The 55344-nt window shown below is 70.0% G+C and carries 59 protein-coding genes (2 of these 59 running past the window's edge); 39 read left to right on the top strand and 20 right to left on the bottom strand.

The window, feature by feature from the left end; translation table 11 throughout:
- The 4 genes in view from NLX83_RS00545 to NLX83_RS00530 are tightly spaced (at most 30 nt apart) and all read left to right on the top strand, a layout consistent with a single transcriptional unit that may run on beyond the window.
- Window positions 1-383, top strand: the 3' end of a protein-coding gene (locus tag NLX83_RS00545; protein ID WP_254232882.1) for a carbohydrate ABC transporter permease. It extends 439 nt beyond the left edge of the window; the window shows 383 of its 822 coding nt (coding positions 440-822); its start codon lies off the left edge, out of view; the stop codon is at window positions 381-383.
- Window positions 383-1459 (top strand): ABC transporter ATP-binding protein, encoded by a 1077-nt coding sequence (locus tag NLX83_RS00540; RefSeq protein WP_254232881.1) that lies wholly within the window; start codon window positions 383-385, stop codon window positions 1457-1459. Before NLX83_RS00545 ends, NLX83_RS00540 begins: the two co-directional genes overlap by 1 nt.
- Window positions 1456-2682 (top strand): CehA/McbA family metallohydrolase, encoded by a 1227-nt coding sequence (locus tag NLX83_RS00535; RefSeq protein ID WP_254232880.1) that lies wholly within the window; start codon window positions 1456-1458, stop codon window positions 2680-2682. The genes NLX83_RS00540 and NLX83_RS00535 overlap by 4 nt, the downstream gene beginning before the upstream one ends.
- A gap of 30 nt (window positions 2683-2712) precedes the next feature.
- Window positions 2713-4005 carry a hypothetical protein gene (locus tag NLX83_RS00530; RefSeq protein ID WP_254232879.1) on the top strand — a complete coding sequence of 431 codons (1293 nt, stop codon included), beginning with the start codon at window positions 2713-2715 and terminating at the stop codon, window positions 4003-4005.
- Between the two features lie 169 nt (window positions 4006-4174).
- Here the strand turns inward: NLX83_RS00530 and NLX83_RS00525 are convergent, their stop codons facing one another.
- Window positions 4175-6901: a glycoside hydrolase family 38 C-terminal domain-containing protein gene (locus NLX83_RS00525; RefSeq protein ID WP_254232878.1), complete on the bottom strand. Its 2727-nt coding sequence runs from the start codon at window positions 6899-6901 to the stop codon at window positions 4175-4177.
- A 188-nt stretch (window positions 6902-7089) separates the two neighbouring features.
- Between NLX83_RS00525 and NLX83_RS00520 the strand changes: the two genes are divergently transcribed.
- From NLX83_RS00520 to NLX83_RS00495, 6 genes are all read left to right on the top strand, one after another.
- On the top strand, window positions 7090-8292 hold the full coding sequence (locus NLX83_RS00520) for a cytochrome P450 family protein (RefSeq protein WP_254232877.1): 1203 nt from the start codon (window positions 7090-7092) through the stop codon (window positions 8290-8292).
- Window positions 8293-8394: 102 nt separating this feature from the next.
- Window positions 8395-9675, top strand: coding sequence for an adenosylmethionine--8-amino-7-oxononanoate transaminase (locus NLX83_RS00515; protein WP_254232876.1), 1281 nt, complete (start codon window positions 8395-8397; stop codon window positions 9673-9675).
- 10 nt (window positions 9676-9685) lie between these two features.
- Window positions 9686-10402: a dethiobiotin synthase gene (bioD, locus tag NLX83_RS00510; RefSeq protein WP_254232875.1), complete on the top strand. Its 717-nt coding sequence runs from the start codon at window positions 9686-9688 to the stop codon at window positions 10400-10402.
- 76 nt (window positions 10403-10478) lie between these two features.
- Window positions 10479-11489: a biotin synthase BioB gene (gene bioB / locus NLX83_RS00505; RefSeq protein WP_254232874.1), complete on the top strand. Its 1011-nt coding sequence runs from the start codon at window positions 10479-10481 to the stop codon at window positions 11487-11489.
- Window positions 11486-11677: a biotin synthase auxiliary protein BsaP gene (gene bsaP / locus NLX83_RS00500; RefSeq protein ID WP_254236256.1), complete on the top strand. Its 192-nt coding sequence runs from the start codon at window positions 11486-11488 to the stop codon at window positions 11675-11677. Before bioB ends, bsaP begins: the two co-directional genes overlap by 4 nt.
- A 3-nt stretch (window positions 11678-11680) precedes the next feature.
- The gene (locus NLX83_RS00495) at window positions 11681-12295 is read left to right on the top strand and encodes a DUF2567 domain-containing protein (RefSeq protein ID WP_254232873.1); all 615 of its coding nucleotides are present in this window, start codon (window positions 11681-11683) and stop codon (window positions 12293-12295) included.
- A 147-nt stretch (window positions 12296-12442) separates the two neighbouring features.
- On the opposite strand, the gene NLX83_RS00490 is transcribed toward NLX83_RS00495, so the two are convergent.
- The 4 genes from NLX83_RS00490 to NLX83_RS00475 are packed head-to-tail and all read right to left on the bottom strand — an operon-like array spanning window position 12443 to window position 14924.
- Window positions 12443-13000, bottom strand: coding sequence for a PIN domain-containing protein (locus NLX83_RS00490; RefSeq protein ID WP_254232872.1), 558 nt, complete (start codon window positions 12998-13000; stop codon window positions 12443-12445).
- Between the two features lie 18 nt (window positions 13001-13018).
- A complete protein-coding gene (locus NLX83_RS00485; RefSeq protein WP_254232871.1) occupies window positions 13019-13483 on the bottom strand; it encodes a helix-turn-helix domain-containing protein in 465 nt (154 codons plus the stop codon).
- 57 nt (window positions 13484-13540) lie between these two features.
- Window positions 13541-14215, bottom strand: a complete 675-nt coding sequence (locus tag NLX83_RS00480; RefSeq protein WP_254232870.1) for an LON peptidase substrate-binding domain-containing protein — start codon at window positions 14213-14215, stop codon at window positions 13541-13543.
- Between the two features lie 10 nt (window positions 14216-14225).
- Entirely contained in the window at window positions 14226-14924 is a 699-nt protein-coding gene (locus tag NLX83_RS00475; RefSeq protein WP_254232869.1) for an NUDIX hydrolase, read from the bottom strand.
- Between the two features lie 92 nt (window positions 14925-15016).
- On the opposite strand from NLX83_RS00475, the gene nadA reads away from it, so the two are divergent.
- The 5 genes from nadA to NLX83_RS00450 all read left to right on the top strand — a co-directional run bounded on the left by nadA (window position 15017) and on the right by NLX83_RS00450 (window position 20118).
- A complete protein-coding gene (gene nadA / locus NLX83_RS00470; protein WP_254232868.1) occupies window positions 15017-16018 on the top strand; it encodes a quinolinate synthase NadA in 1002 nt (333 codons plus the stop codon).
- Window positions 16015-17652, top strand: a complete 1638-nt coding sequence (locus NLX83_RS00465) for an L-aspartate oxidase (protein WP_254232867.1) — start codon at window positions 16015-16017, stop codon at window positions 17650-17652. Before nadA ends, NLX83_RS00465 begins: the two co-directional genes overlap by 4 nt.
- 37 nt (window positions 17653-17689) lie before the next feature.
- Window positions 17690-18583 carry a carboxylating nicotinate-nucleotide diphosphorylase gene (gene nadC, locus NLX83_RS00460; RefSeq protein ID WP_254232866.1) on the top strand — a complete coding sequence of 298 codons (894 nt, stop codon included), beginning with the start codon at window positions 17690-17692 and terminating at the stop codon, window positions 18581-18583.
- A 176-nt stretch (window positions 18584-18759) separates the two neighbouring features.
- On the top strand, window positions 18760-19650 hold the full coding sequence (locus NLX83_RS00455; protein ID WP_254232865.1) for a hypothetical protein: 891 nt from the start codon (window positions 18760-18762) through the stop codon (window positions 19648-19650).
- A gap of 111 nt (window positions 19651-19761) precedes the next feature.
- Window positions 19762-20118 carry a hypothetical protein gene (locus NLX83_RS00450; RefSeq protein WP_254232864.1) on the top strand — a complete coding sequence of 119 codons (357 nt, stop codon included), beginning with the start codon at window positions 19762-19764 and terminating at the stop codon, window positions 20116-20118.
- A 44-nt stretch (window positions 20119-20162) separates the two neighbouring features.
- Here NLX83_RS00450 and NLX83_RS00445 read toward each other — a convergent pair whose 3' ends face one another.
- The 3 genes from NLX83_RS00445 to NLX83_RS00435 form a co-directional block, all read right to left on the bottom strand.
- A complete protein-coding gene (locus tag NLX83_RS00445) occupies window positions 20163-21377 on the bottom strand; it encodes a sensor histidine kinase (RefSeq protein WP_254232863.1) in 1215 nt (404 codons plus the stop codon).
- The gene (locus tag NLX83_RS00440) at window positions 21374-22054 is read right to left on the bottom strand and encodes a response regulator transcription factor (protein WP_254232862.1); all 681 of its coding nucleotides are present in this window, start codon (window positions 22052-22054) and stop codon (window positions 21374-21376) included. Before NLX83_RS00440 ends, NLX83_RS00445 begins: the two co-directional genes overlap by 4 nt.
- Window positions 22055-22129: 75 nt before the next feature.
- Window positions 22130-22948 carry a carbon-nitrogen hydrolase family protein gene (locus NLX83_RS00435; RefSeq protein ID WP_441296802.1) on the bottom strand — a complete coding sequence of 273 codons (819 nt, stop codon included), beginning with the start codon at window positions 22946-22948 and terminating at the stop codon, window positions 22130-22132.
- Between the two features lie 20 nt (window positions 22949-22968).
- Between NLX83_RS00435 and NLX83_RS00430 the strand changes: the two genes are divergently transcribed.
- Entirely contained in the window at window positions 22969-23589 is a 621-nt protein-coding gene (locus NLX83_RS00430) for a GntR family transcriptional regulator (protein WP_254232861.1), read from the top strand.
- A 125-nt stretch (window positions 23590-23714) separates the two neighbouring features.
- On the opposite strand, the gene NLX83_RS00425 is transcribed toward NLX83_RS00430, so the two are convergent.
- Window positions 23715-25019, bottom strand: a complete 1305-nt coding sequence (locus NLX83_RS00425) for an MFS transporter (protein WP_254232860.1) — start codon at window positions 25017-25019, stop codon at window positions 23715-23717.
- 54 nt (window positions 25020-25073) lie between these two features.
- On the opposite strand from NLX83_RS00425, the gene NLX83_RS00420 reads away from it, so the two are divergent.
- A complete protein-coding gene (locus tag NLX83_RS00420; RefSeq protein WP_254232859.1) occupies window positions 25074-25748 on the top strand; it encodes a DUF2848 domain-containing protein in 675 nt (224 codons plus the stop codon).
- Window positions 25749-25887: 139 nt separating this feature from the next.
- Here the strand turns inward: NLX83_RS00420 and NLX83_RS00415 are convergent, their stop codons facing one another.
- Window positions 25888-26100: a helix-turn-helix domain-containing protein gene (locus tag NLX83_RS00415; RefSeq protein ID WP_254232858.1), complete on the bottom strand. Its 213-nt coding sequence runs from the start codon at window positions 26098-26100 to the stop codon at window positions 25888-25890.
- Window positions 26101-26153: 53 nt separating this feature from the next.
- Between NLX83_RS00415 and NLX83_RS00410 the strand changes: the two genes are divergently transcribed.
- From NLX83_RS00410 to NLX83_RS00385, 6 genes are read left to right on the top strand one after another with little or no spacing between them, the layout of a single operon-like run.
- Window positions 26154-27752: an ABC transporter substrate-binding protein gene (locus NLX83_RS00410; RefSeq protein ID WP_254232857.1), complete on the top strand. Its 1599-nt coding sequence runs from the start codon at window positions 26154-26156 to the stop codon at window positions 27750-27752.
- Window positions 27749-28732, top strand: coding sequence for an ABC transporter permease (locus NLX83_RS00405; protein ID WP_254232856.1), 984 nt, complete (start codon window positions 27749-27751; stop codon window positions 28730-28732). The genes NLX83_RS00410 and NLX83_RS00405 overlap by 4 nt, the downstream gene beginning before the upstream one ends.
- Window positions 28725-29582 (top strand): ABC transporter permease, encoded by an 858-nt coding sequence (locus NLX83_RS00400; protein ID WP_254232855.1) that lies wholly within the window; start codon window positions 28725-28727, stop codon window positions 29580-29582. The genes NLX83_RS00405 and NLX83_RS00400 overlap by 8 nt, the downstream gene beginning before the upstream one ends.
- Window positions 29579-30478 (top strand): ABC transporter ATP-binding protein, encoded by a 900-nt coding sequence (locus NLX83_RS00395; protein ID WP_254232854.1) that lies wholly within the window; start codon window positions 29579-29581, stop codon window positions 30476-30478. Before NLX83_RS00400 ends, NLX83_RS00395 begins: the two co-directional genes overlap by 4 nt.
- A complete protein-coding gene (locus NLX83_RS00390) occupies window positions 30460-31104 on the top strand; it encodes an ABC transporter ATP-binding protein (protein ID WP_254232853.1) in 645 nt (214 codons plus the stop codon). The genes NLX83_RS00395 and NLX83_RS00390 overlap by 19 nt, the downstream gene beginning before the upstream one ends.
- A gap of 17 nt (window positions 31105-31121) precedes the next feature.
- Window positions 31122-32300, top strand: a complete 1179-nt coding sequence (locus tag NLX83_RS00385) for an aminotransferase class V-fold PLP-dependent enzyme (RefSeq protein ID WP_254232852.1) — start codon at window positions 31122-31124, stop codon at window positions 32298-32300.
- Here the strand turns inward: NLX83_RS00385 and NLX83_RS00380 are convergent.
- From NLX83_RS00380 to NLX83_RS00370, 3 genes are all read right to left on the bottom strand, one after another.
- The gene (locus NLX83_RS00380; protein WP_374118611.1) at window positions 32297-33556 is read right to left on the bottom strand and encodes a M14 family metallopeptidase; all 1260 of its coding nucleotides are present in this window, start codon (window positions 33554-33556) and stop codon (window positions 32297-32299) included. The genes NLX83_RS00385 and NLX83_RS00380 overlap by 4 nt on opposite strands.
- 41 nt (window positions 33557-33597) lie before the next feature.
- On the bottom strand, window positions 33598-34878 hold the full coding sequence (locus NLX83_RS00375; protein ID WP_254232851.1) for a M14 family metallopeptidase: 1281 nt from the start codon (window positions 34876-34878) through the stop codon (window positions 33598-33600).
- Between the two features lie 79 nt (window positions 34879-34957).
- Window positions 34958-36253: a M14 family metallopeptidase gene (locus tag NLX83_RS00370; protein WP_254232850.1), complete on the bottom strand. Its 1296-nt coding sequence runs from the start codon at window positions 36251-36253 to the stop codon at window positions 34958-34960.
- Between the two features lie 232 nt (window positions 36254-36485).
- Here NLX83_RS00370 and hisD point away from each other — a divergent pair, with 232 nt between their 5' ends.
- From hisD to NLX83_RS00350, 4 genes are read left to right on the top strand one after another with little or no spacing between them, the layout of a single operon-like run.
- On the top strand, window positions 36486-37808 hold the full coding sequence (gene hisD, locus NLX83_RS00365) for a histidinol dehydrogenase (RefSeq protein ID WP_254232849.1): 1323 nt from the start codon (window positions 36486-36488) through the stop codon (window positions 37806-37808).
- Entirely contained in the window at window positions 37805-38917 is a 1113-nt protein-coding gene (locus NLX83_RS00360) for a histidinol-phosphate transaminase (protein ID WP_254232848.1), read from the top strand. The genes hisD and NLX83_RS00360 overlap by 4 nt, the downstream gene beginning before the upstream one ends.
- Entirely contained in the window at window positions 38914-39513 is a 600-nt protein-coding gene (gene hisB / locus NLX83_RS00355) for an imidazoleglycerol-phosphate dehydratase HisB (RefSeq protein ID WP_254232847.1), read from the top strand. Before NLX83_RS00360 ends, hisB begins: the two co-directional genes overlap by 4 nt.
- 9 nt (window positions 39514-39522) lie before the next feature.
- The gene (locus NLX83_RS00350) at window positions 39523-39681 is read left to right on the top strand and encodes a hypothetical protein (protein ID WP_254232846.1); all 159 of its coding nucleotides are present in this window, start codon (window positions 39523-39525) and stop codon (window positions 39679-39681) included.
- 159 nt (window positions 39682-39840) lie between these two features.
- On the opposite strand, the gene NLX83_RS00345 is transcribed toward NLX83_RS00350, so the two are convergent.
- Window positions 39841-40371 carry an RNA 2'-phosphotransferase gene (locus tag NLX83_RS00345; protein WP_254232845.1) on the bottom strand — a complete coding sequence of 177 codons (531 nt, stop codon included), beginning with the start codon at window positions 40369-40371 and terminating at the stop codon, window positions 39841-39843.
- Window positions 40372-40584: 213 nt separating this feature from the next.
- Complete coding sequence (gene soxR / locus NLX83_RS00340; protein ID WP_254232844.1) at window positions 40585-41049, bottom strand: redox-sensitive transcriptional activator SoxR; 465 nt, start codon at window positions 41047-41049, stop codon at window positions 40585-40587.
- 55 nt (window positions 41050-41104) lie between these two features.
- Here soxR and NLX83_RS00335 point away from each other — a divergent pair, with 55 nt between their 5' ends.
- Genes NLX83_RS00335 through priA form a run of 4 tightly spaced genes read left to right on the top strand, consistent with a single transcriptional unit; the run spans window position 41105 to window position 44181 of the window.
- On the top strand, window positions 41105-41806 hold the full coding sequence (locus tag NLX83_RS00335; protein ID WP_254232843.1) for a transketolase: 702 nt from the start codon (window positions 41105-41107) through the stop codon (window positions 41804-41806).
- Window positions 41806-42747: a transketolase family protein gene (locus NLX83_RS00330; protein WP_374118610.1), complete on the top strand. Its 942-nt coding sequence runs from the start codon at window positions 41806-41808 to the stop codon at window positions 42745-42747. Before NLX83_RS00335 ends, NLX83_RS00330 begins: the two co-directional genes overlap by 1 nt.
- A 58-nt stretch (window positions 42748-42805) precedes the next feature.
- Window positions 42806-43435: an imidazole glycerol phosphate synthase subunit HisH gene (hisH, locus tag NLX83_RS00325; RefSeq protein ID WP_254232842.1), complete on the top strand. Its 630-nt coding sequence runs from the start codon at window positions 42806-42808 to the stop codon at window positions 43433-43435.
- 14 nt (window positions 43436-43449) lie between these two features.
- Window positions 43450-44181, top strand: coding sequence for a bifunctional 1-(5-phosphoribosyl)-5-((5-phosphoribosylamino)methylideneamino)imidazole-4-carboxamide isomerase/phosphoribosylanthranilate isomerase PriA (priA, locus tag NLX83_RS00320; RefSeq protein WP_254232841.1), 732 nt, complete (start codon window positions 43450-43452; stop codon window positions 44179-44181).
- Here priA and NLX83_RS00315 read toward each other — a convergent pair.
- The 4 genes from NLX83_RS00315 to NLX83_RS00300 form a co-directional block, all read right to left on the bottom strand.
- Window positions 44178-45431 carry a cytochrome P450 gene (locus NLX83_RS00315; RefSeq protein WP_254232840.1) on the bottom strand — a complete coding sequence of 418 codons (1254 nt, stop codon included), beginning with the start codon at window positions 45429-45431 and terminating at the stop codon, window positions 44178-44180. The two genes, priA and NLX83_RS00315, sit on opposite strands and share 4 nt — an antisense overlap.
- Complete coding sequence (gene cqsA / locus NLX83_RS00310; protein WP_254232839.1) at window positions 45431-46570, bottom strand: alpha-hydroxyketone-type quorum-sensing autoinducer synthase; 1140 nt, start codon at window positions 46568-46570, stop codon at window positions 45431-45433. Before cqsA ends, NLX83_RS00315 begins: the two co-directional genes overlap by 1 nt.
- Before the next feature lie 15 nt (window positions 46571-46585).
- The gene (locus NLX83_RS00305; RefSeq protein WP_254232838.1) at window positions 46586-47791 is read right to left on the bottom strand and encodes an NAD(P)/FAD-dependent oxidoreductase; all 1206 of its coding nucleotides are present in this window, start codon (window positions 47789-47791) and stop codon (window positions 46586-46588) included.
- Between the two features lie 130 nt (window positions 47792-47921).
- On the bottom strand, window positions 47922-48638 hold the full coding sequence (locus NLX83_RS00300) for a Clp protease N-terminal domain-containing protein (protein WP_254232837.1): 717 nt from the start codon (window positions 48636-48638) through the stop codon (window positions 47922-47924).
- 225 nt (window positions 48639-48863) lie between these two features.
- Here NLX83_RS00300 and hisF point away from each other — a divergent pair, with 225 nt between their 5' ends.
- Genes hisF through NLX83_RS00280 form a run of 4 tightly spaced genes read left to right on the top strand, consistent with a single transcriptional unit; the run spans window position 48864 to window position 50798 of the window.
- A complete protein-coding gene (hisF, locus tag NLX83_RS00295; RefSeq protein ID WP_254232836.1) occupies window positions 48864-49637 on the top strand; it encodes an imidazole glycerol phosphate synthase subunit HisF in 774 nt (257 codons plus the stop codon).
- Window positions 49634-49993: a hypothetical protein gene (locus tag NLX83_RS00290; protein ID WP_254232835.1), complete on the top strand. Its 360-nt coding sequence runs from the start codon at window positions 49634-49636 to the stop codon at window positions 49991-49993. The genes hisF and NLX83_RS00290 overlap by 4 nt, the downstream gene beginning before the upstream one ends.
- On the top strand, window positions 49990-50343 hold the full coding sequence (gene hisI, locus NLX83_RS00285; protein ID WP_254232834.1) for a phosphoribosyl-AMP cyclohydrolase: 354 nt from the start codon (window positions 49990-49992) through the stop codon (window positions 50341-50343). Before NLX83_RS00290 ends, hisI begins: the two co-directional genes overlap by 4 nt.
- A 50-nt stretch (window positions 50344-50393) precedes the next feature.
- Window positions 50394-50798 carry an RlpA-like double-psi beta-barrel domain-containing protein gene (locus NLX83_RS00280; RefSeq protein WP_254232833.1) on the top strand — a complete coding sequence of 135 codons (405 nt, stop codon included), beginning with the start codon at window positions 50394-50396 and terminating at the stop codon, window positions 50796-50798.
- Here NLX83_RS00280 and NLX83_RS00275 read toward each other — a convergent pair.
- Window positions 50779-51408, bottom strand: coding sequence for a TetR/AcrR family transcriptional regulator (locus NLX83_RS00275; protein WP_254232832.1), 630 nt, complete (start codon window positions 51406-51408; stop codon window positions 50779-50781). The genes NLX83_RS00280 and NLX83_RS00275 overlap by 20 nt on opposite strands.
- A 104-nt stretch (window positions 51409-51512) precedes the next feature.
- Between NLX83_RS00275 and NLX83_RS00270 the strand changes: the two genes are divergently transcribed.
- From NLX83_RS00270 to trpB, 4 genes are all read left to right on the top strand, one after another.
- Window positions 51513-53063 carry an anthranilate synthase component I gene (locus NLX83_RS00270; protein WP_254232831.1) on the top strand — a complete coding sequence of 517 codons (1551 nt, stop codon included), beginning with the start codon at window positions 51513-51515 and terminating at the stop codon, window positions 53061-53063.
- Window positions 53056-53592, top strand: coding sequence for a Trp biosynthesis-associated membrane protein (locus NLX83_RS00265; RefSeq protein WP_254232830.1), 537 nt, complete (start codon window positions 53056-53058; stop codon window positions 53590-53592). The genes NLX83_RS00270 and NLX83_RS00265 overlap by 8 nt, the downstream gene beginning before the upstream one ends.
- A gap of 187 nt (window positions 53593-53779) precedes the next feature.
- Entirely contained in the window at window positions 53780-54589 is an 810-nt protein-coding gene (trpC, locus tag NLX83_RS00260) for an indole-3-glycerol phosphate synthase TrpC (protein WP_254232829.1), read from the top strand.
- 14 nt (window positions 54590-54603) lie between these two features.
- Window positions 54604-55344, top strand: the 5' portion of a protein-coding gene (gene trpB / locus NLX83_RS00255; protein ID WP_254232828.1) for a tryptophan synthase subunit beta. Its footprint extends 483 nt past the window's final position; 741 of the gene's 1224 nt are visible here — the first part of the coding sequence; it begins with the start codon at window positions 54604-54606; the stop codon falls past the right edge of the window.

Raw genomic sequence — 55344 nt, 5'->3', positions numbered from 1 at the left:
TGCCCGCGGCGATCTTCATCCTGAAGGACTTCGTCGACTCGGTCCCGCGCTCCTACGAGGAGTCCGCGCGGGTCTTCGGCGCGTCGCCGTTCCAGGTGCTCACCCACGTGGTGCTGCCTGTGGCGCGGCCCGGTATCGCGACCATCCTGGTGTGGGCCTTCGTCAACGCCTGGGGCAACTTCCTGTTGCCGTTCCTGTTGATCCGCGAGGTCGGCAAGCAGCCCGGTGCGGTGCTGCTGCGGACCCTCCAGGACGAGGGCGGCAGCGCCAACCTGACCGTCATCCCGGTGTTCTCGCTGCTGTACTCGATCCCGGTGGTCGTGCTGTACGTGTTGGTGAACAAGCGCTACGGGTTCCGTTTCCACGGAGGGATCAAGAGCTGATGGCCGGAATCGACGTCCAAGGACTGTCCACTGTGTACCCCAACGGGGTGCGCGCGGTGGACGGGCTCGACCTGGAGATCGCCGACGGCGAGTTCTTCGCGCTGCTCGGCCCGTCCGGCTGCGGCAAGACCACGCTGCTGCGCACGATCGCCGGGCTGGAGCAGGCCAGCTCCGGAGCGGTGGTGATCGGCGGCGAGGACGTGACCGGGGTCGACCCGGGCAAGCGCAAGGTCGCCATGGTCTTCCAGGACTACGCGCTGTTCCCGCACATGACCGTCGCGGAGAACATCGGCTACCCGTTGCGCGTTCGCGGGGAGTCCAAGGCGCGGCAACGGGAAGTGGCCGAGGAGACCTCCGGTGGGCTGAGCCTCGCCGGGCTGCTCGACCGGCGGCCGGGCCAGCTCTCCGGCGGTCAGCAGCAGCGGGTCGCGCTGGCCAGGGCGATCGCCATGGACGCGGGCGTGCTGCTGCTGGACGAACCACTGTCCAATTTGGACGCACGGCTGCGGCTGGAGGCGCGCACGTTCCTCAAGCGGTTGCAGCGGGAGCTCGGGCTGACCACCGTCTTCGTCACCCACGACCAGGCGGAGGCGCTCGCGCTGGCCGACCGGATCGCGGTGATGGAGTCCGGGAAGATCCGTCAGCTCGGCAGTCCGCGCGAGGTCTTCCAACGGCCCGCCAACACCTTCGTCGCCAACTTCATCGGCTCGACCCCGATGAACCTGCTGGACGCGGTGGTGCGCGAAGGTTTCGTCGAGGTCGCGGGCACTCGCCTGACGCTGCCGTCCGGCATTTCGCTGGCGGACGGGACTCCGGTGACCGCGGGCATCCGGCCGGAGTACCTCAACGCGGGCTCCGGCGACGGCATCACCGGTGTTGTGTCCACTGTGGAGAACCTGGGTGTCTCGTCGCTGGTGACCATCGAGTGTCCCGGGGACGCGCTGGTCGGCCTCACCGTGCCGGAGCAGCACGAGCCGGAGATCGGGGCCACCCTCACCGCGACGCCGGAGGCCGGTCGGCTGTTGGTTTTCGATGAGGCCGGGCTGTTGCTCGGTGCGGCCAAGGTCGCCATATGACCGTCCACAGTGGTCGGTGGGTTCGCGAGGACCGGGCTGCGAATGTGTGGCCCGGCCTGCCCTTCGAGGTTCCGGCAGGCGCGCTCGCGATCACTGTGGAGCTGGAGTTCGACGATTCGCGCGGCGCTGTCATCGATCTGGGTTGTGAGGGCGCCGAGGGTTGGCGCGGCTGGTCCGGTGGCGCTCGCCGCAGGTTCACCATCACGCGGGACTGGGCGACTCCCGGATACGTGCCGGGAGAGCTGGAAACCGGTCTGTGGCACGTGGTTCTCGGGTTGCACCGGGTGCCCGTCGACGGGGTCGACTACCGGGTCTCGATCTCGTTCGACCCGGTTTCGCGGCCCGCACCGTTGGCTTCCCCGCAAGTCCCGTCGCGGCCGCCTGTGCGCCCGCTTCCGGCTGCTGAGGGGTTGCGGTGGGTTCCCGCAGACTTCCACTCGCACACCCTGCATTCCGATGGTGCGTTGACGGTTCCGGAGTTGGCCGCGCTCGCGGTTTCCCGTGGGCTGTCGGCGTTGGCGGTCACCGACCACAACACCGTGAGCCACCACGCCGAGCTGGCGGAAGTGGGGCGGCGGTACGGGATCGCGCTCGTACCCGGACAGGAAGTGACCACGGAATCCGGTCACGCCAACGCTTTCGGGGACATCGGGTGGATTGACTTCCGACGTCCGGCGACCGAGTGGTTGTCCACTGTGGAGGATCGCGGCGGACTGTTGTCGGTGAACCACCCGCTCGCGGCCGACTGCTCGTGGCGGCATCCGCTGCCGCGTCGCGCGCCGCTGGCGGAGATCTGGCACTCCAGCTGGCTCGACCCGCGTTGGGGCGGACCGCTGGCGTGGTGGCAGGCGTGGAGCCGCGAGGTCACTCCGATCGGCGGAAGTGATTGGCACCGCTCAGGTTCCGACGCCATTCCCGGCACTCCGACGACCTGGGTCGCCGTGGACGCCGCGGCTTCCGGCCCGGATGAGCTGGTTTCCGCCGTGCTCGACGGCCTGCGCTTGGGGCGCACGGCCATCTCGGCCGGGCTGGACGCGCCCGTGCTGTTGCCCGTGGACGGTTCGCTTGTCGCCGTCGACGCGGACGGTGCTCTCGTGCTCGACGCCGATGGGGCGCGACGGCCTGTGCGCGGTTCCGTGTGCACGCTTTCGCCTGGTGCTGCTGGCGGGTTGGTGCTCTTCGGCCACGACAGCGCGGTGCTGTCGATCTGCGCGGGGCCTTGACCTGTCAGTACCCGAACTTAGGATCCGCACATGGGAACGACGGCGACCTGGGTGTTCGAGCTGGCAGACGGAGAGGCCACGTCCCCGGGATGGGAGCCGGTGGAGGGCTTGCGGCCGGGGTGGTCGGGTGCGATGGGGGCCGCTCCTGCTGAAGCACCGGGGCGCCCCGCGTTGGTGATCTCCGTGTGGGACAGCGGTTTCTGCCTGCTCGACGCGGTGGGGCACTGGCGGTGGGTGATCAATGACGAGCCGTTCGCCGTCGAGGCCGACCCGCACGCGCTCGCCGAGTACGGCCTGACGGTTGACGAGGCGGAGCGGCGTCGCCGTGTCGTGCCGCTGATGGTGGCCTGGGCCGAGGAGGTCGGGCTCCCGACGCCCGACGCGGAGCGGCTCGACGAAGTCCTCGACCGGCAGTACGTTCCCGCCGAGACCGGGCTCTTCGCGCTACTGGACGTGCTCGGCATCCTCCCCGCGCCCGAGCGCCCGGCGGTCGTCTTCGAGCCGTTGCCGGAGCCGGAGCAGGAGGTCGTCGACCTCTGGCCGATCGAGCGCAGCGGCCCCAGGTTCGCGTTCCAGGTGGACACCTACGCCGACCTGTTCACCCGCCTCGACGCGGTCGTGAACTGGCTCAACCGCCTACGGGAAGCTTTTCCCGGCCCAGTGACCGTCAGCACGGTGTCGGTGAAGCAGCGTTACCGCAACGTCGACGGCAGCTTGTGGAAGCGGGTGCTCCGCGATGTCATGAAGGGGCAGCTCGCGAATGTCTCCGTGTCCGTTCCCGGGACCGGCTGGTTCGCGGTCGAGCTGCGCAGCCCGCTTGTAGATGAGCCGACTGGCCCGCTGCCGAACGGGTTCCCCGCGCACTTCGCCGCGCAGGTCGACCGCCCCGCTGCCGCGGAGACGCCCGAGCTGCTGGCTGACCTGCTCAGGACCACGGCAGCGACTTTCGGTGCTGTTTCTGGGTTTCTGACCGCAGACACCGTCGGCATGTTGGGCACGTACGCGGTCAACGCGTCGCCTTACGAGAGCCGGTCTGTCGCGAACACTCATCCCTACCGGCGCCTCGACGAGATCACGCGGGGCGTGCACTGGGGCAACGTGTGGACCTCCGGGCACCTCGCCGCGGTGGGCGGGGCGAGCGCTCTTCGCGAGTCCGGCGCTTTCGCCCGCGTCGAGCCCATCGTCGACTCGGACCTGTGGTGGTTGCAGCTCACCGCCGACCCCGACGAGCTGGAGCACGCGCACGTCGACCGCGCCGCCTGGGTGGCCAGAGCCGTCATGCCCAGGCGCCCCAACGGCAACATCGGCCTGACCGCCCAGTGACGACCCGTGCTCGTGAACGCCTCCGCTGAGGTGTGTTGGTCTTCAAGTACCGCAAACCCCCGCCCCAGATGTCTTCAACCGCTGCACACCTCGGTGGGGTTGGGTGCGATTAGAGATGCTGGGGGCGGGGGTTTGGTGTACTTGAAGACTGGTGAACCTGGCCGAAGTGCTAGCGGGTGAGGCGGACGCCGGTGATCTCCCAGGGGCGCATGGGAAGCTCCACCGAACCGTTCGCGACGGACAGCTCTTCGAGCACGGCTCCCGTGAGGTCGACGCGTGCTGCTGAGGTGAGCCCGGGGAGGGACACCTTGGCGGTGCTGGCGTCGTCGGAGTAGGACACCAGTCGCAGCTCCAGGCCGTTGCGCTGGCGCAGCCCGCACGCCATCGCGCCGGTCACGGTGGTGCCCTCGGCGGACGCGAGGGAGTCGGTGGTTCCCGTGCCCGCCACGGTGATCAGCGGGTTGCGGTAGCGCTCCGCCGCGTCCACCAGGTTGGCGGAGGCCCAGTCACCGGTGTGCGGGAGGATCGCGAACTGGCTCATCGTCACGCCCGGGACCTGGGCCTCGGGGATCGGAGTCGTCGGGCCCGCGGGCTCCGCGCGCAGCGGGTGCAGGTTGCGGCTGATGGCGCCGGTGGCGCGCAGCAAGGTGAGCGCCAGGTCAGAACCATCTGAAGAGACCTCGTACTCAGTCACGTTCTGCAGCAACACACCCGTACCGCCAGCGTCCACAAAGGACGAAGCGGGGAAGGTCGGCAGCGGGTGCTCGCCGTTGCCGCCTTCGTTGACCAAAGCGCGCTCCACCACGGAGAACTGGCCCTCCGCGTGCGAACTCGTCGCGGTGCGAACAGTCGGCAGGTGGAAGCGGACGCGGTGGTCGACGCTGCGGTTGTCGAAGGAGACCTCGACGCGCACGAAGGGTTCGTTCACCCGCAGCTCGACGCTCGTCGTCACACCGACCGACACTGTCTCCGATGTGCGGGCGGTCCCGTCGAAGTCCACCAGGCCGAGAGGCCACTCGTACGTGCGAAGCACCACCAGTGCGGCCACCAGGGGACCGGTCTCGGCGTTGACGATCGTGACCGAGGTCGGCTTGTCCACCAGCGTGTCCGTGACCGGGGGACCGTAGTTGTAGCTGTCGCCCGCGTCGCCGCCGTCGACGATGCGGCCGATCCCGTCGAGAACCGTGCCGTCAGCTCCGGTGACACGAAGCGTGCCGTCTTCGTTCACCACAACGGAAACCAGGCCATTGTGCAATGAATTGTCCACAATGGACGCAGGTGCGGAGAGTGTCGCCGCGCCGGAGCGGGGACGAACCGACGTCCAGCCAAGGGCGGGCGCGGTGGTCAGTGCCAGCAGCTCGCGGCTCGGCTCGTCGATCACCCGGAGGCGCCAGTCCCCGGGCGCCGCCGCCGCGACGGCCTCGGTCAGCTCGTCCGCGAAGCGCTCCACGTCGTAGCCAGGGTCGCCGATGCGACCGACTGTGAACGTGACGGTGTGGTCGGAGATCTCCGCGCGCTGGATCGCCCTGCTGTACATGACCTGGCCGAAGGTGCGCCTGCGCACGGCGTTCACCACGTCCGCGGCCGGGAAGGTCGCGTCGATCAGGTTCCGCTCAGCGCGGCCGATTTCCTGGGTCGGCATCAGGGTTCCGTCGGGGAGTTCGAGCGCGACGTCGGCCCACTCCTCCGGCGCGACCACCTGGCAGCGCACCAGGTCCGTGCGCTCGTGCGCGCTCGGGTTGACCACGACCACGGAGTCGGCCGGAGCCGTGGCGGCCAGCTCGTTCAGCGTCCGGTCGCGGACCGCGCTGCCCAGCTGCTCGGCCTCGGCGATGCGCGCGGCGACCTGCTGCGCGGTGGTGTCCGCGCCGCAACCGGTGACGGAGTCGTGGCAGGAGGCGTCGACCAGGCGCAGCCACGCCATGCTCAGGAACGGCTCGGCGGCGGACGGGCACCACAGCGCGGACAGCGGCTCCGCGTAGCGCTCCACCATCCGCTCCGCCTCGGCCATCGCCTGCTTCACCGCGACGCGCACGGAAAGGATGCCCGGCAACAGGTTCGCCCTGGCATGACTGCGGAGCTCGCCGAGCACCTCGGGCAGCCCGGCCTCCTCCGGGTCGCGCCCGGCCAGCGCCTCGGCCAGGGTCTCCAGCCGCAGCGTCACCTCGGCCCCGGACGCCTGCACCGCGCCGACCTGGTCCAGCAGCGTGGGGATCGGCGCGCTGTGGTCGGTGCCGTACATCGCCAGCGGCTCGGTGTCGCCGAACCACGCGCGCATCTGCTCGGCGAAAGCGATAGAGCGCTCTACCGTCTTGGCGGGGTCGGTGAACATCACCGAAGCGTTGCCGTAGCCACCGGGCAGGTACTCGGTCCGCACGGCGGAACCGTCCGGGGAGACCCAGCGGAACGCGTGCCGGTCCACACTGCCCGGGACGCCGCGCCACAGGCACGCCTGGTCGAAGCCGAAGCCGCGCAGGATCTGCGGCAGCTGCGCGGTGTGGCCGAACTGGTCCGGGATGTAGCCGACGCGCATGGCCCCGCCCAGCTCCGCCGAACGCGCGAGGCCGATCTCCAGGTTGCGCACCAGGTTCTCGCCGGAGCACAGGAAGGAGTCGGCGAGCACCCGCCACGGACCCACCGCGAGCTGGCCCGAGCGCACCAGGGCGATCACCCTGGGCAGCGCGTCCGGCCGGACCTCCAGGTAGTCGTCGACGGCCGCGGTCTGCCCGTCGAGGGTGAACCGGAAGCGCGGATCGGCTTCGAGGCGGGGGAGCACCGTGTCGAGCAGGTCCACCAGCTGGAGGCGGAACCGCTGGAACGGCTCGTACCATTCGCGGTCCCAGTGGGTGTGCGGCACGACGTGCACGGTGCGGCGGGGAACAGTGGCATCGGTCACCTCGGCACGGTAACCACGGACCCCCCGCGCTGTCAGTGCCGAATCCGTTGAAGTGCGGCCTTTCGCGCTCGGCCGGGTTCAACGGGCTGAACCTGGTCGTCTGACCAGGGTTTTCCTCGTCAGGCCCGCGGTGCGGTGAGTCGGTCATACGCTGCGGTCGAAGCCGTTCGCGCCGAGGGGGACGCCACATGCCGACGTCCATGCGGTCGGTGACCCTGTTCACCGACGAGTACCTGCAGAACTCCCACGAAGTGCTCGCGCTGCTGCGCGCCGAGGGGCCGGTGCACCGCGCGCGCACCGCCAACGGGCTGCACGTGTGGGTGGTGACCCGGTACGACGACGCCGTGGCCGCGCTGACCGATGAACGGCTGCTGAAGAACCCGGAGGGCCTGACCGCGGCGATCCGGGACAACCTCGACGATCCCGACCGCGGGCTGACCTTCTCCGGCGACATCGCGCACCACCTGCTCAACAGCGACGGCGCCGAGCACGCCCGGGTGCGCGGCGTGCTGGCGGGGGCGTTCACCGGGGAGCGGATCGAGCGGATGCGGCCGCGGATCACCGCGATCGCCGACGAACTGCTCGACGCCATGGCGGGCAAGCGCCGCGTCGACCTCGTCGACGAGTACGCGCTGCTGCTCCCCGGGTCGGTGCTCTGCGAACTGCTCGGCGTGCCGCACCAGGACCGCGACCGGTTCCGCACGTGGTCCAACATCATCCTCGCGGCGACGGACCCGGACGCCATCCGCGACGCCAGCATCGCCCTCGCCGCCTTCCTGGTGCAGCTCATCCGCGGCAAGCAGGTCGCGCCGGGGGAGGACCTGATCTCGGAGCTGGTCGGGGCGGGTGGGCTCACCGAGGCGGAGCTGATCTCCATCGCCTTCCTGCTCCTCGTCGTGGGGCACGAGACCTCGGGGAACCTGATCGCCAACGGCGTGCTGTCCCTGCTGCGCGATCCCGGGCAGCTGGCCGCGCTGCGCGCCGACCCCTCGCTGCTGCCGAAGGCGGTCGAGGAGCTGCTGCGCTTCGAGAGCCCCGTCGCGATGACGACGCTGCGCTACGCCGGAGAGCCCGTCGTGATTGGTGGTGTGGACATCCCGCGGGGCGAGATCGTGATCGTCGCGCTCAACTCGGCGAACCGGGACTCCGCGCGCTTCCCCGACGCCGACCGGCTCGACCTCACGCGCGATGCGGACGGGCACCTCGCCTTCGGGCACGGCGTCCACCGCTGCCTCGGGGCCGCGCTCGCCCGGCTGACGGGTGTGGTCGCGATCGGGCGGCTGCTCGACCGCTTCCCCGGGCTCCGGCTGGATGCCCGTGATGGCGAGATCCGTTGGCGCCGCTCGACTTTCATGCACGGGTTGCACGCGCTGCCGGTGGCGCCGGGGTGACAAGATCGCCCGGGTTCGCTGTGGTTTGCGACAGTTTTGGGGTGGGTTCGTTGTACTTGAAGACTGTCGAACCACCGTGCGGGCGGCGTTTAGCCTGCGTTCGTGACGCCTGAGCAACTGCTTGCCGCCGATCGTGAACACGTGTGGCATCCCTATGGACCGATGCCTGGGGTGCACGAGCCGTTGCTCGTCGAGTCCGCGCGTGGGGTGCGTCTGCGGCTCGCCGATGGGCGCGAGCTGATCGACGGCATGTCCTCGTGGTGGGCGGCGGTGCACGGTTACCAACACCCGGTGCTCGACGCGGCCGTGCGCGACCAGCTCGGCCGGATGAGCCACGTGATGTTCGGCGGCTTGACCCACGAGCCCGCGGTGCGCCTGTGCACGCGGCTCGCGGAGATCACCCCGGAACCGTTGCGGCACGTGTTCCTGTGCGACTCCGGCTCGGTCTCCGTCGAGGTCGCGGTGAAGATGTGCTTGCAGTACTGGCGTTCTCGCGGTCTCGGGGAGAAGCAGCGGCTGCTGACCTGGCGCGGCGGCTACCACGGCGACACCTTCCAGCCGATGAGCGTCTGCGATCCGCAGGGCGGCATGCACAGCCTCTGGAGCGGAGTGCTGCCGGAGCAGCTGTTCGTGCCCGCGCCGCCCGCCGGTTTCGACGCCGACGTGGACATGGCCTACGTGCAGCTGCTCGCCGACGAGATCGAGCGCAACGCCGACGAGCTCGCCGCGGTGATCGTCGAACCCGTGGTCCAGGGCGCGGGTGGCATGCGCTTCCACAACCCGCGCTACCTGCACGTGCTGCGCGAGCTGACCCTGGCCAACGACGTGCTGTTGATCTTCGATGAGATCGCGACGGGTTTCGGCCGCAGCGGTGCGCTCTTCGCCGCCGACCACGCCGGGATCAGCCCGGACGTGATGTGCCTCGGCAAGGCGCTGACCGGCGGTTATCTGTCCATGGCCGCGACGCTGTGCACCCCGGACGTGGCGGAGGGCATCTCCCGCGGAGAGCTGCCGGTGCTGGCGCACGGACCCACGTTCATGGGCAATCCGCTCGCGTCGGCGGTCGCCAACGCCTCGATCGATCTGCTGCTCGGGCAGGACTGGGCCGGTGAGGTCGCGCGCGTGGAGTCCGGCCTGCGCTCCGGCCTGGCCCCCGCCGCGGAGCTGCCGGGAGTCGCCGACGTCCGCGTCCAGGGCGCGATCGGCGTGGTGCAGCTCGACCACGCGGTGGACACGGCGACCGCGACGAAGGCGGCGACGGAGCACGGCGTGTGGCTGCGCCCGTTCCGCGACCTGATCTACGTCATGCCGCCCTACATCAGCACGGATGCCGAGGTCAACGCCATCGCCGCTGCTGTCGTGGCCGCCGCGGCGGTTGGGTAGCGTGCCCGCCGTGACGTTGCTTGTGATCACCGGAACCGGGACCGAGGTCGGCAAGACCGTCGCGACCGCCGCCGTCGCCGCGCTCGCTCTCGACGCGGGCAAACGGGTCGCTGTGGTCAAACCCGCGCAGACCGGGGTCCGGGCCGACGAGCCGGGCGACGTCGACGAGGTCGTGCGGCTCGCGGGCGACCTGAACACGCTGGAGCTCTCCCGCTACGACGACGCGCTGTCCCCCGAGGCCGCCGCGCGCCGCGCCCGGTTGTCCCCGGTCCGCCCCACGAAGGCCGCCGAGGCCGCGGCCGAGCTGACGAAGGACCACGACGTCGTGCTGGTGGAGGGCGCGGGAGGGCTGCTCGTCCGGCTCGACCACACCGGGGGCACCCTCGCCGACATCGCGTGGAACCTCCGTGCGCCGGTGCTGCTCGTCGCCGCGGCCGGGCTCGGGACGCTCAACATGGCCGCGCTGACCGCGGAAGCGTTGCGGCACAGGGGAATCGAGTGCCTCGGCGTACTGGTGGGCTCCTGGCCGGCGCAGCCGGACCTGGCCACCCGCAGCAACCTGCTGGACCTGCCCGTCGCGGCCCGCGCGCCCCTGCTCGGCGTGCTGCCCGAGGGCATCGGCAAGCACGAGCGCGCGGACTTCCTGCGCGTCGCGCGCGCCCACCTCGCCCCGCAACTGGGCGGGGAGTTCGACGCCGTGGCCTTCGCCGAGCAGAACTCAGCGTGACATTGACCGCATTGCCGTGCGGCTTTCCTCGGGCAGACTGCTGCCCGAAGCCGCCTTTGAGACAAGGGAGATCCGGGTGACCGTCGCCGACACCGACGTGCTGGACATCGCGCGCGAAGTGGTCTTGGAGCGCGGAGAGGGCCTGTCCGAGGCGGATGTGCTGCGCGCGCTGCGGCTGCCCGACGAGCGGCTGCCCGAGCTGCTGGAGCTCGCCCACCAGGTGCGGATGCGGTGGTGCGGCCCCGAGGTCGAGATCGAGGGCATCATCAGCCTCAAGACCGGCGGCTGCCCCGAGGACTGCCACTTCTGCTCGCAGTCCGGGCGGTTCCCGACCCCGGTGCGCTCGGCGTGGCTGGACATCCCCGGCCTGGTCAAGGCGGCCGAGCAGACCAGGGCCACCGGCGCGACGGAGTTCTGCATCGTCGCCGCCGTGCGCGGTCCGGACAAGCGGCTGCTGTCCCAGGTGAAGGCGGGCATCGAGGCGATCCGCGCCTCGGGCAACGACATCCAGATCGCCTGTTCGCTCGGCATGCTCACCCAGGAGCAGGTCGACGAGCTCAAGGCGATGGGCGTGCACCGCTATAACCACAACCTGGAGACCGCGCGCTCGCACTTCGCCAACGTGGTCACCACGCACACGTGGGAGGAGCGCTGGGAGACCCTGCTGATGATCCGCGAGGCGGGCATGGAGGTCTGCTGCGGCGGCATCATCGGCATGGGTGAGACCGTCGAGCAGCGCGCCGAGTTCGCCGCGCAGCTGGCCGAGCTGGGGCCGGACGAGTGCACGATGAACTTCCTCATCCCGCAGCCGGGGACGCCGTACGAGAACTACGAGGTGGTGCCGGGCAAGGACGCGCTGCGCACGGTCGCGGCGTTCCGGCTGGCGCTGCCCAGGGCGCTGCTGCGGTTCTCCGGCGGGCGCGAGCTGACCTTCGGCGACCTCGGCACCGAGCAGGGCATGCTCGGCGGGATCAACGCGATCATCGTCGGCAACTACCTGACCAACCTGGGCAGGCCCGCCGACAGGGACCTGGCGATGCTGACCGAGCTGAACATGCCGATCAAGGCGTTGAGCGAGACCCTGTGACGGTCCTCGGCGTGTACTGCGAGACTTGTGGGAAGCCGCAGGCGGACAATGAGCACGCGGTGTGCCGGGCGCGGCAGGAGATCAACCCGCCCCGGTACTGCCGTGAGTGCAGGCGGCGGATGGTCGTGCAGATCACCCCGACCGGCTGGTCCGCGCGGTGCAGCGTGCACGGAGACATTGAGGGGTAAGGGTTGACCGAGCAGCAGGGCGGTCGTGCGGTGCCGGTGCGGATACCGGCGGCCACCGACTCCGACTTCTACGAACCGCCCTTCGCGCTGCCCGAGCCGCCCAGGCCCCGGGTGGTGGTCAAGGCCGACCTGCTGCCCTCGCTGAGCGCGTTCTCGTTCATCTCGCTGCTCGGCGTCCCGGTGGCCTTCGCCTGGTCGCTGCTCGCGCCGGGCGAGCGCAAGGTGGTCAACAGCAAGGGCGAGCTGGTCAGCCTGCCGTGGGAGAGCTACCACCGCTACGACGCGCTCGCCGTGTTCCTGCTGATCGGCCTGGGCGTCGGCCTGCTCACCGGCTTCGGCATGTGGCTGCTGCGGCGGCGGCGCGGGCCGGTGATGATGATCGCCACCGGCCTCGGCTCCGCGGCCGCCGCGGCGCTCGCGATCCAGCTGAGCGGGCTGTTCGCCGGGTGGTGGTACCCGGTGCCGGGTTCGCTGCAGATCGGTGACGTGCTGGTGCAGGCCCCGGCGCTGACGCTGTGGTGGGCGGTGCTGGCGCAGCCGACCACGGCGCTGTTGGCCTACGGGGTCGCCACGGCGTGGAACGGCACCGACGACCTGGGCCGCCGCTTCGACCGCTGAGGTGGTTGGGGCGTCTTCAAGTACCCCCAACCCCCCTCCGACGCGTCTTTAACCGCACCAAATCCCGCCGCCGTCCGGGGGTTTGCTGCGGTTAGCGATCGCTGGGAGGCGGGTTGGGGGTCCTTGAAGACTGGGGAACCCGGGTCTCTAACGCGGAAAGTGGCTGCCGGAGCGAACTGCCCGGACAAATCGTGGCACGGTTCTTGCGAATCGCGTCAGGAATTCGTCAGCGCTCACTGCGGGGTTGCGGTGGGCGCTGATCTGTTCCAGTAGGCACCGCAGCGTGCTGATCGGATGCAAGTCGAGCTGGTCCAAGAGAAAGTCATCCGGATGCATCGCGTCGATGTCGTAGGGCGCGAGTGCCGATGAGGGGAAATCGGCGAGGTTCGCGGTGACGAGTACGGCTGCGTCACCGCGGATCGCCGCAGCCAGCACATGCCGGTCTTTGTGATCGTTCGTCATGGCGGGAACGAGATCCTCGTATCCCGTGATCATGGCGTCCGGGAATTCGCGGCGCATGTGCCCGATGCGAATCGCGGCCTTCTCCGGTGAGACTCCGAGCTTGGGGAGATTCCGTTCGACCTCGTCCAGCACCTCGTTCGACCACAACGCTCGATATGTTCCCGCCTCTGCGAGCCTCAGCAGGAGATCGGCGAGCCGGATGGGCACCAGGACGCACGCGTCGAGGAAGACGGGAAAAGCCACCGTGCGATTGTGTCGCAGTCAACGTGTACGGATAAATCCGTCCCCATTGTCGTAGGTGCCGTCCTCGGCAGCGGATCGCGTCATCTCGTCGAGCACGGCGCGGCGTCGCTCTCGCGCTCGTTCCTGATAAGCGACGACATCACTCAGCAGTACGCGACGGTGCCGTCCGCGCATGTGGAACTCGATCTCCCCGTCCTCCAGCAGCCGGACCAGCGTGGGGCGTGAGATGCCCAGCAGGTCGGCCGCCTCTTGGGTGGTCAGGAGCGTTGTGTGCGGGGCAATGGTGATCGCCATGCCCTGGGACAGCGCGTCAACCACGGTGCGCAGCACGTCGTAGACCTCCGGGGGCAAGGAGATGTGCGTGCCGTCCGGGTCGACCAGGGTCGCGCGCTGGGGGAGGTGCAGCACCTGGGCGAGTTCGTTGAGGTGTTCGAGGTGCTGCTTGGGTGGCAGCACGGTGTGGCGTTCCAGTGCTGTACTCATCGTGTCCTCCCGGCGGGCCAACCCCCAGGATATTCGAAAAAAACGAAAAGTCGAGCGTCAGTTCTTGGCGAAGTCGGCGGCGAACTCCGACAGCGGCGCGGGGACGGCGCGGAGCGAACGGAGGATCTCGGCCTCGCGCTTGAGCAGGCCGCGGACCATGCGGAGCCGGCGCACCGGGTCGCCCTCCTCCAGCAGCCGTTGCCGGTCGTCCAGCGACAGCAGGCAGTCCTCGGCGAGCACGTGGGCCAGCGTGGTCATGTCCTCGGAGGTGCAGGGCTCTCGCCAGTCCTCCTCGCGCCACGCGGTCGTGCAGTACGCGCGGTGCGCGGCACGGGCGAGGTCGGCGAGCTTGGCGACGAGCTCGGAGTCGGTCACGGGCGCGTCGGGCAGCCACTTCACCTCGGCCACGAGGTAGGGCGCCGCGTGGTGGTCGACGTCGACGAGCCGGAAGCGCCGCCGCCCGCGCACGACGATGTCGTAGCGGCCCTCGGGGAGCTGGCGGGCCTCGCGCAGCAGCGCGGAACAGCCGACGCGGTGCACGGCGGCCATGTCGTCGGTGCGCATGTCCCATCCCTGGCGCACGGAGACCACGCCGAAGGTGCGCTCCGGGCGCAGGCCCTTCACGAGGTCTATCACCAGTTGGCGGTAGCGGGGCTCGAAGATGTGCAACGGCATGGACGCTCCCGGCAGCAGCACGGCGCCAAGGGGGAAGAGGGGAAGCGTCTCGGTCACTTGGCTGACACTAAGGCCATCGTGCCGACCGCGCCGGGCGGTCGGGCGAGGGTGGGCGGAACACGGCGAAGGGGTCGGTGACCTGGAGGCCGCGGGCGACGAAGCGGAACAGCGCGGCCGGGCGACCGCCGGAGGGGCCGGGCGGGGCGGTGCTCCCGGTGGGTTCGAGCAGACCGCGGCGGGAGAGCACGCGTTGCAGGTTGGTCGCCGAGACCCGGTAGCCCAGCGCGGCCGAGTACAGCTCGCGCAGCGTGGAGACGGTGAACTCCCGCCCGGCCAGCGCGAAGCCGAGGTTGGTGTAGGACAGCTTGGCGCGCAAGCGATCCCGGGCTTTCTGCACGATGGCGTCGTGGTCGAAGGCCGACTCCGGCAGCGCGGCGACGGGGTGCCACGCGGTGTCCTCGGGCAGCACGGGGTCGACGTCGCAGGGGACCAGCCCGAGGAAGGCCGTCGCGACCACGCGCTCGCCCGGCACGCGGCCGGGGGCGCTGAAGACGGCCAGCTGCTCGACGTGGGTGAGCTGGCGGACGTCGACCTTCTCGGCCAGCTGGCGGCGGATCGAGGTCTCGACGTCCTCGGCCGGGCCCAGCCTGCCGCCGGGCAGCGACCAGCGTCCCTTGTCGGGGTCCAGGGCCCGCTGCCACAGCAGCACCTGGAGTGAACCGGATCTCACCTGCAGCACAGCTGCGAGCACCTCATGTACCGCCATCACTGAAGTTGATACCATCGAACCCGTTTTCGCTTGTTAGGCGAAAACCCGGGCGACGGGCAAGCGCCCGGCAGGCAGCGAGGAGAGCCCCGATGAGCACGACGGAGATCGCCCCGTACAGCGGAGTCACCCCCGACGCCGCCTGGGCGGAAGAAGTGCGGGACCTGGCCAGGAAGCGCGACGCGGTGCTGCTCGCGCACAACTACCAGCTCCCGGAGATCCAGGACATCGCCGACCACACCGGCGACTCCCTCGCGCTGAGCCGGATCGCCGCCGAGAGCGACGCCTCGACGATCGTGTTCTGCGGCGTGCACTTCATGGCGGAGACGGCGAAGATCCTCAGCCCGGACAAGACGGTGCTGATCCCGGACGCCCGCGCGGGCTGCTCGCTGGCCGACTCGATCACCGCCGACCAGCTGCGGGCGTGGAAGGCCGAGCACCCCGGCGCAGTCGTCGTCTCCTACGTCAACACCACCGCCGACGTGAAGGCGGAGACCGACATCTGCTGCACCTCCTCGAACGCGGTGGACGTGGTCCGCTCGATCCCCGAGGACCGCGAGGTGCTGTTCCTGCCGGACCAGTTCCTCGGCGCGCACGTTCGCCGCGAGACCGGGCGGGACAACATCCACGTGTGGGCGGGCGAGTGCCACGTGCACGCCGGGATCAACGGCCCGGAGCTGGCCGAGCGGGCCGCCGCGTTCCCGGACGCCGACCTGTTCATCCACCCGGAGTGCGGCTGCGCGACCTCGGCGCTCTACCTGGCGGGCGAGGGCACCGTGCCCGCCGAGCAGGTCAAGATCCTCTCGACCGGTGACATGGTGAAGGCCGCCCGCAGCACCTCGGCCACCTCCGTGCTGGTCGCCACCGAGGTCGGCATGCTGCACCAGCTGCGCAAGGCCGCCCCGGAGATCGACTTCCGCGCGGTGAACGAGCGCGCGTCCTGCCCGTACATGAAGATGATCACCCCGGCGGCGCTGCTGCGGGGCCTGCGGGAGAACGCCGACGAGGTGCACGTCGACGCGGAGACCGCCCGCCGGGCCCGCGGCGCCGTGCAGCGCATGATCGAGATCGGCACACCGGGCGGTGGCGAGTGACCGCGCCGCTGCGCGAGGTCGGCGCGGCCAACTGGGAAGCGCGCGCCGACGTTGTCGTGGTCGGGACCGGCGTCGCGGGGCTGACCGCCGCGCTCACCGCCCACGAGCTGGGCCTACGTGTCCTGGTGATCACCAAGGCGTCGGCCGAGGACGGCAACACCCGTTGGGCGCAAGGCGGTGTGGCCGTTGTCCTGCCTGGCCAACACGACGCGGGCGACTCGGTGGACCGCCACATCGCGGACACGTTGACGGCGGGCGCGGGGCTCTGCGACGAGCTCGCCACGGCCGCGATCATCCAGGACGGCCCGGCCGCCGTGCGCAAGCTGATGCGGCTCGGCGCGGCCTTCGACCTCGGCGAGGGCGGCAAGTTCGCCCGTACCCGCGAAGGCGGCCACAGCGCGTTCCGCGTCGTGCACGCGGGTGGCGACGCGACCGGAGCGGAGGTCGAGCGCGCGCTGCTGTCCTCGGTGCGCGACGGCCGGGTTCCCGTGCTGCACAACCACATCGCGGTTCAAGCACTGCACACGCCAGCCGGACAGGTTGCTGGCTTGCAGGTGCTCGACGGCGACGGGGTTCCCGGAGTGCTCCGCGCACCGGCGGTCCTGCTCGCCACCGGCGGACTCGGCCAGCTGTTCCAGGCGACGTCCAACCCCGAGGTAGCCACGGCGGACGGGCTCGCGCTCGCGTTGCGCGCCGGGGCGGCCGTCGCGGACGTGGAGTTCGTCCAGTTCCACCCCACGGTGTTGTTCACCGGAGCCGGTGCGCGTGGACGGTGTCCGCTGGTCACCGAGGCGGTTCGCGGCGAGGGCGCGGTGCTCGTCGACGCGTTCGGCGAGCGCGTGATGACGGGGGTGCACCCGCTGGGCGACCTGGCTCCGCGTGACGTGGTCGCCGCCGCGATCACCAGGCGCATGACCGAAACCGGCACCAACCACGTGTACCTGGACGCCACGCATCTCGGCGGCGAAGCCTTTCGGCGGCGGTTCCCCACGGTCCACGCGGCGTGCGAGGAGGTCGGGGTCGATCCCGCGACGGACGGGATTCCCGTTGCGCCCGCGGCACATTTCGCGTGCGGCGGCGTTATGTCCACTGTGGATGGACGCACGTCGCTGACCGGCTTGTACGCGGCGGGTGAGGTGGCGCGCACCGGGCTGCACGGTGCGAACCGCCTGGCGTCCAACAGCTTGCTCGAAGGACTCGTCGTCGGAGCGCGGGCGGCGCGCGCGATCGCGTTCGACCGCGGTGCCGGTCTGCTCGGCGATCCGCGTGCGGTGGAGGTCACCGATCTGCCCGCGGCTCTCGTCGCGGACCGGGAACCGTTGCAGGACGCGATGAGCCGCTACGCCGGGATCGGCAGGGACGCGGCGGGGCTCGCGGCCGCGCTGAGTGCCCTGGAGTCCTCAGTGCACCGTCCACTGAGGACACATCGAGCCGTGGAGGACGCCGCGCTCGCGCTGGCCGCACGAGCTCTGCTGACGGCGGCCGACGCGCGCACCGAGTCGCGTGGCTGCCACGTGCGGCTGGACCACCCTGGCCGCGACGACGCGCGGTGGCTGCGGAGCCTGCCGCTCCGCTTGGACGTATCCGGGCAGCCTGTGCTGCTGAGCACCATCGCATTGGGAGGTGCGGCATGAGGCCGCTCGCCGACGTACTTTTCCGCGCGGAGGCGACATGAGATCACTGTCGCCGGAGACGCAGATCAACCTCGCCGAGGCGGGCCTGGACCTGGAGGACGTGCGCCGGGTCGTCGACACCGCGCTGAACGAGGACCTGCGCTACGGCGCGGACGCGACGACGCTGGCCACGGTGTCCGCCGGGGCCATCGCGGTCGCGGACATCAACCCGCGCGTGCCGGGCGTGCTCGCGGGCGGGCCGTTGGCGCTGGCCGTGTTCGACGCGGTGCTCGGCGTCGGCGGTTACCAGGTGCTCGGCGTGCGGCCGGACGGTTCGCGGCTGCGAGCCGGGGAGTCCGCGCTCCGGCTGCGCGGTCCGGTGCGGGGGCTGCTGACCGCCGAGCGGACCGCGCTGAACCTGCTGTGCCACCTGTCCGGGGTCGCGACGACGACCGCGGCGTGGGTGGCGGAGATCGAGGGCACCGGCTGCGTGGTGCGGGACAGCCGCAAGACCCTGCCCGGCCTCCGGCTGTCGCAGAAGTACGCGGTGCGCTGCGGTGGCGGGCGCAACCACCGGCTCGGCCTCGGCGACGCGATCCTGATCAAGGACAACCACGTGGTCGCCGCGGGCTCGGTCGGGGCGGCGCTCAAGGCGGCCCGCGCCCACTCGCCGGAGCTGGAGTGCGAGGTCGAGGTGGGTTCGCTCGCCGAGCTGGACGAGGTGCTGGCCGAGCGCGCCGAGCTGGTGCTGCTGGACAACTTCACCGTCGAGGAGTGCGCCGAGGCCGTCCGCCGCAACCGGGCCGCGGGCGCGCCCGCGCGGCTGGAGGCATCCGGCGGGCTGAGCCTGGAGGTGGCGCGGGCCTACGCGGAGACCGGCGTGGACTTCCTCGCGGTCGGCGGGCTGACCCACTCCGCGAGTGCGCTCGATCTGGGGATGGACCTGGAGTAGGTCATTCGGTGCTCACTACCGCGTTCCCATGCACAACGGGTGAGCAAGATGAAGTTTCAATAAGGATTGCGCCGAAACGATCACCCGGATGGTCCACGCGGGGGCTCTTTTCCGTTAGTATCTGTCCGCAGGCAGTCATGCATGTGAAAGTTGTTCGGAAATTCGGGGGTAACTCTGTGGCCACCTCCTCGGACCGCCCAGTTTCGGCAGACCCGGTTTCGGCAGACACCGTCCGGCCCCGCCTGCTGCTGCTCTCCAGCGGCGTGCGGGACCACGACTGGGCGTGCGAGCGGCTCGGTGCCGACGCCTGGCTGATCACCTGCTCCGGCGAGGAGACACTGCTGGCCGACGCGCTCGCGGAGATGAACCTCCGCTGGGGTCGCCCGGACCGTGTCGTGCCACTGGACGCGAGGAGCATCCCGCTCGCCGCGCGGCTGCGCGCCACCCTCGGCCTTCCTTGCGCCGCAACGGAAAGCGCCCCTCTTGATCGGCGCGAGTCGCACCGGCGCGCCGTCGCCGCCGGGCTGCGGACCGTGCAGCTGCTCGACCGCGTCGCGCTGGAGGACTGGGACTTCCGCACGCCGGTGATCGCCAAGCCGGTCGCGCGGTGCGACGCGGGCATCCGCAGGCTCACCTCGTTCGACGACCTCGCCGACCTCGACCCGGACGCCGACGTGCTCTTCGAGGAGTGGGTGATCGCGCCGGTCTGCCACGTCGAGGGCATCGCGGTGGACGGCCGGATCGTCGCGTCGCGGTTGTTCTACTACGTCGGCCCCGGCGCGGGCCGGGTCCCCGTGACCAACCAGGTCGCCCAGGCCCGGCTGACCGAGGCCGCCGCCGACGTGGTCGCCGGGCTGTCCCTCCCGGACGGCGCCTTCCACATCGAGCTGTTCGACCTGCCGACCAACCCGATGCTGCTCGACGTCCTGGTTCCGTTCGCCCCGGTCGAGGACCGGTCCCGGGCCAAGAGCTGTGTCGCCTCGCGGGCCCCGCAGCGCGCGCGGGCCGCCGTTGTGGCGCCCGACCCCCGGTTAGCGCTGGACGCCTTTCGCTTCACCGCTGCTTGACATTGTTCGCGGTAGTGGCGGGCAGCGTCGCGATTTCTTTCGGCTCCTTTTCTGGGTCGCCTGCTTGACTCTCTCTCGTTGGTTTTCATCGAAACCGGATGGAGAGTTCTCATGGCACTGCCCTCGCTCAAGTCGTTTCTGGCCGTAGGCGCGCTGATGGTCGCGATCCCGCTCGCCGGAGCCCCCGCCGCGTTGGCCGCCGCCCCGGCCGAGAGCCAGGTCACCGCTGATCACCCGGTCCCGGGCAAGCCCGGCCACAGCAAGATCGTGATCAAGGGGATCGGCATCGGCAAGACCGAGAACGAGGCCGTCAAGGGTGCCAAGATCGGCGTGGCGAAGGGTCTCGCCGAGCACGAGAAGCGCACTGGGACGAAGTGCAAGCCCATTCACGAGTCGCTCATGCTGAAGAAGGACCACGACAAGTACATCGCCGTCGCCGAGCTGCACGCCTTCTGTGTGAAGCGCTGAGAAAAAGGGGAACGGAGCACACCCGACTCGCTCCGTTCCCCTTTTCAGCTGAAAGCGGGGATTCCGGTCGGCCGCACTTCCCGGTCGGCCGGTTCCCGGCGGCTGTCGGGGAACCAGAGCACGAAGGTGCTCCCGGTGCCGGGAACGCTGTCCAGGCCGACCCAGCCGCCGTGGCCCTCGACGATCTGCCGGACGATCGCCAGCCCGAGCCCGCTGTGCCCGCTCGTCGCCGCCGAGCGCTGCGCGGCCTGCCAGAACCGGTCGAAGACGCGGCTGTGGTCCTCCTTCGGGATGCCGGGACCCTCGTCGCGGACCGCGATCCAGCACCAGCCGCCAGCCCCGCCCGAGGCGAGCCGGACGGAGCTGCCCGGCGGCGCCACCCGCACGGCGTTGCTGAGCACGTTCGCCACCGCCCGGCGCAGCGCGTCGCGGTCACCGATCACGGTCGGGCCCGGCTCGTGCTCCTCGGTCAGCTCCACGCCGGAGTCCTCGGCGAGCAGCCGGTACTCGGCCCCGGCGTCGGCGGCGATCCCGGCCAGCTCGATATCGGCCTCGGCGAAGGCGAGCGCGTCGCGGCGACCGGTGGCGAGCAGGTCCTCGACCAGCCCGCCCATCCTGTTCAGCGCCCGCCCGACGATCGCGGTCGCCTCGCGGCGCTGCGCCGGGCCCACGTCGTCGCGGGAGAGCACGGCGTCCATGCTGGTCTGGATGATCGCCAGCGGGTTGCGCAGCTCGTGCGAGGCGTCGCCGAGCAGCCTGCGCTGGTCCTCGAAGGCCGTGTTGAGCCGGGCCAGCATGCCGTCGATGGTCTCGGCGAGCTCGCGCAGCTCGTCCTGGGGGCCGTCGAGCGCGATCCGGCGGCTCAGGTCGGTCGCGGTGATCTCCCTGGTGGTGCTGGTGATCCGGCGGATCGGGCGCAGCGCGCGGCCTGCCTGCCACCAGCCGACCGCGAGGCTGAGCAGGAACAGCAGCGCCAGCGCGAACAGCGAGTACCGGCCGAGCAGCGCCACCGCGCCGTAGGTGGTCTCCCGCTCCCAGTCGTGCATCACGGCCTCGAACTTCTTGGCGATGATCACGCTGCCGCCGTTGTCCAGCGCCATGTGCTCGATGGCCTTCATCGGCTTCTTGGCCTCGTCCACCGAGGCCAGGACGCTGAGGTACAGCAGACCGAGCACGACGACGCCGAGGGTGAAGACCCACGCGGAGTACGTGACGGTCATCCGGAAGCGGATCGTCGACGTCCAAGAGCTGAGGGTCACCCGACTTCCTTCAGTCTGTAGCCACGCCCGACCACGGTTTCGATCAGCGGGGGCGCGTCGGGCACGGTTACCTTGCGGCGCAACGTGCCCACGGTGACGCGGACGGTCTCGGTGAACGGGTTGGCGTGCTCGTCCCACACGTGTTCGAGCAGGTCCTCGGCGGAGACGACGTGCCCCGGCCTGGTCATCAGGTAGCGCAGGACCCCGAACTCCTTGCGGGTCAACGACAATGGCGTTCCCGCGCGGGACACCGTGCCCCGTGCCGTGTCCAGCTCCAGGTCGCCCAGCCGCTGCACGCAGCCGCCCGCGTAGACGTCCCGGCGCAGCAGAACCCGCACTCTGGCAAGGAGTTCGGCCAGCGCGAACGGTTTCACCAGGTAGTCATCCGCCCCGCGGTCCAGGCCCCGGACCCGGTCGGCCAGGCCGCCGCGCGCGGTGAGCATCAGGATGCGCGGCGGCTGCTCGACCTGCTCGGCCAACAGCTTCTGGCACAGGTCGAGCCCGTCGATGTCGGGCAGGTTCAGGTCAAGGATGACGAGGTCGTAGGAGTGGGTCCGGGCCTTGTCCAGTCCGGCGCACCCGGTCGCCGCGGTGTCCACCGCGTAGCCCGCGTGCGTCAGCCCGGCTTTGAGCCCGGTCGCCAGGTCCGGCTCGTCCTCGACGATCAGCAGCCGCATTCGCCGAAAGTATCGAGAAGGAGATTTCCGGGCCGTCTCCGCTTTCGCTGGATTTTCGGCGGATTTTCGCCCGGCTCAGAGCCTGCGGTTGACCAGCACCGGAATGGCCGCGCGGGCGGGCTCGACCTCTTCGGGGTCAATGAGGATGACTCGCGTTTCGGGCTCAGCGTCAAACGTCGTGTGCGCGCGCCCGAACGGGTCCGCGACGAGGCTGAAGCCGATCCCGGTCGGCGCTGTGCCCTGCTGGGGGAGCCCGACGCTGGCCGGGTCCGCCTGGCCGACCGCGACCACCCAGGACGTCGTGTCCAGCGCCCGCGCCCGGACCAGCAGCTCCCACTGCTCGCGCTTGCCCGGCCCGGCGCCCCACGACGCGGTCACCACGATCACCTTGGCGCCGCGGTCGGCGAGCGCGCGGAACAGTTCGGGGAAGCGCACGTCGTAGCAGACCGCGGCGCCGACCGTGGTCCCGCCGACGTCGAAGGTGACCGCGTCGGTGCCGGGCGCGACGGTCGCGGACTCCTGGAAACCGAAGGCGTCAAAGAGATGGATCTTGTCGTAGCCCTGGTGCCCGCCCGGTCCGGTGATCAGCAGCGTGTTGCGTACACGCCCGTCCGGCTCCGGCGTGAACATGCCCGCGAGCACGGTGACCCCGGCCGCCACGGCGATCTCCCGCACGGCGCTCGCCCACGGTCCGTCGAGCGGCTCGGCGACCTCGGCGAGCTTGGGGCCGCCGAAGCAGGCCATGGTCGCCTCGGGGAAGACGACCAGGTCGGCGCCCTCCGCCCGGCGGACGTGCTCGCGCACGAGCTCCAGGTTTGCGGCCGGATCGGGTCCGGAAACGATCTGGCACAGGGCGATGCGCACGGGCTCCTCCTGGTCTCTTTGTATGCTCACTGTATGCAAGGTGGTGGGCAATGAGGTCAGGGCGGGATCGGGCTTACGAGTTCCTGCGGAACACCGTGCTCAGCGATCCGGCGCAGCAGGGCAGCTTCATCAGCGAACAGGACATCGCCGATCGGATCGGCGTCTCCCGCACCCCCATCCGCGAGGCCCTGCTGATGCTGGCCGCCGAGGACCTCGTTCGCCTGGTGCCGAAGAAGGGCGCCTACATCGCTCCGGTTTCGGGGCGGGAGATCGCCGAGCTGATGGAGCTGCGCGGGGTGATCGAGCGGCACGCGGCCGAGCGCGCGATCGGCTCCCCCGTGGTCGCTGCGATGCGGAAAACCCTTGCGCGGCAAGGGCTCCTGATGAGCGAAGGGGATGAGGGCGAGTTCATCGAGCTTGATCACGAGTTCCACTCCGCCCTGGTCGCGGCGACCGGGAACGAGCTGATGGCCCGGATGTACGAGGGCTTGCGCGCCCGGCAGATCCGCTGCGGTGTCACCGCGCTGGTGCGCGCGCCCGGCAGGCAGAAGGCGGTGCTCGACGAGCACGAGGCGATCGTCTCCGCCCTGGAGGCCGGTGACGTCGAAGCCGCCGCCGCCGCGATCACTCACCACCTCGAAACCACCCGCGACATCCTCCTCACCTCCTGACCGTGGACGGGGCGTCTTCAAGTACCCCGAACCCACCCGCGAGCCGTCTCAAACCGCCCCCAACCCCGGGGTTCGTGGCGGTTTGCGATAGCTGGGGCGGGGGTTGGGTGTGCTTGAAGACGGGGTCACGTGGGGGTGAGGGCGCGGTCTTCGGCTTCGGCTTGGTGGGGGTCTCGGCCGAGGCGGACGCCCACCAGGGTGATCGCGCCGGTGACGGCTAGGTAGGCGGCTACGGCCAGCCAGCTGCCGAATTCGGCGAAGAGCCAGGTGAACAGCAGCGGCGCCACCGCTCCGCCGATCACGCCTGCGAGGGTGTAGGCCAGCGAGCTTCCGGTGTAGCGCAGGCGCGGCGCGAACTGCTCGGAGATGAACGCCGCTTGCGGCCCGTAGAGGAACGAGTGGATCGCCAGGCCGCCGATCACGCCCAGTACCAACAAGAACAGCGAACGCTGCTCGGCGAGCGGGAAGAACACGAACGGCCACGCGACCGCGCACACCGTTGCCACGGCATAGGTTCTCCGTCGGCCCCAGATGTCGGAGAGCGCCCCGGCGAGCGGGATCAGCACGAGCTGCGTGGCCGAGCCGATCATGATCGCGGTGAGCGCCCAGCTCTGCGGCAGCTTGAGGACCTGGGTGGTGTAGGTCAGCGTGAACACCGCGAACAACGCGTAGAGCACGTCGGGGCAGACCCGGCACAGGATCGCGGCGATCAGCGGGCGGGCCTGCGTGCTGAAGACCTCGCGGACCGGCGCGACGGGGCGATCTCCGTGCTCCGCGATCGCTTTGAAGACAGGCGTTTCCTCCAGTTTCACCCTGATCCACAGTCCAAAGAGGACAAGAACCGCGGAGAGCAGGAACGCCACTCGCCAGCCCCAGCTCAGGAACTGCTCCCGGCTCAGCGTCCCGGTGAGCACGGCGAGCACGCCGTTGGCCAGCAGGGTTCCCGCGGGCGGGCCGACCTGGGCCGCCGACGCCCAGAAACCGCGTCGCTCCGGGTCGCCGAACTCGCTGGACAGCAGGACCGCGCCGCCCCACTCGCCGCCGAGCCCGACGCCCTGGGCGAAGCGCAGCAGCACCAGCAGGACTCCGGCGCTGGTGCCGATCTGGTCGTGGGTGGGCAGCACGCCGATGAGGAAGGTGGCGATCCCGGTGAGCAGCAACGTGATCACCAGGACCCGTTTGCGGCCGATCACGTCGCCGAGCCTGCCGAAGACGATCCCGCCGAGCGGGCGCGAGACGTAGCCGACCGCGTAGGTGGAGAAGGCGATCAGCGTCTCGGTCAGCGCGTCGCCGCTCGGGAAGAACAGGTGCCCGAAGACCAGCGCGGCGGCCGAGGAGTAGATCGCGAAGTCGTACCACTCCAGGGCGGTACCGGAGAGGCTGGCGGCGAAGGCACGCGCCAGTGCGGAACGGCTTGGTTGCTGTGCCATGCGTGTGATACTGACTGTATACAACACGTATGCGCAAGTGGAGGTGGGTCGACCGTGACCGAGCTGGTGTTCGAGCTGCCCGACGGCTCCCAGGTTCCCGTGGCGGTGAAGTACCTGCTCAACGGTGGTTACGCGGGCCGGAGCCAGGAGGACGTGGCCGCCCACGTCGCCGAGCTGGCCGACCTGGGCGTGCCCGCGCCCTCGACCACTCCGTGCCTGTACCCGGTGGCGCCGTACCTGGCGCAGCAGGCCACGAGCGTGCCGGTGCAGCACGGGAAGACCTCGGGTGAGGCGGAGTGGGCGCTGATCGTGACGGAAGACGACGTGCTGCTGACGGTCGCGTGCGATCACACCGACCGCGATCTGGAGGTGCACGGTGTCGCGTGGAGCAAGCAGGCCGCTCCGGACGTGCTGGGCACGCGGGCGTGGCGGTTGTCCGACGTGGAGGCCCGCCTCGATGAGCTGACCCTGACGGCGTGGGCGGACGACGAGATCATCCAGCGCGGCACGCTCGCCGAGCTCCTGCCGCCGTCCTACTGGCTCGCGGAGCTCAAGGCGCGCGGTCTTTTCGAGCCGGGCACGATCCTGCTCTCCGGCACGATCCCCATGCTGCCGGGGGTGAACCAATTCGCCCGCTCGTGGCGCGTGGAACTCGCCGACCCCACGTCTTCGGAGCGCCCCCTCACCCTCTCCTACACCACCTCACCACTCCCCACCCCCGTCGGCTGAGGTGGCTAGAGATCTCCCGTTTCGTACTCTTATCGGGGTTTAGAGCGCTCTAATTCGCGGCTTTGAGTACGAAACGGGGTTTTTCGGCCACGCCAGCGGAGGTGGGGTGGGGCGGGGTGAATCGTTGTGAGGTGGGAGTTTAGTCCATGGCGTCGATGAGGTGGCGCATGGTGTTCGCGGCCAGGGAGGGGCGGATGCGGGCGGCTTCGAAGTCGAGTACCGCCTGGAGGGGCAGGTTGGCGGCCTCGGCCAGTTGGGCGTGGGTCCAGCCGCGGCGTTCCCGGACCTCGCGGACGAGCTTGGCGAAGTCGGCCACCTCGTACGGCAACAGGGCTTCTGCTTCGGTCGGCATGACCAACACCGTAGCTGTTGCAAGGCGGTGGCAGGAGTTCCTAGGGTCGTCGCGTGCTCTTCACACGCCGTAGGCGGCTCGCCGGCTCCGCCCTGATCGCTGTCGCGGCACTCTCCGCGTGCACGACGCCATCCACTCCCGATCGGCAGACCGGCCCGGACCGCACGAGCATGGTGCTGGCGGACGGCTATGAGCCGGAGACGCTGAACCCGCTGCTCGGCTTCGGTGAGGAAGGCGCCTCCAAGCTCTTCGACGGCCTGGTGGAGCACCGCGCCGACCGCAGTGTGCGCGCCGCGCTCGCCGCCGAGGTGCCGCAGCCGTCGCCGGACGGCCGGACCTGGACGGTGAAGCTTCGGTCTGGCGTGAAGTTCCACGACGGCAGCACCTTCGGTTCCGAGGACGTCGTCGCGAGCTACCGGGCCGTGCTGGACCCGGCGTTCGCTTCCACCGTCCGCGCCAACTACTCCATGGTCACCGCGGTGGACGCGGACGGGCCGTCGACGGTGCGCTTCACGTTGGCCTACCCGTACGCGCCGTTCGCCCACCGCCTGGTGCTGGGCGTCGTGCCGAGCGAGGCGGTGGCGCAGCCGGGACCGCTTGAGCGTTCGCCGTTCAACGGGAAGCCGGTCGGCACGGGGCCGTACAAGCTCACCGAGTGGCGCAAGGGCGACCGCATGGTGATGGAGGCCAATGACGACTATTTCCTTGGTGCGCCGAAGGTTCGCAAGCTGACCGTGGTCTTCGCGATCGACGACAACACGCGGGCGCAGCGGATGAAGGCGGGCGAGTTCGACGGTACGGCGCTGCCGCCGTTGGCCGCCAACGGGTTGTCCGACGTGAAGGGCGCCCAGATCATCAAGCACTCCAGCGCCGACTACCGCACCGTGGTCATGCCGATGGCCAACCCGGTGACCGGTGATCGCGCGATGCGGCTCGCGCTGAACTACGCGATGAACCGCGCGGGCATGATCCAGGCACTGCTCGGTGGGCGGGGCCAGCCCGCGTCGACGCCGATCCCGCAGGCACTGCCCGAGTTCGTCGAGCCCACCGCGCAGTTCCGTTACGACAAGGACGAGGCCGCGCGGCTTCTGGAGCAGGCGGGTTGGGTCATGGGCGGGGACGGCGTGCGTGCGCGCGGTGCGCAGCGCGCGAGCTTCACGCTGATGTACCCGGCGGGCGACTCCGTGCGCAAGGACTTGGCGCAGGCGTTCGCCTCGGACGCCAAGGCGGTCGGTGTCGAGGTCAAGCTGGAGGGGCTCGGCTGGGAGGCCATCGAGCCGCGGATGGGCGCGGACGCGTTGGTGCTCGGCGGCGGCAACCCCTTCGACCCGGATCTCAAGTCCTACCCGCTGCTGCATTCCTCCTTTGCCGCCAACGGTTTCAACAACCCCGGCTCCTACCGCAACGCGCAGGTGGACGCGGCGCTGGACGCCGGGCGCAAGGAGACCGATCCGGCGCAGCGCGTCGCCTACTACCGCCAGTTCCAGCGTGCCTACGCGGCCGACCCCGCCATGGTGTTCCTGGCCTTCCTGGACCACACCTACGTCGTGCGCGACGGGTGGACCGGCTACCAGGAGGTCGTCGACCCGCACACGCACGGCCTGACCTGGGGCCCGTGGTGGAACGTGCAGAGCTGGGTTCCACGAGGGTGAGAAGTCGCGCACGTGACATCGCGGCGCTGGCGTTACGGCGGTTGGTGTTCGCGGTTCCGGTGCTCTGCGTCGTCGCGGTCGGCGTGTTCCTCCTCGGAGCAGCCTCGCCGTTCGACCCGATCCACCAGTACTACGGAGTGCAGATCTTCAGCGCCTCGGCCGAGGAGATCGCGCAGGCGCGAGAAGCCTTGGGGCTCAACGACTCGTTGATTGTCCAATTTGGACGATGGGCGGGTGGGTTGTTGTCCGGGGACCTCGGCGTGAGTCGCTCGTTCCGGCAGCCGGTCGCGCAGGTGATCGGCGAGCGCCTGCCGTGGACTCTCTTGCTGGTGGTCGTGGGGCTCGTGCTCGCGGTGCTCATCGCGTTGGTGCTCGGTGTGCTCGCGGCGTGGCGGCAGGGAGGTTGGCTTGACCGGTGTGTCACGGCGATCGGCCATGCCCTGGAAGGCATTCCGCCCTTCGTGCTCGCACTCGTCGCGATCGCGGTGTTCTCGTTGTCACTGGGGTGGTTCCCGGTCGCGGGGCTGACCGATGCGGGTGCGGAGGCGACTCTCGGTCAGGTGGCGTCGCACCTCGCCTTGCCCGCCTTGGTGCTGGCCGTCTCGCAGACGCCGTGGTTGGTGCTGCACGTTCGGCAGTCGCTGCTCACCGCGTTGTCGGAGGACCACGTGACGGGAGCCCGTGCGCGCGGACTCGCTGAACATGTTGTGGTGCTTAGACATGCGTTGCCTACCGCGTTGCTGCCATTCGTGACGCTGATCGGAGCTCGGGTGCCTGAGCTGGTCACTGGTGCGGTTCTGGTGGAAGAGGTCTTCTCGTGGCCGGGTGTGGCGAGCGCTGTGGTCCGCGCCGCGCTCGCGGTGGATTTTCCTTTGCTGGTGGTGCTTTCGTTGCTCGCGACGGCCGCGGTGCTGATCGGTTCCTTGCTCGCGGACGTGGCGGCTGCGGTGCTCGACCCGAGGGTGGCCGTCGATGGTTGACCAGTGGCGACGCGTCGGCCGGGCGCGGACCGGCACGCCACGGCTGGTTTGGGGAGCCGTCACGCTCGCGGTCCTTGTGCTCGGCGCGGTGTTCCTGCCGTGGTTGGGTGAGCTGGACGAGAGCCTGATCCACTACGAATCTGTGCGCCTTGCTCCGTCGTTGGAGCACCCCTTCGGCACCGACGCGGGTGGTCGGGATCTGTTGCTGCGGGCGTTTGCCGGGCTTCGGGTGTCGTTGTTGGTGGCGGTGCTGTGCGCGGTCATCTCGACAGTGCTCGGCGTGCTCATCGGCGGCCTGTCCGGAGCCGTTGGCGGGTGGCCGGATCGGCTGATGATGCGCTTCGTGGACACGCTGAACTCCGTGCCGCACCTGCTGCTTGGGATCGTGATCGTGGCTCTGTACCGGGGAAATCTGACCGCTGTGGTTGCTTCGATCGCGCTGACGCACTGGACGACGGTCGCGCGGATCGTGCGCGCTGAGGTGCTTTCCTTGCGGGAGCGGCCCTTCATCGACGCGGCGATCTCCGGTGGAGCTTCCCGGTGGCGGATTCTGCACCGGCATCTCGTTCCAGCGGTCGTTCCGCAGGCGGCGATGTCGGCGGTGTTGTTGTTGCCGCACGCGGTGTGGCACGAGACCGCGCTGAGCTTCCTCGGGCTCGGCCTGCCACCGCACATGGCCAGTATCGGCAACATCCTCGCGGAGTCCAGGGCGGCGGTGATGACCGGAGCGTGGTGGGTGGTGGCGTTCCCGTCGCTCGTCCTCATCGCGACGACCCTCGCGGTGTCGGGGTTGGCGTCAGTGTGGCGTGATCGCCTTGTGCCGCGGCGCAGATCGGAGTTGGCGCTGTGATCGTCCAGGGGTTGTCGGTTCGTTTCCTGTTGCGCGGAGCCGAAGTCCGCGCGGTCACCGACGCGTCGTTCGAGCTGCGCCCGGGGCGACTGCTCGCGTTGGTGGGGGAGAGCGGGTGCGGGAAGTCGGTTCTCGCCTCGGCGCTGCTGGGGCTGTTGCCGGGCAACGCCGAAGTTCGTGGCAGCGCGACGCTGGACGGCCTGGACGTGCTCTCCGCTGATGAGAAGACGTTGGCCACCAAGGTGCGTGGCCGAATGATCGGGCTCGTTCCGCAGTCGGCGGTCACCCACCTCACACCGGTCCGCACGGCGCGCAGCCAGCTCGCCGAGGCGGTGCGGGCGCTCAAGCCGGACCAGGATGTCGACGAGTTGGCTGAACGCGTTGGTCTGGAACCGCAAGCGCTGGACCGGTATCCGCACGAGCTGTCCGGTGGGATGGCCCAGCGCGTCGGGATCGCGATGGCCCTGGCCGGTGATCCGCAGATCATCCTCGCCGACGAGCCGACAAGTGGGCTGGACCGTCCGCTGGTGGACCGGACGATGGACCTGCTCGCCGGGCTGGCGGAGGAGGGCAGGGCGGTCTTGCTGATCACGCACGACCTCGCGGCGGCACGGCGCTCCGCGACCGACCTGGCGGTGATGTACGCCAGCAGGCTCGTGGAGCTGGGTCCGGCGGCCAAGGTGTTCGACGACCCGTTGCACCCCTACACGGCGGGACTGTTGAACGCGTTGCCCGAAGGCGGTTTCCGGCCGATCCCCGGGCATCCGCCGGAGCTGACGCACCTGCCGGACGGCTGCGCGTTCCGGCCTCGCTGCCCGGTCCCGGACACGTGCGGTGATGATCCTTCGCTGGTGGCCCACGGTGATCGGCTCGTCGCGTGCAGGCGCCCGTGCTGAGCGGGACCGGTCTGGTCGCCGGGTACCGCAGGGGTGTCACCGTTCTGTCCAATGTGGACATCAAGGTCGACCGCGGTGCCGTGCTCGGACTGGCGGGCCCGAGCGGCTGCGGGAAGTCGACGCTGGCCAAGGTGCTGACGCTGCTGCACGAGCCGTGGGCGGGGGAGGTCACGCTCGACGACGTGGTCGTGCGGCGCTTCCGGCACGCCGCCCCGCGTGCTCAGCGGACCGCGATCGGCGTTGTCTTCCAGCAGCCGCGGCTGTCGGTTGATCCGAGGTTCACCCTCCGCGAGATCGTCGTGGAGCCTTTGGCAGCCAATGGTTTTCCGGCGGAGGTGGGTGATCTGGCCGAGCGCGTGGGCCTGACCGAGGACCTGCTCGGCCGACGCCCGCACGAGGTCAGCGACGGGCAGTTGCAGCGCGCCTGCCTGGCGCGGGCACTGGCGCTCAAGCCGAGGTACCTGGTCTGCGACGAGATGACGGCGATGCTGGACGCGTCCACCACCGCTGCGCTGGTCGGCGTCGTGCAGGAGGAGGTTCACACGGCCGGAGTCGGTGTGCTGGCGATCAGCCATGACGAGGAGTTGCTCAGTGTGTGGGCCGACGATGTACAGCGGTGGGTTTGATCTCCTACGGTGAGGCCATGTTCGACGACGGGATCGACCTCGACGCCGTCCGCACCGACACGCCCGGTGCCCGCGAGCGGATCTTCCTCGACAGCGCGGGCTCGTCGCTCCCGCCTGAACCCGTGCTACTCGAAACGATCAGCCACCTGCGCCGCGAGTCCGAGGTCGGCGGCTACCGGGCCGCGGCGGAACGCGCCGACGACCTGGAGAAGGGCTACGCGGTCGCGGCGAACTTCTTCGGCTGCGAACCGGAGGAGATCGCGTTCACCGAGAGCGCGACGCGGTCCTGGCTCAACGCGTTCACCGCGGTCCCGCTCGCGGCGGGCGATCGCGTGCTGATCAGCGAAGCGGAGTACGGCAGCAACGCGGTGGCGATCTACCACCGGGCGCGATTGGTCGGCGCGCGGGTTGACGTCGTCCCGTCCGATGAGACCGGTGCGTTGGACCTCGACGCGCTGCGGGAGTTGTTGGACGAGCGCGTGAAGCTGGTGTCGCTGGTGCACGCGCCGACCAACAGCGGCTTGGTGAACCCGGTGCGCGAAGCCGTGGAAGCCGCACACGACGCGGGCGCGCTGGTGCTGCTCGACGCGTGCCAGTCGGCCGGGCAACTGCGCGTCAAGGTCGACGAGATCGGCGCGGACCTGGTCGCGGTGACCGGGAGGAAGTGGCTGCGAGGCCCGCGCGGAACCGGTGTTCTCGTTGTGCGCAACGGAGTTCGCCTGTGCCCGACGCAGATCGACCAGCACGGGGCGACGTGGCGCCTCCCGGACGGCGTGGAGCTGCGGCCGGACGCGCGCGTGCACGAGCTGTGGGAGTTCTCCGTCGCCGATCGGCTGGGCTTGATCGCCGCACTGCGGTACGCGGACCAGGTGGGGATCGACGTCATCGAGCGGGCTGTGCGGGCGCGGGCCGAGGCGCTTCGTGAAGGGCTGGCCGGGATTCCTCGCGTTCGAGTGCACGACATCGGTGCCGTGCGGAGCGGCATCGTGAGCTTCAGCATCGACGGGATCGGCGCCGGAGCGGTGAAGGATGCCTTGCGCGGCAAGCGGATCACGGTGTCGGCCGGTGGATCCCACGGCGCGTTGCTGGACATGAGCAAGCGGGGGCTGACGGAGTTCGTGCGGGCTTCACCGCACTACTTCGTCAGCCCCGCGCAGGTCTCTGCTTTCCTTGAAGCGGTCGCGGATCTGGACTAGCAGGTCTTGCCGATCACGCGGGGAACACAGTCCGCATAGGACAGAAGCAGGTCCACTGCCTTGTCGTTGCGGGCGGTCTCCCGCTCGATCACCGTGTCACGCGGGTAGAAGCCACCGGCTCCGCCGCCGCTCGGGTACATCTCGAAGGTGTAGGTCCAGATCTTGTGCTGGCCCCACATCCAGTCGGTGATGTCGCCGTCCGTCACGTACAGATCGCTGCCCTGCTGCGGGGTGTAGCCGTTGGTCTGCGCCATCTGCCTGCCCAGTGTGGAGAACGCCTTCTGCTCGTCGGCGTTCAGTCCGGGCGCCGTGTCGTCCTGGGTGTAGCCGAACGGCCACAGCACCAGTTCCGAGTAGGTGTGGAAGTCGATGTTCGCCGTGATCTGCTGCTTGCCGCCGACCATCCGCGAGTTCACCAGGTCGCGGATGCGCTGCGCCTCGGGGGTGGAGAACGCCGACGGTCCGCGGTAGGTCTCGCTGCTCGGGCTGCCGGAGGAACCGCCGCAGCAGCCCCACTTGTAGCCGAAGTTGCGGTTGATGTCGGTCGCCTGCTGCTGCCGGTTCTTGCGCCAGCTGCGGAACTGCCCGGTGGCGATGTCGTACTCCGCGCCGTCCGGGTTGACGCTCGGCACGATCAGGATCTCGCGGGAGTCGACGACGCCCTTGATCGCGGAGTTGCTCGCGTAGCCCGTGGTGAAGCGCTTGGCGATGCGCAGGCACATCTCCACGGTCAGGTGCTCGCGGGCGTGGATGTTGCAGTTGAAGAGGACTTCCGGCTCGTTCTCGTCGGAGTTGACGTTGTCGCTGACCTTCAGCATCCAGATGTCGCGGCCCTCGTGGCTCTTGCCGATGCTGGAGAGCTTGGCGATGTTCGGGAAGTCCGCGGCCGCCTTGCGCAGCTCGGCCGTCATCTCCGCGTAGTTGTGGTAGCCCGCGTAGCCGGACGGGAAGTCCCGCGCGCCGGGGCCCGAGGTGAGCCCGGCCAGCTGCTCCTGCACGTCACCCTGGAAGGTCAGGGCGAAACCCTTGTCCCGCAACAGCTTCGCCTGCTCCTTGGTGGCGGCGACCGTCATCCGGTCACCGTGCACGGAGTAGACGTCGACACCGGTCGAGGCCACGGAGGTGCGCAGCTCGACCGATTTCGCGGTGACGTCGTAGACGCCGGTCGACTCGGGTGGTGCCGCGCCCGCGCTGATCGCACCGGGCAACAGCAGTGCCATACAGATCGCCACCAACAGGCCGCGATGCTTGCGCATGGGGTACCTCCGAAGGAAGCAGGGTTGATCGGAGCGTGGAATCAACAGGTGCCACCGACGATGCGCGGCACGCAGTCGGCGTAGGTAAGCATCAGCTCGACCGCCTTGTCGTTGCGACTCGTCTCGCGGTCGATCACCTCATCGGGTGGGTAGAAGCCGTACTGGCCGCCGAACATCTCGAAGGTGTAGCTCCAGATCCGGTGCTGGCCCCACATCCAGTCCCGGACGCCGCCGTCGGTGATGTAGAGGTCGCTGGCCTGCTGCGGCTTGTAGCGGTTGCTCGTCGCCATCTGCGTGCCCAGCTCCTTGAAGGCGCGCAGGTGCTCGGAGTTCAGGTCGGGCGTGGTGTCGTCCTTGGTGTAGCCGTAGGGCCACATCACCAGCTCGCCGTAGGTGTGCCAGTCGATGTGCGTGGTGATCTGCTGCTTGCCACCGACCACGCGGCTGTTCACGAAGTCACTGATCACCTTGGTCTCCGGCGCGGAGAACGGGTTGGCGCCGCGGTAGGTCTCGCTGCCCGGCGTGCCCGAGGAACCGCCGCAACAGCCCCACTTGTGGCTCCAGTTGCGGTTGAGGTCGGTGCCGATCCGGCTGCTGCCCGGGTTCGGCTGCCGGTTGAGCCGCCAGCTCTTGTAGGTGCCGGTGGACACGTCGTACTCGATGCCGTCCGGGTTCACCATCGGCAGGACCCAGATCTCCCTGCTGTCCATGAGCTTCTTGACCGCGGGGTCGGTGGCGTAGCCGGTGGTGAAGCGCTGCACGATGCGGCGCAGGCACATCTCCGCGGACAGGTGCTCGCGGGCGTGCTGGTTGCAGGTGAAGATCGTCTCCGGCTCGTTCTCGTCGGCCGCGACGTTGTTGCTGAGCTTGACCAGCCAGACGTCCTTGCCCTCGTGGCTCTTGCCGACGCTGGAAACCTTGGCCAGGTTGGGGAAGTCGCGCGCGGTCTTCTGCAGCTCCGCGGTCAGCTCGGTGTAGTTGTGGTAGTTCGCGTCGGCGGGCGGGAAGTCCTTCGGCGTGACGTCCGGCCCGCTGCGCTCGGCCAGCTGGCGTTGCCTGTCGCCGATCGGGGTGAGGCGGTAACCCTTGTCGCGCAAGGTCTTCGCTTCACCGGGCAGGGCGGAGACGGTCATCTCCGCGTGGTCGACGCCGAGCACGTCCGCGCCGGAGGAGACGACCTCCGTGCGCGCGTCCGTGCCGACGACGCCGTCCACCGTGTAGACGGTCTCGGTCTCCGGCATGGTGGCCAGGCCGTACGCCGGGACGATCACGGCGAGGCAGGCGCCGACCGCGACGGCTCTCAGGCCGAGTCGGGTGGCCATAGGGTCCTCCAGATGTGTTCACAGGGGTCAGGGGCGTTCCCACCCGCGCTGGTGGGAACGCCCCTGGAAGTGCTGTCTCTCAGCAGGTCTTGCCGATCACCCTGGGCACGCAGTCCGCGTACTCCAGTAGCAGGTTGACGGCCTTGTCGTTGCGCGAGGTCTCCCGCTGGATCACGGTGTCCCTCGGGTAGAAACCGCCGCCCAGAGCGTTCTTCGGGTACATCTCGAAGGTGTAGCTCCAGATCTTGTGCACGCCCCACATCCAGTCGCCGATGCTGCCGTCGGTGATGTAGAGGTCGCTGCTCTGCTGCGGGGTGTAGCCGTTGGTCTGGGCCATCTGGCGGCCCAGGGTGGCGAAGGCCCGCTGCTGGTCGGCGTCCAGTCCCGGAGCGGTGTCCGCGGTGGTGTAGCCGAACGGCCACAGCACCAGCTCCGAGTAGGTGTGCCAGTCGATGTGCGTGGTGATCTGCTGCTTGCCGCCGACCACCCGCGAGTTCACGAAGTCGCGGATGCGCTGCGTCTCCGGCGCGGAGAACGCCGAGGGGCCGCGGTAGGTCTCGCTGCCCGTGCTCCCGGAGGAACCGCCGCAGCAGCCCCACTTGTAGTCCCAGTTGCGGTTGAGGTCGGTGCCGCTGGGCGCCTGGCGGTTCTTGCGCCAGCTGCGGAACTGGCCGCTGGCGATGTCGTACTCCGAACCGTCCGGGTTGACGTTGGGGACGAGCCAGATCTCCCGCGAGTCGACGTAGCGCTTCACCGTCGCGTCGGTCGCGTAGGTGGAGGTCAGGCGCTGCACGATGCGCAGGCACATCTCGATCGTCAGGTGCTCACGGGCGTGCTGCCCGCAGGTGAAGAGCACCTCCGGCTCGTTCTCGTCGGTGCCGACGTTGTCGCTGATCTTGATCAGGTTGAGGTCGCGGCCCTCGTGGCTCTTGCCGATGCTGGAGATCTTGGCCAGCGCGGGGAAGTTCGCGACCGACTTGTTCAGCTCGGTGTTCAGCTCGGCCAGGTTGTGGTACCCGGCGTAACCGGAGGGGAAGTCGTTGGTGCCGGGGCCGTCGGGGGCCTTGGGCAGCCGCGAGTGGAACTCGACCTTGAAGCCCTTCGCGCGCAGGTCCGCGATCTCGGCAGGGGAACCGATCACGGTCATCGCGTCGCCGTCGAACCCGAGGACGTCGATCCCCGTGTTCGCCACCGCCGTGCGCTGCTCGACCGTCGCGGTGCCGCGCACCTGGTAGACGGCACGGTCGTCGGTCTGGGTCTGCTGGTTTGCCACGGGTGCAGGGGTCGCCGTGGCGGTGGCGGGGATCGAGGCGACCAGCGCCGCGCAGGCGCCGAAGGCCACCGCGAGCAGGGCCCGCCTGGTCCTTGTCAACATCGTGCCTCCGAACGTTGACGGAGTGTGATCAATGTGAGCGTGGCCCAGATCACGGAGAGTCGACAAGACATAACTTCGGAGGAATAGGAGCGTCCTATGGGTTGTAGCCCGTTCGAGTGGGCAGGTTGACGCAGCGCACACCGATCTCGGTTCTGCTCCGAGTGGGCTACCGCCTAGGCTGGGACCAGCGAAAACCACCGACCCCTTCTGAGAGAGCAAGGACTGCCCCCTCATGCTGAGCCGCATCGACCTCCGTGGTCGCGTTCCCTCCGCCGCCGAGCTGCGCGCCTCGCTGCCGCGCGCCGAGGTCGACGTGGACGCCGTGCTGCATCAGGTGCGACCGGTGGTGGACGCGGTCCGCGAACGCGGCGTCGATGCCGTCCTGGAGTTCGCCGAGCGCTTCGACAAGGTCCGTCCGGCGCGCGTGCGCGTGCCCGAGGCCGAGCTGAAGCGGGCCCTGGACGAGCTGGACCCGGCCGTGCGCGAGGCGCTGGAGACCTCCATCGCGCGCGCCCGCCTGGTGCACGCCGACCAGCGCCGCACCGACACCACCACGCGCGTCGTGCCCGGTGGCACCGTCACCGAGAAGTGGGTGCCCGTCGCCCGGGTCGGCCTCTACGCGCCCGGCGGCCTCGCGGTCTACCCGTCCTCCGTTGTGATGAACGTGGTGCCCGCGCAGACGGCGGGCGTGGAGTCGCTGGTCGTGTGCTCCCCGCCGCAGGCCGCTTTCGACGGGCTGCCGCACCCGACCGTGCTCGCCGCGTGCGCGCTGCTCAACGTCACCGAGGTGTGGGCGGTCGGCGGCGCGCAGGCCGTCGCGCTGCTGGCCTACGGCGGTGTGGACACCGACGGCGGCGAGCTGGAGCCGGTGGACACGGTGACCGGGCCGGGCAACGTCTACCTGACCGCGGCCAAGCGGCTGCTGCGCGGGCTGATCGGCATCGACTCCGAGGCGGGCCCGACCGAGATCGCGATCCTGGCCGACCACACCGCCGACCCGGTGCACGTGGCCGCCGACCTGATCAGCCAGGCCGAGCACGACCCGCAGGCCGCCAGCGTGCTGGTGACGACCTCGGAGGAGCTGGCCGACGCGGTCGACGCGCAGCTGACCGCCCAGGTCGCGGCGACCAAGCACACCGAGCGCGTGCGCACCGCGCTGAGCGGCAGGCAGTCCGGCTGCCTGCTTGTGTCCACAGTGGACGAAGGGCTGCGGGTGGTCGACACCTACGCCGCCGAGCACCTGGAGATCCAGACGGTGGACGCCGCCGCGGTGGCCGCGCGCGTGCGCTCCGCCGGGGCGATCTTCGTCGGCCCGTACTCGCCGGTCTCGCTCGGCGACTACTGCGCGGGCTCCAACCACGTGCTGCCGACCGGCGGCTGCGCGCGGCACTCCTCCGGGCTGAGCGTGCAGACCTTCCTGCGCGGCATCCACGTCGTGGAGTACACCCGCGAAGCCCTCGCGGAGGTGGCCTCCCAGGTGGTCGCGCTCGCCAACGCCGAGGACCTGCCCGCGCACGGCCAGGCCGTCACCGCGCGCTTCGGTGGTGCGTCATGAGCATCCTGGGCTCGGAGTTCACTCTCGACGGGTTGCCGCTGCGCGAGGACCTGCGCGGGCGCTCGCCGTACGGAGCGCCGCAGCTGGACGTCGCGGTTCGGCTCAACACCAACGAGAACCCGTATCCGCCGCCGCCTTCGCTCGTCGCTGATGTGGCTTCGGCGACGCGTGTGGCGGCTGAGCAGCTGCACCGCTACCCGGACCGGGACGCGGTCGAGCTGCGCACGGCGCTCGCGGAGTACCTGACGCGCGCGACCGGCGTTCCGCTGGCGACGCAGAACCTGTGGGCCGCCAACGGTTCCAACGAGATCCTGCAACAGGTCCTCCAGGCGTTCGGCGGCCCGGGGCGCGTCGCGGTCGGCTTCGAGCCGTCGTACTCGATGCACCCGATCATCGCCGCCGGGACGCGCACGGAGTGGCTGTCCGCGCCGCGCCGCGCCGACTTCTCGCTGGACACCGACGCCGCCGTCGCGCTTCTCGTCGACCGTCAGCCGGACGTGGTTTTCCTGACCAGCCCGAACAACCCGACCGGCCAGTCCATCCCGGCCGAGGACCTGCGCAGGCTGGTCGCGGCGGCTCCGGGCATGGTCGTGGTGGACGAGGCGTACGCGGAGTTCTCCGCACAGCCCAGCGCTGTTTCGCTGATCGGCCACTGTGGACGGTTGATCGTCTCGCGCACGATGAGCAAGGCGTTCGCGTTCGCGGGCGGTCGGCTGGGCTACCTGGCCGCCGCGCCCGCGGTGGTCGACGCGTTGCAGCTGGTGCGGCTGCCGTACCACCTGTCGTCCTTGACGCAGGCCGCGGCGCTGGCGTCGTTGCGGCACGCGGATGCCACGCTCGGCTCGGTCGCCGCGTTGGCGGCTGAGCGGGACCGCGTGGTGGAAGCCTTGACCGGTATGGGTTTCACCGTGGTGCCCAGCGACGCGAACTTCGTCCTCTTCGGACAGTTCGGCGACGCGCGCGCCGCTTGGAAGTCCTATTTGGACCGTGGAGTGCTGATCAGGGAGATCGGCATCGCGGGCCACCTGCGGGTGACCATCGGGGTCCCCGACGAGAACGACGCCTTCCTGGCCGCGAGCAAGGAAGTGGCAACGGAGGTGCAGCGGTGAACCGGATCGCCAAGATCGAGCGCACGACCAAGGAGTCCTCGATCCACGTCGAGCTCGACCTCGACGGCGCGGGCAAGGTCGACGTCAGCACCGGCGTGCCGTTCTTCGACCACATGCTGACCGCGCTCGGCGCGCACGCGTCCTTTGACCTCGTCGTGCGCGCCACCGGCGACGTGGAGATCGACGCGCACCACACCGTCGAGGACACCGCGATCGTGCTCGGCCAGGCCCTGCGCGAGGCGATCGGCGACGCTTCGGGCATCCGCCGCTTCGGCGACGCGTGGATCCCGATGGACGAGACCCTGGCGCACGCCGCCGTCGACGTCTCCGGGCGGCCGTACTGCGTGCACGTCGGAGAGCCGGAGCTGCTGGCCGGTTACACCATCGGCAACAACTACCCGGCCGTGCTCAACCGGCACGTGTTCGAGTCGCTGGCCTTCCACGCGCGCATCGCGCTGCACGTGCGGGTGATCCACGGGCGCGACCCGCACCACATCACCGAGGCTCAGTTCAAGGCGATCGCGCGAGCGCTGCGGGCGGCGGTGGAGCGGGACCCCCGGGTTACCGGCATCCCGTCCACCAAGGGCGTGCTCTAACCTGCGCGCATGGACTTCGTCTACATCGCGCTGCTCGCGCTCGCTGGATTCCTCATCGGTGGCGCGTACACGCTGTGGAAGTCGATGAAGCTGATCGCGATCCTGCTCCTCGTCGGAGCCGTGCTCGCGGGCGCGGGCGCCGTGGCCTGGTGGCTCTCCACCACCTGACCCAGCCCGGGTTCGGCGGTCTTCAAGTACACCCAACCCCCGCCCCAGAAGTCGTAAACCACAGCAAACCCGCCTTGCGTCCGGGGGTTGGGGGCGGTTTGAGACGGCTGGGGGTGGGGTGCGTGGTACTTGAAGACGCCCCAACCGCCGGGCGTGAGGTTAGGTGCGGCTGAGGTAGCGCGGCGGGACGGCGGCGGTGAGCCAGACTCCGTTGGCGCTGCGGTGGAATGTGTGGCCCTCGGCGGACATGGCGGCGGCGTCGACCACCAGGATCGTGGGGGAGCCACGGCGGCTGCCGACGCGGCGTGCGGTCTCGACGTCCGCTGACAGGTGCACGTCGTGGCGCTTCATCGGCCGCAGTCCCTCGCTGAGGATCGCGGGCAGGAAACGCTCAACCGTGCCGTGGTAGAGCACTGCGGGCGGCTCCGCCGGTTCCAGGCCGAGGTCCACGGCGACGCTGTGGCCCTGGCTGGCGCGGATGCGCTCGCCGGTCTCGTCGAAGGCGAAGCGGCGCTTGTCGTTACCGGCCACCACGGCTTCCAGTTCCTCGCGGGTGATGCGCAGCGCGGCGAGCAGATCGGTGACGTCCACCCAGCCCGCCGCGTCCAGGGTGATCCCGATGGCCTCGGGGGCGTGGCGGAGGTGGCGGGACATCCGCTTCGACACGCTCACGAGTCGTGCTTGGTTCATGCCACCAGTGGAACACCCCGCCGCAACCGCTTAGTCACCCCTGCTCCGATGCACTAAACTCCACCCCATGCCCCACACCCCGCGCGCCCCTCACTCCGCCCGCGTGGTCTAAACCAATCCCGTTTCGTACTCATAGCGGGATTTGGGAGCGCTCTCTTTCCGGCTATGAGTACGAAACGGGAAAGTGACGGCGGGGGCGGAGTGCTGGGTGGGCTAGTCGCGGCCGCCTTCGGCGGCGGGTTTGAGCTTGTGCGCGCCGGGGCCGAATCGTGCCTGCTCGTCGTTCTCGTTGTAGAGGCCGCACGCCTTCAACGACAGGCAACCGCAACCGATGCACGACGCCAAGCGCTCGCGGAGGCGTTGCAGCGCGTCGATGCGGATCTCCAGCTCCTTGTCCCAGGTCTTGGACAAGCGGGTCCAGTCCGCCTTGGTCGGCGTGCGGTTGTCGGGCAGCGTCGCGAGCGCGTCGCGCACGTCCTCAAGGGTCAGCCCCACGCGTTGCGCGGAGCGGATGAAGGCCAGCCTGCGCAGCACGGAGCGGGCGTAGCGGCGCTGGTTGCCCGTGGTGCGCTCCGAGACGATCAGTCCCTTGTCCTCGTAGAAGCGCAACGAGGTGTGCGGGACACCGCTGCGGGCGGCCACATCGCCGATCGTCAGCCATTTGGGCAGTTCCGCCATGAGACAGCAGCCTAGTGCTTGACCTCCAGCTAAGTCGAGGTTGCACCGTGGTCCCATGACACAGGGGATCTCGCGAAGGGGTTGGTCGGAGCTACCCGACCTGTTCAAACGGATGACCGGGGACGAGAAGCACGAGTGGGCGGCGACCTCCACGTTGCCCACCCTCTGGACGCTCTACGACCGCGTGCTCGACGTCTCGCCCGAGCGGGTCGATGATCCGGACCGGGACCGCTTCCTGCTCTCCAAAGGGCACGGGCCGATGGCCTACTACGCGGTGCTCGCCGCGAAGGGCTTCCTCGATCCGTCCACTTTGGACAACTGGACGGACTTCGGTTCGCCGCTGGGCCAGCACCCGGACCGGGTGCTGGTGCCGGGTGTGGAGATCAGCGCGGGCTCGCTGGGCCACGGGTTGGCGCTCGGCGTCGGCCAGGTCCTCGGGCTGCGCGCCCAGGGCCGGACCAAGCCCAGGGTGTTCGTGCTGGTCGGCGACGGCGAGTTCGACGAGGGCAGCAACCACGAGGCCATCGCGCTGGCGGGCAGGCTCGGCCTGGACCGGCTGACCGTCGTGGCCATCGACAACGGCTCCGCCAGCCACGGCTGGCCCGGCGGCATGGCGAGCCGTTTCGCCGTCGAGGGCTGGGACACCGTCACGGTTGACGGCCGCGACCAGGAAGCGCTCTACCACGCGTTCACCGAGGAGCACCCCGGCCGCCCGCGCGCCGTGGTCGCCATGATCAGGGAAGAAGGTGCGGAGTGATGACCGCCGCGGACTTTCACGGGAAGACCGAGCTGGCGCTGATGTCCTCCGACGTCACGATGCGCGAGACCTTCATCGAGACGGTCACCGCCGCCATGGACACCGATCCCAGGATCGCCGTGGTGACCGCGGACATCTCGGCGGGCAACTTCACCGAGGCGCGGTCCAGGCACCCGGAGCGCGTGGTCAACGTGGGCATCCGGGAGCAGGCGATGATCGGCGTGACCGGTGGGCTCGCGCTGACCGGGCTGCGGCCCGTGGCGCACAGCTACACGCCCTTCCTCATCGAACGGCCCTTCGAGCAGATCAAGCTGGACCTCGGGCACCAGGACGTCGGCGCGATCCTGGTCAGCATCGGCGCTTCCTACGACGACCCCGTGTGGGGGCGCACGCATCAGGCGCCCGGCGACGTCGCGCTGATCGACACGCTCCCCGGCTGGACGATCCACGTGCCGGGCCACCAGGACGAGGTCCGCTCGCTGTTGACCACGGCCCTGGCCGGGGACGACCGCGTGTACCTCCGCCTCTCCACCCGCCGCAACGCGCGGGCGTACCCGACGGGCGCGGGCTTCACCCCGGTCCGCCTCGGGAACAAGGGGGTCGTCGTCGCGGTCGGACCGACCCTGGACGCCGTGCTCGCCGCTACGTCCACTGTGGACGTCACGGTGCTCTACACGGCCACGGTGCGCCCCTTCGACCACGCCGGGTTGCGCGACGCGGTCGGCTCGAACGCGAACGTCGTTCTGGTGGAGCCCTACCTCCAGGGCACCTCGGCGCACGAGGTCACCACGGCACTGGCCGACACCCCGCACCGGCTGCTCGCCCTCGGTGTCGGGCGCGACAGCGAGGTCCGCGCCTACGGAACGGCGGAGCAGCACGACGCCGTCCACGGCCTCGACCCGGCGGGTCTGCACCACTCGATCACCCGCTTCGTGGGCTGAGCCACTCCGCCCGGGAACGGGTTCGCGGGTGGGCGGGGGTGCCGACTAGCCTGGTGACGTGTCCCGCGTCGTCGTGCTCGACTATGGCTCCGGCAACCTCCGCTCCGCCGAACGCGCCCTGCGCCGCGTCGGTGCCGACGTCGAGGTGACCGCCGACCATCGTGCCGCGCTCGCGGCGGACGGGCTGGTGGTTCCCGGGGTCGGCGCCTTCGGCGCGTGCATGGCGGGGCTGCGTTCGGTGCGGGGCCCGCGCATCATCGGCGAACGGCTGGCAGGCGGGCGCCCGGTCCTCGGGATCTGCGTGGGGATGCAGGCGCTGTTCGAGCGCGGCGTCGAGCACGGGGTCACCGACGAGGGCTGCGGCGAATGGCCGGGCACGGTCGAGCGGCTGCACGCAGACGTCCTGCCGCACATGGGGTGGAACACCGTTCGCGCCCCGTCGAACAGCCAGTTCTTCGCCGGGCTCGACGAGGACGCCCGGTTCTACTTCGTGCACTCGTTCGGGGTGCGCAAGTGGGAGCTTGAGGCGGACGGCCCCTTCGCCCCGCCGCTGGTGACCTGGGCCCACCACGGTGAGGACTTCGTCGCCGCGGTGGAGAACGGGCCGCTCTGGGCCACCCAGTTCCACCCGGAGAAGTCCGGCGACGCCGGTGCGCACATCCTGCGCAACTGGCTGAACACGCTCTAGCAGAAGGTAATCCCGTGACTTTCACGCTGTTCCCGGCCGTCGACGTCGTCGAGGGCAAGGCCGTCCGGCTCACCCAGGGCGAGGCGGGCACCGAGACCGCATACGGCACCCCGCTGGAGTCGGCGCTGGCCTGGCAGGACGGCGGCGCCGAGTGGATCCACCTGGTCGACCTGGACGCGGCCTTCGGGCGCGGGGACAACCGGGCGCTGCTCGCCGCGATGATCACCGAGCTGGACGTGAAGGTCGAGCTGTCCGGCGGTATCCGCGACGACGCCTCGCTGGCCGCCGCCCTCGGCACGGGCTGCGCGCGGGTGAACCTGGGCACGGCAGCGCTGGAGAACCCCGAGTGGTGCGCGAAAGTCCTTGCGGCGCACGGGGAACAGGTCGCCGTGGGACTGGACGTGCGGATCACCGAGGAAGGCCACCGGCTCAAGGGGCGCGGGTGGACCTCGGACGGTGGCGACCTGTGGGAGGTGCTGGAGCGCCTTGAGCGGGACGGCTGTTCCCGTTACGTGGTCACCGACGTCTCCAAGGACGGCACGCTCCAGGGCCCGAACGTGGAGCTGCTGCGCGAGATCTGTGCCCGCACGGACAAGCCGGTGATCGCCTCCGGCGGCGTGTCCAGTGTGGACGATCTGCGCGCGCTGGCCGAGCTCGCCCCGCTCGGCCTCGAAGGCGCCATCATCGGGAAGGCGCTCTACGCCAAGGCTTTCACGCTCCCCGAGGCACTTGCGGCCGTGCGCTAGGAGACGGCGACGGGAATGCTGCTCATGCCGTGAATGGCGCGGGAGGTGTTGCGCACCAACGGACCGTTGAGGCGCAGGCCGGGGAAACGGGTGAACAGCTCGCGCAGCGCGACCTCGATCTCGATCCGGCCGAGCCCCGCGCCGAGGCAGTAGTGCGCTCCCGCGCCGAATCCGAGGTGTTCCCGGTTGTTCGGGCGGTAGGGGTCGAAGACCTCCGGGGCGGCGAAGACCTCAGGATCGCGGTTGGCTCCGGCGAGCATCAGCGCCATCGTGCTGCCCGCGGGGATCTCGACACCTTCGACGGCGACGTCGATCTCGGGCGCGCGGGCGGTCAGCTGGATGGGTCCGTTCCACCGCAACACTTCCTCGACCACGTCGGCGGCGAACCCGGGGCGCTCGACGAGGGTGCGCTTGTGCTCGGGGTGGGCCAGCAGCGCGAGCACGCCGTTGCCGATGACGTTGACGGTGGTCTCGAACCCCGCGCCCAGCACAAGACCGGCGGTGGCGATCACCTCCCGCCTGCCGAGCGAGCCGCGCAGCAGGTCGCTGAGCACGTCCTCGCCGAGCGCCTGGCGGCGGACCGCGATCAGCTCGTCGAAGAACCGCCCCATGTCGATCATGTTGTCGCGGACCTGGCGGCGTTCGCCCATGGTGCGCACGCCCTCGATGGTGTCGCCGATGGTGCGCCCCCACCGGATGAAGCGCTCGTGCTCGGAGTCGGGGATGCCGAGCATCTCGCAGATCACCCGCACCGGAACCCGCACGGCGAAGTCCTGGATCACGTCGAACTCGCCGCGCACCTCGGCGGCGTCCAGGAACTCGGCGACCACCTTTTCGATGCCCGCCAACCGTTTCCGCACCGCGCGCGGGGTGAACGACGCCGCGACGTGCTTGCGCAGCAGGCCGTGCTCGGGAGCGTTGAGCGAGAGCAGCGAGTGGTCGATCGGATGGGCGATGTCCAGGTGGTCCTCGGGCCCGCGCGTCCAGTCGACCCCGGCGAGCTTCCCGTCGGGCAGCATCCGGAAGCTCGGCGAGCGCAGGATCGCGGCGCACAGCCGGTGCGAGGCGGTCGCGTACACGCCCGCCGGGCTGCGCACCACCGGACCGGCGGTGCGCAGCCGCTCCAGTTCGGGGAAGGGGTCCGCCAGCCTGCGGGTGCCGAGCAGTCGCGCGACCGGATCACCGGTGAGCGCCACCGCCCGGAGCATCGTCCTGGCGGCGCCGAGCCGCAGCGCCTTCCACGGTTCCATCACGACACCGTCGCCAGGACCGCGGAGGTGATCCGGTCGACGTCGGCGTCGCCGAGGCCCGCGTGCAGGGACAGCCGGAGCAGCGAGCCGCCCTCGCTGGTCGCGGGCGGGATGAAGATCGAACCGTGCACGCCGAGGTGGTCCAGTTCGTCGCGCAGCCGCATCGCCTGGAGCTCCTCGCCCGCCACCAGCGAGATGATCTGCGCCTGGCTGCCGTTGATGTCGACGCCCGCGGCGAGCAGGGTGCCGCGGACGCGCTCGGCCACCTTGTGCAGGCGCAGCCGCCGCTCCTCCTCCGAGGAGACCACGTCGAGTACCGCGGACAGCCCGGCCAGGTCGTGCGGCAGCAGCGCCGAGGAGAAGATCGCCTGCGGACCCGTGTAGCGGATGTAGTCGGTGAACCTGTTCGCGCAGGCGATCAGCCCGGCCCGGGTGACGAACGCCTTGGACAGGCTCGCGGTGACGAAGTCGACCTCCCCGGCCAGCCCGAGCTGGTGCACGAGGCCGCCACCGTCCGGGCCGTACACGCCGAGCGAGTGCGACTCGTCCACGACCAACACGCAACCGTGCTCCCGCGCGACAGCCACGATGTCGGCCAACGGGCAGATGGTGCCGTTGAGGCTGTAGATCGAGTCGACGACGATGATGCCCGGCCCCTTCGACCGGATGCGGCGGTCCAGGTGCTCCGGTGTGTTGTGCCGCCACTTGACCGGCGTGGCACCGGCGATCCGGACGCCCTCCCGAAGCGACTGGTGCGCCTTGGAATCGACGAAGACGGTGTCTCCCGGGCGCGCGATCGCCTGGAGGAGGTCGGTGTTGGCCGCCCAGCCGCTCTGGCACAGCAGCACGCTCTCGGCGCCGACGTGCTGGGCGAGCCTCCGTTGCAGCACCGGTTGCGGATCGTCGTCCTGCAGGTACACGCCGGACATCAGCGCGCCGCTGCCGACCTCCCGCAGCGAGGCAATCTGGGCCTCGACGATCCGCGGGTGCCGTCCGATGTCCAGGTAGTCGTTGCTGTGCAACAGGATCGCGTCCGGGCCGAGCGGCACGTGCCCGAAGAGGCCGCGCCCGTCGTCCTCGCCGAGGTAGTTGGTGCGGTAGAACTCATCGGCCCGGAGTCGGACCGCCGCGTCCATCATGTCGAGTCCGTTTCGTCAGCGCGTGGAATGAATCGCGATACCGCCGTGCATCGCGATGAAGTGGTCGGTCTGCTGCTGGTCGTCGCGGAGACCGGAAAGGAACTGGAGCTCGTCGTGATCGAGCGCGCGCATTTCGGCCTGCGCGCAGACGTAGTCGTAGTACGCGGTCGCGGCCGGGCCCCGGAGACAACTCTCGTAGTGCTTGAGCGCCACGTCGAACGCGCTGTCACCGGAAAGCCAGTCGTCCAACCCGGCGGCCAGCAGCTCCGCGTCGCGGAAGGCGTGGGTCATCCCGATCGCGGTGCATTGGTCCTTGAAGCACTGCGCATCGCCGGCAAGCACCCATCCCTGGCCGAAAAGCGGCCGTAGATACGCGGACTGGTCCAGCGTGGCGAACAGGCGCCCTTCCCGTTTCCCTTGCGCGCGAACGCGTTTGCCCAACTCCGGGCTGACGAGGTCCAGCGCCTGCTCGAAGTTGCCTGCCAGGTCGACGCGAAACTCTTCGGCCAGTTCCCGGGGACCCCACACCAGCAGCATGTTCTGGCCGAAGTTCGTGGGCGCGGCCGCCACCCCGAGTCGCCCGCGCTGGTACATGTAAGCGCTTGGGAGGGTGAAACCGGAGTAATAGCCCCAGTAGGCGAATGTGCACTTGTGGCGCACATCGTGCTTGCGCAGTCCAAGGGCGCGGGCGACGGAGGAGTTGCGTCCGTCGGCGCCGACGACGACCCGGGCGCGCTCCTCGACCGACCGGCCGTCTTGCGTTTTGCCGCGAATGCCGACGACTCGGCCCTTGTCCTGGATCAGTTCTTCGACGACGAATCCCGTACGCACCTGTGCTCCGGCATCCGCCGCAGCGTCCAGCAGAATCTTGTCGAGCACGCGACGGCGCACCGAGGCGTAACGCTGCACCACTCCCGAGTCGTCTCCGTGGAGTTCGCGGAAGTGCTCGCGCAGCAGATGCAGCGGCACGGTCCCGGACAGTTCGATGCCGTCCTGGACCACGTTGAGAACGGTGTGCGAGGGGGTTGTCGCCAGTACCTGCTTCAGCAGTCCCCAGCGATTCAGGTACGAGAGCCCGTGCGGCCAGACGAAGTGCGTCGACGGGACATCGCTCGGAAAGTTGGCACGGTCCACCACGAGGACTCGGTGGCCTTTACGTGCCAACAGCATGGCCGTCGGTGAGCCGGCGCAGCGTGCTCCCACCACAATCGCGTCGAACATGACAGATGAATAAACCGTGCGGGAGACTTGCTGCCAAGGGGGCGAATCCGTTGGTACCGCTGGTTTTTCCGCTGGAATTCGCCCTCTTGGCGGAGGTCAGGCCGACCCGCGGGCATGTTCGACCGTTCAGCTATGCCTTGCCCTGCATTTCTTTCAGTTCGGCGTGGATACGGGTCTCGATCGCCTTGCGCGAGAGGCCGAGGTCCGCGATGACCTTCGCGCCGGCGCCCGCCTCCTCGCGCAGCAGCGCCAGCAGCAGGTGCTCGGTGCCGATGTGCTTGCTGTTGTGCCGCAAGGACTCCCGCAACGTCAGCTGGATGACCTTCTTGGCGCTGCCGGTGAACGGGATCTGCTCGGGGATGTCCTGTTGCGCCGGGGAGAGGACCAGCCGCACCGCCGCGCGGACGGCCTGTTCGCTCGCGCCCTCGGCGGCCAGCGCCCGTGCGGCCAGCGCACCCGGCGCGTGCAGCAGGCCGAGCAGGATGTGCTCGGTGCCGATCTCCGGGTTGCCCGCGGCCTTCGCCTCCTCCTGGGCGTGCACCAGGACCTTGCGGGCGTCGTCGGTGTAGCGGGCGAAGCTGTCCATGGTCATCTTGTCCATGTCCTTGGGCACGAAGCGCTTCTGCGCCGCCTGCTTGGTCACGCCCATGCTCTGGCCGATCTCCGTCCAGGACGCGCCGCCGCGGCGGGCCTGGTCCACGAAGTGGCCGATCAGGTGGTCGGCGAGCTCGCCGAGGCGTTCGCCGGTCAGCACCGCCACGCTGAGGTGGTCCAGTGGCGAGCCGTCCGGGTACTGGGTCTTCACGTAGGTGATCAGGTCGTCGAGTCGAGCCGGTGCCGGTGTCATGCGTCAACTGTAGGTTGACGATCCGCGAAGCGTCAACCCCGCGTTGACGCCCTCATTCCGGCCCCCGCCCTCCCAGGGGGCACCCCATCACAATCGTGGCTCGGAGGGCCGGGAAAGGCCAGCTCAGGGGTGCTCTGACGGGTGAATGGGGGGAGTTTGTCTCACGTGGCGGCGGGCGGGCCGTCCACGGCGGAGCGGGGCCGGGGAGCACCGTAGGCTCTTGGCGTGACGGTTGCGGTACGAGTGATCCCCTGTCTGGACGTCGACAACGGGCGCGTGGTGAAGGGCGTCAACTTCACCAACCTCGTTGACGCGGGCGATCCCGTGGAGCTGGCGCGGACCTACGACGCCGAGGGCGCGGACGAGCTGACCTTCCTGGACATCACGGCCTCCTCCGGGAGCCGGGAGACCACCTACGACGTCGTGCGCCGCACCGCGGAACAGGTGTTCATCCCGCTCACGGTCGGCGGCGGCGTGCGCGAGGTCGACGACGTCGACAAGCTGCTGCGCGCGGGCGCCGACAAGGTCAGCCTGAACACGGCGGCCATCGCGCGGCCGGAGCTGCTGCGCGAGGCGTCCCAGCGGTTCGGTGCCCAGTGCGTCGTGCTCTCCGTGGACGCGCGCCGCGTGCCGGAAGGCGTGCAGCCCACCGCGTCCGGCTTCGAGGTCACCACGCACGGCGGCAGGCGCGGCACCGGGATCTGCGCGGTGGAATGGGCCGCGCGCGGTCAGGAACTGGGCGTCGGCGAGATCCTGTTGAACTCCATGGACGCCGACGGCACCAAGGCCGGGTTCGACCTGGAGCTGCTGGGGCTCGTGCGCGCCGCCGTGACGGTGCCGCTGATCGCCAGCGGCGGAGCGGGCGCGGTCGAGCACTTCCCGCCCGCGGTGGAAGCAGGCGCCAACGCGGTCCTCGCCGCCAGCGTGTTCCACTTTGGACAGTTGCGGATCGGTGAGGTCAAAGACGGTCTGCGCGCGGCCGGGGTGACGGTCCGGTGAAGCGCCCGGTCGAACTGTGGGCGACGCTGGCCTGCCTGGTCGGCGCGCAGCTGGTCTTCCTCATCGCCGCGATCGTGCGCTGGACGGCCGAAGGCGGCGCCGACGTGGTCATGACGCCGCTGGTGCTGCTCGTGCTCTCCGCTGTCGCGGCCGGGAGCATCCTCGCCCGCATCGGCATCGCCAGGGCGGGTGCGATCGCCGTCGCGGTCTTCGCGGCGCTGCTGCACCTGCTGATCGTCCTCGGCGACGGGCCGGTCCTGGCCCGCGTGCTCTCCGGAGTCCTCGGCGCGGCACAGGTCTACGCCGTGGTGCTGCTGAGCACCGGCCCGATGCGGAAGTTCCTGGAGCGACGGTGAACCGACTCGACCCGAAGATCGCCGAGCGGCTGAAGCGCAACGCCGACGGCCTGTTCAGCGCCGTAGCCCAGCAACGCGGCACCGGTGAGGTGCTGATGGTGGCGTGGATGGACGACGAGGCGCTGCACCGCACGCTGACCACGCGCCGCGCCACGTACTACTCGCGCAGCAGGCAGCAGTACTGGGTGAAGGGCGAGACCTCCGGGCACACGCAGCACGTGCACGAGGTCCGGCTGGACTGCGACGGCGACACCGTGCTGCTCATCGTTGATCAGGAAGGCGCGGCCTGCCACACCGGAACGCGAACCTGTTTCGACACGGACATTCTTCTTTCGGATTCCGCCGAATAGCTTTTTCTTTAATTCAAGAACGGTTATTCGGCCTCGCGAAATTCTGCCCGGTGGCGAGACTGGGCCGCATGAAGCGTTCTTCCCCGTTTGTCGCCGCGGTCTGCGCGATCTTGTTCGCCGGTGTCGGCAATGCCCCCGCGTTCGCCGCGCCGAAGTCCGGGAATGCCACCTACTACAGCCTCTCCGGCACGGGGGCCTGCGGAGATCCCATCAATGCCAGGACGCAGAAGCTGGTCGCGGTGTCCGACTCGTGGTTCGGCTCGGGCAATCCGAACAACGACCCGATCTGCAAGAAGAAGCTCAAGGTCACTTACGGTGGCAAGTCGATTACCGTCAAGGTGAAGGACAAGTGCCCCGGCTGCTCCAAGAACCACTTCGACCTGAGCGAAAAGGCATTCAAGGAGCTCGCCCCGCTGAGTCGCGGGAACATCGACATCAAGTGGGAGTGGAAGTAGGGCCCAGGTCCCCGGTGAGGTAGCGCTGGAGGTTCGGGGCGATCGCCGCAGCCAGGGTGTCGTGGTCGGCCGAGGCCAACGGCTCCAGCTTGATCACGTAGCGGACCATGCCGAGCCCGGAGATCTGCGTGCCGCACAACGCGGCGCGCAGCTCCGGGCGGTCCGGACCGACCCGTCGCGTGATCGGCCCGAACACGACGTTGGAGATGAACTCCCGCAACATCCGCGCCGCGGTCTCGTTGCTGGAGGCGCTGCGCATCAACGCCACGAACGCCCCGCCGCCCGCGCCGTCCCACACGCTCAGGAACGTGCGCACGATGCGCTCGCCCATCTCCTCCAGTGGCCCGGTCAGCAGCATCTCGCTGATCCGCTTCGGGTCCAGCGGCAGCTCCATGGCGCTGGCGAACAAGCCTTCCTTGCCACCGAACCAGTGGTTCACCATCGCCGCGTCCACTCCGGCCTCGGCGGCGATCCCGCGCACCGTCGCCCCGGCGAAACCGTGCTCGGCGAAGGACCTGCGGGCCGCGTCCAGCAGCGCGCGGCGGGTGTCCTCGCCCGCGGGTCGCCGCCCACGCCTGCGCGGTGAAGTACTCTCAGTCCCGGCGCTCATCTCCACCATCCCGGCCCGCACGCGGGCTGACCTCTGTATTCAACGCTTGTGGAAATAATGGGCCGTGGTCACAGCCCTCGTCAACGACCAGGCACAATGTCCCCATGGTCAGTGTGCTCGCGCCCGGCAGGACCGCGATGGGGGAGATCAGCCCCAGCCGCGAGGAGTTCCGTGAACTAGCCAGGGATCGCCGCGTCATCCCGGTGGTGCGGCGACTGCTCGCCGACGGCGAGACCCCGGTCGGGGTCTACCGCAAGCTCGGCGCCGCCCGGCCCGGCACCTTCCTCTTCGAATCCGCCGAGAACGGCCGCTCGTGGTCGCGCTGGTCCTTCGTGGGCGCCCACAGCCCGGCCGCGCTGACCGTGGTCGACGGGCACGCCACCTGGACCGGCACCCCGCCGGTCGGCCTGCCCCGCGACGGCGACCCGCTGGTGGCGCTGCGCGAGACCATGCGGCTGCTGCACACCGACGCGCTGCCCGGCATGCCCCCGCTCACCGGCGGCATGGTCGGCTACCTCGGCTACGACGTGGTGCGCAGGCTGGAGGCGCTGCCGGAGCTGGCCGAGAGCGACCTGGAGATCCCCGAGCTGGTGATGCTGCTGGCGATGGACCTCGCCGCGATGGACCACCACGAGGGCACGATCACGCTCATCGCCAACGCGATCAACTGGGACGACACCGACGAGCGGGTGGACGCCGCCTACGACGAGGCCGTCGCGCGCCTTGATGACATGACCGCGCGGCTGTGCACCTCCGCCGCGCCCAGCGCCGCGGTGTTCTCCCGCCCGGAACCGCGGTTCACCCGCCGCCGCAGCACCGCCGACTACACCGCGGCCGTGGAGAAGGCCAAGGAGGCCATCCACGCGGGCGAGGCGTTCCAGGTCGTCGTCTCGCAGCGGTTCGAGCTGGAGACCGCGGCCGACCCGCTGGACATCTACCGGGTCCTGCGCACCACCAACCCCAGCCCGTACATGTACCTGCTCAACCTCGACGGCTTCGCGATCGTCGGCTCCAGCCCGGAGGCGCTGGTCACCGTCCGCGACGGCAAGGCGACCACGCACCCGATCGCCGGGACGCGCTGGCGCGGCGCCGACGAGGAGGAGGACTCGCTGCTGGCGAAGGACCTGCTGCACGACGAGAAGGAGCGCGCCGAGCACCTGATGCTAGTCGACCTGGCGCGCAACGACCTCGGCCGGGTCTGCAAGCCGGGCTCGGTCACGGTGGTCGACTTCTTCCGCATCGAGCGCTACAGCCACGTCATGCACATCGTCTCCACCGTCACCGGGCAGCTCGCCGACGACCGCACCGCCTTCGACGCGGTCGCGGCCTGCTTCCCCGCGGGCACCCTCTCCGGAGCGCCGAAGCCGCGCGCGATGGAGCTGATCGAGGAGCTGGAGCCGACCCGCCGCGGCCTCTACGGCGGCGTGGTCGGCTACCTGGACTTCGCGGGCGACGCCGACACCGCCATCGCCATCCGCACCGCGCTGGTCCGCGAAGGCGTGGCCTACGTGCAGGCCGGGGCGGGCATCGTGGCCGACTCCGACCCGGTCTCCGAGGACCAGGAGTGCCTGAACAAGGCCCGTGCGGTGCTCTCGGCGATCGCCACCGCCGACACCCTGGCGCTGGCCGTCGACGGGGTCGAACGTCGTGTCTGAGCCCGTTGGCGGGCAAGCCGTCCGGCCCGCCCGCGGTCTCATGTGGACGGTCGTGCTGCTGTTGCTCGCCGCGGCGGGGCTGCTCTGGGCGGCTTCGACGGTGCCGTGGTTCGACGGGACCGGGTCCCCGGCCGCCGCGCGGGACCGGCCGACCGGCGCCGACCAGGTGCCCGCGCTGATCCCCCTGGCGCTGCTCAGCCTCGCCGGGATCGCCGGGGCCGTCGCCACCGCCGGAGCGCTCCGCCGGGTGGTCGGCGGGCTGCTGGCGCTGCTGGGGGCGGGCGGGATCGCGCTGTGGCTCGGCTACGCGGCGACGGTGACCGCGGCCGGGCCGCTGCTCGGGCTGGCCGGGCTGGCACCGCTGCTCGCGGCCGGGCTGATCGTGCTGGTCGGCGGGGCGCGGATGCCCGCGCTGGGTGCCCGTTACGACACCGGGAGTAACGCCAGGGCCGCCGATCCCGACCGGGAGGTGTGGGAGGCGTTGGACTCGGGGAGTGATCCCACGGTCACAGCGCGGAAAGACCCTTGACAGCCAGGACGGATTCGGTGACCCCAGACCGGGAGCGGCACCGCCTGAGAGTTAGCATCCATGAACGCCTCACGGCCACCGTTCTGGGGACGGTCGCCTGTCGGAGCGGCAGCTACGAACCGATTCGAGCGCCGGGACGAGCCAGCAACGGCCGCGCCGGACGAACGGATCATGCGGAGGAGTGCGCGTGAACGTCCTGGAGTCGATTCTTGAAGGTGTCCGCGCCGACCTGGCCGTCCGCGAAGCCGCGACACCGCTTGAGGCGATCAAGGAACTCGCCGCGCAGGCGCCGCCGCCCAGGGACGTGATGGCCGCGCTGCGCGCGCCCGGGGTCGGCGTGATCGCGGAGGTCAAGCGCCGCAGCCCGTCCAAGGGCGATCTCGCGGGCATCGCCGACCCGGCCGAGCTGGCCAGGGACTACGAGGCCGGTGGCGCGCGGGTGATCAGCGTGCTCACCGAGGAGCGCCGCTTCGGCGGATCGCTGGCCGACCTCGACGCGGTCCGCGCCTCGGTCGACGTTCCCTTGCTGCGCAAGGACTTCATGGTCAGCCCGTACCAGATCCACGAGGCGCGGGCGCACGGCGCGGACATGATCCTGCTGATCGTGGCGGCCCTGGAGCAGAACGTGCTGGAGGCGCTGCTGGACCGCGCGGAGTCCCTCGGCATGACCGCGCTGGTCGAGGTGCACACCGCCGAGGAGGCCGACCGCGCGCTGGAGGCGGGCGCCCAGGTGATCGGCGTCAACGCCCGCGACCTGACCACGCTGGAGGTGGACCGCGACTGCTTCGGCCGGATCGCGCCCGGCCTGCCGAGCGAGGTCATCAAGATCGCCGAGTCCGGCGTGCGCGGCCCCAGCGACCTGATGACCTACGCGGGCTACGGCGCGGACGCCGTCCTGGTCGGTGAGGGCCTGGTGACCAGCGGAAACCCGCGCGGCGCGGTGACCCAGCTGGTGACCGCGGGCTCGCACCCCGCCTGCCCCCGCCCGAGCCGCTGAGGAGAAGCGCCCCCATGACCCACGACGAGGACCGCGACAAGCACGGCCCGGACGATCGCGGGCACTTCGGACCCTACGGCGGCCGGTACATGCCCGAGGCGCTGATGGCCGCGATCGACGAGCTGGCCACCTTCTACGACAAGGCGCGGGTGGACCCGGACTTCGTCACCGAGTTCGAGCGGCTGCTCCGCGAGTACGCCAACCGGCCCTCGCTGCTGACCGAGGCGCCGAAGTTCGCCGAGCACGCGGGCGGCGCGCGGATCTTCCTCAAGCGCGAGGACCTCAACCACACCGGCTCGCACAAGATCAACAACGTGCTGGGCCAGGCGCTGCTGACCAAGCGGATGGGCAAGAAGCGGGTCATCGCCGAGACCGGTGCCGGACAGCACGGCGTGGCCGCCGCGACCGCGTGCGCGCTGCTCGACCTCGACTGCGTGGTCTACATGGGCGAGGTCGACACCCAGCGGCAGGCGCTCAACGTGGCGCGGATGAAGCTGCTCGGCGCGGAGGTCATCCCGGTCAAGACCGGCTCCCGCACGCTCAAGGACGCGATCAACGAGGCGCTGCGCGACTGGGTGGCCAACGTCGACGACACCCACTACCTGCTCGGCACCGCCGCGGGCCCGCACCCGTTCCCGATGATGGTGCGCAACTTCCACAAGGTGATCGGTGCCGAGGCCCGCGCCCAGATGCTCGACCAGGTTGGCCGGCTGCCCGACGTGGTCGCGGCGTGCGTCGGCGGCGGCTCCAACGCG

Origin of the sequence: Allokutzneria sp. A3M-2-11 16 (assembly GCF_024213555.1) — a bacterium.
GTDB lineage: Bacteria > Actinomycetota > Actinomycetes > Mycobacteriales > Pseudonocardiaceae > Allokutzneria.
This window is presented reverse-complemented; position numbering and strand designations above follow the sequence as displayed.

What these genes read in the sequence shown, in the direction of transcription:
- NLX83_RS00540 (WP_254232881.1), top strand. Translation starts at nt 383, where the DNA reads ATGGCCGGAATCGACGTCCAAGGACTGTCCACTGTGTACCCCAACGGG.
- NLX83_RS00535 (WP_254232880.1), top strand. Translation starts at nt 1,456, where the DNA reads ATGACCGTCCACAGTGGTCGGTGGGTTCGCGAGGACCGGGCTGCGAAT.
- NLX83_RS00530 (WP_254232879.1), top strand. Translation starts at nt 2,713, where the DNA reads ATGGGAACGACGGCGACCTGGGTGTTCGAGCTGGCAGACGGAGAGGCC.
- NLX83_RS00520 (WP_254232877.1), top strand. Translation starts at nt 7,090, where the DNA reads ATGCCGACGTCCATGCGGTCGGTGACCCTGTTCACCGACGAGTACCTG.
- NLX83_RS00485 (WP_254232871.1), bottom strand. Translation starts at nt 13,483, where the DNA reads ATGAGTACAGCACTGGAACGCCACACCGTGCTGCCACCCAAGCAGCAC.
- NLX83_RS00475 (WP_254232869.1), bottom strand. Translation starts at nt 14,924, where the DNA reads ATGGCGGTACATGAGGTGCTCGCAGCTGTGCTGCAGGTGAGATCCGGT.
- nadA (WP_254232868.1), top strand. Translation starts at nt 15,017, where the DNA reads ATGAGCACGACGGAGATCGCCCCGTACAGCGGAGTCACCCCCGACGCC.
- nadC (WP_254232866.1), top strand. Translation starts at nt 17,690, where the DNA reads ATGAGATCACTGTCGCCGGAGACGCAGATCAACCTCGCCGAGGCGGGC.
- NLX83_RS00450 (WP_254232864.1), top strand. Translation starts at nt 19,762, where the DNA reads ATGGCACTGCCCTCGCTCAAGTCGTTTCTGGCCGTAGGCGCGCTGATG.
- NLX83_RS00440 (WP_254232862.1), bottom strand. Translation starts at nt 22,054, where the DNA reads ATGCGGCTGCTGATCGTCGAGGACGAGCCGGACCTGGCGACCGGGCTC.
- NLX83_RS00430 (WP_254232861.1), top strand. Translation starts at nt 22,969, where the DNA reads ATGAGGTCAGGGCGGGATCGGGCTTACGAGTTCCTGCGGAACACCGTG.
- NLX83_RS00425 (WP_254232860.1), bottom strand. Translation starts at nt 25,019, where the DNA reads ATGGCACAGCAACCAAGCCGTTCCGCACTGGCGCGTGCCTTCGCCGCC.
- NLX83_RS00415 (WP_254232858.1), bottom strand. Translation starts at nt 26,100, where the DNA reads ATGCCGACCGAAGCAGAAGCCCTGTTGCCGTACGAGGTGGCCGACTTC.
- NLX83_RS00400 (WP_254232855.1), top strand. Translation starts at nt 28,725, where the DNA reads ATGGTTGACCAGTGGCGACGCGTCGGCCGGGCGCGGACCGGCACGCCA.
- NLX83_RS00385 (WP_254232852.1), top strand. Translation starts at nt 31,122, where the DNA reads ATGTTCGACGACGGGATCGACCTCGACGCCGTCCGCACCGACACGCCC.
- NLX83_RS00380 (WP_374118611.1), bottom strand. Translation starts at nt 33,556, where the DNA reads ATGCGCAAGCATCGCGGCCTGTTGGTGGCGATCTGTATGGCACTGCTG.
- NLX83_RS00375 (WP_254232851.1), bottom strand. Translation starts at nt 34,878, where the DNA reads ATGGCCACCCGACTCGGCCTGAGAGCCGTCGCGGTCGGCGCCTGCCTC.
- NLX83_RS00370 (WP_254232850.1), bottom strand. Translation starts at nt 36,253, where the DNA reads ATGTTGACAAGGACCAGGCGGGCCCTGCTCGCGGTGGCCTTCGGCGCC.
- hisD (WP_254232849.1), top strand. Translation starts at nt 36,486, where the DNA reads ATGCTGAGCCGCATCGACCTCCGTGGTCGCGTTCCCTCCGCCGCCGAG.
- NLX83_RS00360 (WP_254232848.1), top strand. Translation starts at nt 37,805, where the DNA reads ATGAGCATCCTGGGCTCGGAGTTCACTCTCGACGGGTTGCCGCTGCGC.
- NLX83_RS00350 (WP_254232846.1), top strand. Translation starts at nt 39,523, where the DNA reads ATGGACTTCGTCTACATCGCGCTGCTCGCGCTCGCTGGATTCCTCATC.
- NLX83_RS00345 (WP_254232845.1), bottom strand. Translation starts at nt 40,371, where the DNA reads ATGAACCAAGCACGACTCGTGAGCGTGTCGAAGCGGATGTCCCGCCAC.
- soxR (WP_254232844.1), bottom strand. Translation starts at nt 41,049, where the DNA reads ATGGCGGAACTGCCCAAATGGCTGACGATCGGCGATGTGGCCGCCCGC.
- NLX83_RS00335 (WP_254232843.1), top strand. Translation starts at nt 41,105, where the DNA reads ATGACACAGGGGATCTCGCGAAGGGGTTGGTCGGAGCTACCCGACCTG.
- NLX83_RS00330 (WP_374118610.1), top strand. Translation starts at nt 41,806, where the DNA reads ATGACCGCCGCGGACTTTCACGGGAAGACCGAGCTGGCGCTGATGTCC.
- NLX83_RS00315 (WP_254232840.1), bottom strand. Translation starts at nt 45,431, where the DNA reads ATGGAACCGTGGAAGGCGCTGCGGCTCGGCGCCGCCAGGACGATGCTC.
- cqsA (WP_254232839.1), bottom strand. Translation starts at nt 46,570, where the DNA reads ATGATGGACGCGGCGGTCCGACTCCGGGCCGATGAGTTCTACCGCACC.
- NLX83_RS00305 (WP_254232838.1), bottom strand. Translation starts at nt 47,791, where the DNA reads ATGTTCGACGCGATTGTGGTGGGAGCACGCTGCGCCGGCTCACCGACG.
- NLX83_RS00300 (WP_254232837.1), bottom strand. Translation starts at nt 48,638, where the DNA reads ATGACACCGGCACCGGCTCGACTCGACGACCTGATCACCTACGTGAAG.
- NLX83_RS00275 (WP_254232832.1), bottom strand. Translation starts at nt 51,408, where the DNA reads ATGAGCGCCGGGACTGAGAGTACTTCACCGCGCAGGCGTGGGCGGCGA.
- NLX83_RS00270 (WP_254232831.1), top strand. Translation starts at nt 51,513, where the DNA reads ATGGTCAGTGTGCTCGCGCCCGGCAGGACCGCGATGGGGGAGATCAGC.